The sequence below is a fragment of the Sporichthyaceae bacterium genome, assembly GCA_036269075.1.
Taxonomy (GTDB): Bacteria; Actinomycetota; Actinomycetes; order Sporichthyales; family Sporichthyaceae; genus DASQPJ01.
Window position 1 is genome coordinate 1 of sequence record DATASX010000051.1, and the last position, 46712, is coordinate 46712.

Sequence of the window (46712 nt, forward strand, 5' to 3'; positions counted from 1 at the left end):
TCCACCGCCGACGTGCTGGACCTCTTCGACGAACTGGCCGCGGCCGGGCGCACCATCATGGTCATCACCCACGAGAGCGACGTCGGTGGCCGCGCCCAACGCCTGGTCGTCATGCGCGACGGCCGCATCATCTCCGACAACCTGAACGCTCCGGGTTCGGTGCTGCCGGGGGGCCACGTGATCCCGCATCCGACCGCTGCTCCGGCCCCGCAACCGGCGCCGGTTCCGGCACCCGTCCCGCTGCAGCCCGCCGGCGGCGGGACCCACGGCGTCGATCACGCCACCCAGCAGGCCCGCGCCGCGTTCGACGGGGACCTGTTTTGAGAATCCGGCAGACGGTCGTCTTCGCCTGGGGCGGCATAACGGCGAACAAGATGCGGGCGGCGTTGACCATGCTCGGCATCGTCATCGGTGTCGCCTCGGTCATCACGTTGATCGCGGTCGGTACCGGTTCGCAGGCGGCGGTACAGGCCTCGATCGACCGACTCGGCTCGAACAACCTCAACGTGATCCCGATGCCGACCGGCAACGGTGGCCACGGCAGCTCGTTCCGCAATCAGATCCGGCGGATGCTGCACATCAAGAACACGTCCGACAACTCCACACACAACCGCGCGTCCGCGCTGAGCTTCGACGACGCCACGTCGCTGACCAACAACCCGGCAGGCCCGGACATCGCGGCGGTCTCGCCGATGGTCTACGTGAAGAGTGCCGTCGCCAAACTCGGCGACTCCTCGCACACGGTGAACTCCTTCCTCGGAACTGCCGCTAACTACGAGGAGATCGACAACGACACCGTCTCGGCGGGGCGCTGGTTCACCGACCTCGACACAGCTGCCCACCACCGGGTGGCGGTGGTCGGCACCAGCGTCGCCGCCGACCTTGTGTCCGGCGACGACTCCGAGCTGATCGGGAAGTCCGTCCAGTTCAACGGCCAGGCGTTCACGGTCATCGGGATCCTGGGCTCGAAGGGCTACTCGGGCCAGACGGACCTGGACGACAAGGTGATCGCCCCGATCACCGCGACCGAGGACGCGCTGTTCGGCTACGACCAGCCGGGCGGCGGGCAGTTGTCGTCGATCTCGGTGGAAGCAGCCTCGTCGGCCGCGACCGCGGCGGCGCAGAACGAGATCCAGACGATCCTGGACCAACGGCATCACCTGACCGCGGCGAACACCGACGTGGTCGTGTTCAACGCCGCGTCGGTGATGTCCGCGTCGAGTTCGTCGAACAAGACGTTGACGATCCTGCTGGCAGCTGTGGCGGGGATTTCGCTGCTGGTCGGCGGCATCGGCGTGATGAACATCATGCTGGTGTCGGTGACCGAGCGGACGCGCGAGATCGGTATCCGCAAGGCGATCGGGGCGCAGGGCGGCGCGATCATCGGTCAGTTCCTGGCCGAGGCGGTGATCGTCTCGATGATGGGCGGGGCGATCGGGCTCGCGTGCGGCGTCGTGGCCTCGCGGTTCACGATCGTGGGGGTGCACCCGGTGATCGCGCCCTGGTCGGTCTACCTGGCGATCGGCGTCTCCCTGCTCACCGGCCTGTTCTTCGGTTTCTACCCGGCCAGCCGCGCCGCGTCGCTACGGCCGATCGAGGCGCTCAGATACGAGTGAGTGAGGCCCCGCTGCTACCGCATCGGCAGCGGGCACGGCGAGCGCCCGACCCGGCGACGAGGAGGCCCCGGGCCGGGCGTTCGCACCGTGCAGCCCGATCATCGATGATCGCAGTGGGCACTCTCATACGCGGGCGTCGGACTCTCATACGCGGGCGTCGGTTTCGCGCGCTTTTCCGGGGTCGTGGGTGACGCTTCGCGGGTGAGTGAGTGGGACGCCGGAAAGCCCGACCCCGGAGACATGGGGTCGGGCTTTCGCGGGCTTACGGACAAGTCAGCGGCCGCCAGGCATGTTGCCGGCGCCACCGCTGCTGGAGCCACCGCCGCTCGCGCCACCGCTGCCGGCGCTGCCACGGTCGGCCGCCCCGCTGTTGCTGGTACCGCTGTCGCTGGTACCGCGGTCGCTGGTGCCGCGGTCCGATGTCCCGCGATCCGACGTCCCGCGGTCGGCGGCGCCCCGCTCGGCGGGGGAGGCGGGGTGGTTCACGTCGCCGCGGCCGGTGTCCCGGGCGTCGGTGTGGTCACTCTCGTGGTCACGGACGCCGGAGTGGTCGCGGTCGCCGTGGTAGCGGAACTCGGGGTGGTGGACGTAGTAGTCCCGGTCGAAGCCGGGGTCGTAGTCGCAGAAGATTCGCGAGTACGGGTGCATGCGGCCGTCCCAGAAGTGGGTGCGGTAGCAGTCACTGGCGAAGGCCGGGGTGGAACTGCCGGTGGTCCGGGCGTCGGCGGCATTCGCCATCGGGGCACCCAGCGCCACGGTCAGCGCGGCGGCGGCAGCCGCACCCGCGAGAGTGGTGAGCTTCATCAGAGGTCCTCCTGGCACGGATGCAAATCCGTCTCGTGTCCCGGACATGCCGGGCTGCTGAGCGACGACTACCCCTCGCCGGAGGGCACGAATCGACCCGGAACGTGGGATGTATCACGTTCTGTTTCATGTATGGACAACACCAGGGGTGACCTGGTAAGTACCACGACCCCCAGGACCACCGCAGCCAACGCGGACACCGTCGCCACCGCAGGCAGCATCGGGTGCTCGTGCAGCACTGCTACCCCGATTCCCGCGCATACGACGGGCTCCGCCGCGGTGAGCATCGGCAGCGAGGCGGCCAGCGGCCCGGCCTGGAACGCGCTCTGGTTCAGCACCATGCCCCAGACGGTCAGCAACGCCAGCAGATACGGCTGCCACGAGGTGGCTGCCGCTCCGACCTCGTGCCGCAACAACTCGCCGGTCACCTTGGTCAACAGCGCGGTCGCCCCGTAGATCAGGCCCGTCGCGGTGGCCAGCCGCAGCGGCCGGGCGACACTGCCCACCGGCCCGGGGCACAGGTTGAGCAGGACCGCCGGCACCAGCGTCAGCACTCCGACGGCCACCCAGCCGCGTCCGGAGGGATCCCTCCCGGACGACGGATCGGCCGCGGTCAGCGCGATCAGGCCCAGGCCCAGGGCGGCCACCCCGGTCCACTCGGTCCGGCCGAGACGTCGACCGGACCTGGCTGCCCCCAACGGCAGCGCGAAGAACAGGCCGCTGACCAGCAGCGCCTGGACCAGCATCAACGAGCCGTAGGCCAGCGCGAACATCTGCAGCGCGAAGCCGGCGACGTCCGCCGCGAACCCCGCCAGCCATCGACCGCGGCGCACCAGATACGCGAGCAGACCGAACCGCAACGCGCGGTCCGGCGGCGCGGTGACGGCGGCTTCCTGTTGGAGCACAGCGGCCACCGAATAGCATGCCGCGGCGGAGATGCTGGCGACGACGGTGAGGATCACGGTGGCTCCGAAGGATAGATCTTCCTCCACCGGTCGCGTCCTGATCGTCTCGGCGAGCATGGGCGCGGGCCACGAGACGGTGGCGCGGGAACTGGCCCACCGGCTGCGCCGCGACGGCCACGAGGCGCGGATCGTGGACTTCCTCGACGCGCTGCCGGGCCGGCTCGGGCCGGCGTTGCGCCGGTTCTACCAACTGCAGCTGCAATACGCGCCCTGGAGCTACGAGGCCACCTACCGGATGTGGATGCGGGCGACGCCGTTGGTGGCGTTGGTGACATTGCCGATGAGCTGGCTGTCCCGCCGACGGATGCTGGCCTGGATCGCCGACTATCAGGCCGACCTGGTGGTTGCCACGTACGTCGTCGCGCCCCTGGTGCTCGGCCGGGCCCGCCGCCGTAAGCAACTGGCCATCCCGGCGGCGGTCGTCGTCACCGACTTTGCGGTGCACCAACTGTGGGCGGATTCGGGGTTGGACCTGACCTCCTGCAACGGCCCGGCCTCGGCGCGGATGGCCGGCCAGTACACCGACCGCGCGGTTGCGTACGGGCCGATGGTGAACGAGCGGTTCTTCTCCGCCCCGGACCAGGCCGCCGCCCGGGCCGAGCTGGGCCTGCCCGCGGACGGTGCTCTGGCGTTGATGGTCTCCGGGTCGTGGGGGGCGGGTTCGGTCGAGGACAGCGTCGCCGAGGTGGCCGGCACCGGCCGGGTCACCCCGGTCGTGGTGTGCGGCAACAACAAGGCCCTATACGACCGCCTGCGCGGGCGGCCGGGGATGTATGTGTACGGGTGGACCGACCAGATGCCGACGTTGATCGCGGCCTGCGACGTGGTCGTGGAGAACGCCGGTGGCCAGATGTGCATGGAGTCCTTCGCGGTGGGCCGTCCGGTGGTCACGTACCGGCCGATCCCGGGCCATGGCAAGCACAACGCGACGATGATGAGCGAGGTCGGGGTGACGCAGTTGGCCCAGACGCCGGAGGAGTTGGCGGTGGCGTTGGACCGGGCGCTGGGGCCGCAGGGCGACGAGGCTGTCGCGATGGGAAGCAAATTGTTCGCCGGCGACGCCGCGGAGGCCATCGCCGCGCTGATCGGGGCGGGTGCATGAGCGTGCGAGCGCTGCGACTGGGCGGCCTGGTCGGAGCGGCGGGCGCGGCGTTCGCGGCGGTCGCGGCCCACGCCGGGCCCGCGGTGACCAGCGTGCCGGCGGTGCGCAACCGCTGGGCGCCCCGGTTGTGCGGGCTGGGGGAGCCGGGACACGTCGCGCTCACGTTCGACGACGGCCCGGACGCGACCTCGACCCCGCAGTTCCTGACGGCCCTGGACCGGCTGGGCTGGACCGCCACGTTCTTCCTGCTCGGAGACTCGGTGCGGGCCAACCCTGGGATCGCCGCCGAGGTGGCCGCGGCCGGCCACGAGATCGCGCTGCATGGCGACGTGCACCGGTCGCACCTGGCGCGCACGCCGCGGGCCGTGGCCGCCGACATCGAACGCTCGCTGGCCCTGGTCGAGGAGGTCACCGGGAAGCGGCCGTTCTGGTTCCGCCCGCCCTACGGGATCCTGAGCGGCGCCACCCTGGGCGTCTGCGGCCGCTTGGGCCTGCGACCCGTGCTGTGGACCGCGTGGGGCCGCGACTGGCGGGCCGAGGCGGACGCCTCGTCGGTGGCGCAGGACGTGGCGTCCGGGCGGCTGCCCGGCGGGACCGTGCTGTTGCACGACTCGGACTGCACCTCGGCCCCGGGCGCCTGGCACTCGGCGCTGGACGCGCTGCCGCTGTTGGCGGACCTGTTCAGCGTCCATCGGCTGAAGGTCGGCCCACTGGCCGAACACGGGCTTCTGCAGTCGGCATAGCCCGCCGCTCCGCGTATGAGAGTGCTCGCGCCGCGTATGAGAGTGCGCTCTGCGATCATCGATGATCGCAGAGGGGCCTTAATGCGGCCGGTGTTGCCAGGCGGCCCAGGCGCTGCGGACCATGTCGTGCAGGTCCAGTTCGGCCTTCCAACCCAGGTCGAGCGCGATCTTCTCGACCAGCCCGACGACTCGGGCCGGGTCGTAGGCGCGCCGGGGGCCGATCTCGTAGCGCAGGTCGGTGCCGGTCACCTCGGCGACGACCGCCATGACCTCCTTGACCGAGGCCCCGTCCCCGCGCCCGACGTTGAGCACCTGCCCGTAGTCGGTGCCCGCCGCAGCGGCCGCGTCCAGCCGCTGGGCCGCGGCCACATGGGCTCCGGCCAGGTCGCTGACGTGGATGAAGTCGCGCACGCAGGAGCCGTCGGGCGTCGGGTAGTCGTCGCCGAACACGACCGGGCGGCGGCGCGCGGTGATCGCCCGGAACGTGCAGGGGATCAGGTTGGTCTCGCAGATGTCGCCGAGCTCCGGAGCGCCGGCGCCGACGACATTGAAGTAGCGCAGGCTCGCCCAGTTCAGCCGGCCGGTCAGGCCCGCGTCAGTGATCATCCACTCGCAGGTCAGCTTGGTGCGCCCGTACGGGCTCTCCGGCCGGGTCGGGGTTTCCTCGTCGACGAACTCGTCCTCCGGCGTGCCGATCACCGAGCAGCTCGAGGAGAACACGATCCGGTCGACGCCGGCCTCGGCCATCGCGGACAACAGCGACCGACAGCCGCCGACGTTCTGCTCCCAGTAGAAGAGCGGGCGCTCCACCGACTCCGGCAGCGACTTCTTCCCGGCCAGATGGACGACGCCGTCGACCCCGTGCTCGCGCAGCGTCGCCGTCACCCGGCCCTGGTCAAGCACGTCCGCCTCGACGAACGCGACCCTGTCCGGCACCAGTTCGCGCTGCCCCGTGGACAGGTCGTCGAGCACGACGACGTCCAGGCCCGCATCCAACAGGGAACGCACGACGTGCGCCCCGATGTAGCCCGCACCGCCCGTGACCAGCCACGACATGCGCCAGAGGTTATCGTTTCGAGCGCAGTGCCCCCGACCCACGGGGTTCCGGCGCGCCTGACCGGTCCCGGCAGGCATCCGTGGGACACCACGGTCGGATGAACCGAGGCCCCGGTCCGGATCGAAGGATGGGTGAATGACTCGCGACCCCGAGTCTGTGCCGGGGGCTCCGGTCGGGAGCCGGCCCAGCATGGCGCAGCTGCGGGTCAGCGAACGGGCCGAGAACTTCCCGGTGGCGCTGCGGCTGCTGCCCGGCCGGGAACGGGCCCGGCTGCGCGCCTGCTACGACACGGTGCGGACCATCGACGACGTCTCCGACCGCACGCCCGGCGACGCGACCGCCGCACTGCTCGCCCTCCGTGCCGACCTGGACCGGATCTGGACGCCCGGCCCGGCCCCGGAGTCACCGGTGCTGCGGCGACTGGCCGGCACGGTCCGCGAACTCGGGCTGACGGCGCAGCCGTTCCACGACCTGATCGCCGCCGGGTTGGCCGACCAACGGGTCACCGAGTACCCGACGTTCGAGGACCTGCGCGGCTACTGCCGGCTGTCGGCCGACCCGGTCGGCCGCCTGGTGCTGGCCACGTTCGACGTCCGCGACCCGGCCGCGGAGCCGTTGGCGGACCAGATCTGCACCGCGCTGCAGTTGCTCGAGCACTGGCAGGACGTCGCCGAGGACCGCCGGATGGGTCGCGTCTACCTGCCGGGGGAGGATCGCAAGCGGTTCGGGGTCGAGCCCAGTGACCTCGACGCGCACCGGGCGAGCCCTGCGGTGCGCGAGCTGCTGCGGTTCGAGACTGTCCGGGCGGCGGAGTTGCTGGCGGCCGGTTCGGCGCTGGTGGGTCGACTTCGCGGGTTCGCCCGGATCGCCGTCGCGGGTTACGTGGCCGGCGGGTTGGCGACCGTCCAGGCTCTGCGGCGAGCCGGGTACGACTCGCTCAGCGCGACCCCACGGCCTCGTCCGCTGGACGTGGTGAGCGCCGGCGCCCGGGTCGCCGCACGCGGTGACGCTGCGTGGGCCGCTACTCTGTGTGCTGGCTGAGAGGCAGTCCCACGACGTCAGAAGCTCTCTGGAAGTGACGGGAGGTACGCGTTGAGCGACCGACTCCTCGTCGCCAACCGGGCCTGCGCGCAGATCACCCGAACCGAGGCCCGGAATTTCTACTACGGCATCCGGTTGCTGCCCGCGCCCAAGCGGTCCGCGTTGTGCGCCGTCTACGCCCTGGCCCGGCGAATCGACGACATCGGCGACGGCACCGGATCAGCCGAGGAGAAGGCCGCCCGACTGGCCGCACTGCGGGCCGGCCTGGACCACGGCGCTGGCTCCTCCGACGCGGTCCTGTTGGCCCTCGCCGATGCCGCGGCCCGGTTCCCGATCCCGCTGGCCGCGTTCGGTGAGCTGATCGACGGCGTCGAGACGGACGTCATCGGCACCACCTACGCCACCTTCGACGACCTGGTTCCGTACTGTCGGCGCGTCGCGGGCGCGGTGGGGCGGCTGTGTCTGGGTGTCTACGGCTGTCCGCCGGGCACGGAGGCAACCGCCGGCCGGCACGCCGACGCGCTCGGCGTCGCCATGCAGCAGGTGAACATCCTGCGCGACATCCGCGAGGACCTCACCAACGGTCGGGTCTATTTGCCCAAGGAGGACCTCGACCGCTTCGAGGTGACTCTGGCGCTGACCCCGTCGGGTGCCCTGGCCGATCCGGGCGGTGGGCTGCACGCGCTGGTGAAGGTTGCCGCCGCCCGCGCCGCCGCGTGGTTCGACGACGGGCTGCGCCTGCTGCCGCTGCTGGACAACCGCAGCGCGTCGTGCACCGCGGCGATGGCAGGCATCTACCGGGAGCTGCTCCGCCGCATCGACGCCGACCCCGCGGCGGTGTTCACCGGTCGGGTTTCGCTGACCGGCTTCGAGAAGGCCCGGGTGGCGGGTCGAGCGCTGACCGGGCGGGCAGTGTGAGCGACTGCGGCGAGCGGGGAACGAGCGAGAAAGCCCAGGCGAACGGTGGCACAGTGAGAGTGGCGCGCACCCGAGACTTCGCCCGCCGCACAGGTGCTCCGATGACCGAGGGGCTGCGCGGTCGGCGGGTGGCAGTGCTCGGCGGCGGCCTGGCCGGGTTGACGGCCGCGCTGGAGGCGGCTGCGGCGGGTGCGCAGGTCCAGCTGTTCGAGGCCCGACCCAAGCTCGGCGGGCTGACCCATTCGTTCACCCGCGGCGACCTGCAGGTCGACAACGGGCAGCACGTGTTCCTGCGCTGCTGCACCCGCTACCGGGCCCTGCTGGACCGACTGGGCGTCGCGGACCAGGTCAACCTGCAGCCGCGGTTGGACGTCGAGATCCGGCGTCCGGGCGTGTTCCGTTCGGCTCGGCTGCGGCGCACCAACCTGCCCGCGCCGCTGCATCTGGGCAACTCGTTGCTCGGCTACGCGCCGCTGTCGCCGGTGGCCCGGGTACGGGCCGTGCTGGCCGCCTTGGCGTTGGCCCGGGTCGACGTCGCCGACCCGGCGACCGACCGGCGCAGCTTCGGCGATTGGTTGGCCGACCACGGACAGGGTGCCGGCGCCGTCGCGGCCCTGTGGGACCTTGTCGGGGTGGCCACGTTGAACGCTCACGCCGCCGATGCATCGTTGGCGCTGGCCGCATACGTCTTCCAGCAGGGCTTGCTCACCGACCGCAGCGCCGGTGACATCGGCTGGTCGCGGGTACCGTTGCAACAGCTGCACGGCGACGCCGCCAAGCGCGCATTGGGTGCCGCCGGGGTCGAGATCGCCACCGGCGCGAAAGCCACCGCGCTGTGCCGCGCCGGCGCGGGTTGGACGGTCAACGTGCGGTCCGGCACAGAGCTGGAGACCGAGGTCGCCGCCGACGCGGTCGTGGTCGCGCTGCCGCCGCGGGCCACCGAGGCGCTGCTGCCGGACGGGGCACTGGACCTGGCCGCCGGGTGGTCGCAGCGGCTGGGGGCGGCCCCGATCGTGAACGTCCACGTCGTGTACGACCGCCCGGTGCTACACAGCGCCTTCGTCGCCGGTCTGGACTCCCCGGTGCAGTGGGTGTTCGACCGCAGCCATGGCGCGGACCTGCCGGCCGGGCACTATGTGGCGATCTCACTGTCGGCCGCGGCGGCGTTCGTCGACCTGACCACTACGGAGTTGCGGGACCTGCTGGTGCCCGCGCTGGCGGCGTTGCTGCCCGCCGCGGCCAGTGCCGTGGTCGAGGATTTCTTCGTGACCCGCGAACGGGAAGCCACATTTGCACCCGCGCCGGGGGTGCGGGCGAACCGTCCGCCCGCCGCGACCGCGCTGCCCGGCCTGGTGCTGGCCGGCGCCCACACCGACACCGGCTGGCCGGCCACGATGGAAGGCGCGGTCCGCAGCGGCGAGGCCGCGGTGAGCGCCCTGCTGGCCGGTCCCCGGATCTCCGCGCAGACCCGACCGGTCGCGCGCAGCGGGGAGATCGCATGACGCTCTTCTCGACCGCTGCGCCGGGCGGCCTGGCCGATGCCCGTCGGCTGGTCGAGCCGGCGCTGCGGGCCGCCATCGCCCGCCTGGACCCGACCTGCGCGGCGCAGGCCAGCTACCACCTCGGCTGGACCGACGCGGCCGGCCTGCCGGGCGCCGGCGGCGGCAAGGCCGTGCGGCCGAGCCTCGCGCTGCTCGGCGCGCGAGCAGTCGGTGCCGACCCGACGATCGCCGTGCCCGGCGCGGTCGCCGTCGAACTGGTGCACAACTTCTCGTTGCTGCACGACGATCTGATGGACGGCGACACCGAGCGGCGGCACCGCACCACGGTGTGGGCTCTTTGGGGTCCGCCGAGCGCGATCCTCACCGGCGACGCCCTGCTCGGGCTCGCACTCGAGGTCCTGCTCGACGTTCCCGGTCCGGGCGCGGCGGCCGCCGCACGGCTGGTTGCCGCCACCACAAGGGAACTGATTCGGGGTCAGGTCGAGGACATGTCCTACGAGGGCAACCCGGAGGTCGCGGTCGAGACAGTGCTCGGGATGGCGGCAGCCAAGACCGGCGCGCTGTTGTCGGCCTCCGCGGTCATCGGTGCGGTGCTGGCCGATGCCCCGCGGCAGTCGGTCGAGGCGCTCGCGGAGTTCGGCGCGCAACTGGGCCTGGCGTTCCAGCTCGTCGACGACGTGCTCGGCATCTGGGGCGATCCGGCGCGGACCGGCAAGCCCCGCTACTCCGACTTGCGCTCGCGCAAGACGTCGCTGCCGGTGGCCTGGGTGATCGGTCGGGGCGATCGGGTCGGGGCGCAGGTGGCCAAGTGGTTGGCGACGGAGTCCGCGGACACCGAGGAACGGCTCTCCCAGATCGCCGATCTGCTCGCCGACGCCGGCGGGCAGGACTGGGCCCGGGCCGAGGCGGCACGGCGGTCCCGCCGGGCGGGGGCGTGCCTGGATCTGCTGGGGCAGTCCGACGCCGTTGCCGAACTGCGCGGCCTGGCCGAGTTCGTCGTGGGACGGGATCAATGACAACCGAGGTGGCGCCGGCGCTCGATTCGGCCGCGAACGCGCAGAGCGCGGTCACCGCCGCGATCAGGTGCCTGCGCACCCTGCAGGACTCCGCCGGTTGGTGGAAGGGCGAGCTGGAGACCAACGTCACGATGGACGCCGAGGACCTGCTGCTGCGGGAGTTCCTCGGTATCCGCACCGCCGCCGACACCGACGCCGCGGCCCGCTGGATCCGCCGTAACCAGCGCACCGACGGCAGCTGGGCGACCTTCGCCGGCGGGCCCGGCGACGTGTCGACCACGGTGGAGGCCTGGCTTGCGTTGCGCCTGGCCGGCGACGACATGACGGCCCCTCACCTGACGTCCGCTCAGAACTTCGTGCTGGCCGGCGGTGGGGTCGAAGCCACCCGGGTGTTCACCCGGATCTGGCTGGCGCTGTTCGGCCTGTGGCGCTGGGAGGACCTGCCCAACCTCCCGCCCGAGGTGATCCTGCTGCCCAAGTGGGCGCCGCTCAACGTCTACGACTTCGCTTGCTGGGCGCGGCAGACCATCGTGCCGCTCACAATCGTCGGCACTGTCCGCCCGTGTCGGCCGCTTCCGTTCGGCATCGACGAACTGCGAAGCGGACAAGCCCCGGACCGACCCGCCCAGGACTGGGTCGGGCGGGCTTTCGGGCTGCTCGACAAAGGCCTGCACGGCTACGGCCGGATCCCGCGCAACCCGGTGCGCAAGCGCGCCCTGCGTGCGTGTGCGGAGTGGATTCTCGCGCGGCAGGAGGCCGACGGCTCCTGGGGCGGGATCCAACCGCCTTGGGTCTACTCGATCCTCGCGCTGTACCTGCTCGGCTACCCGTTGGAGCACCCCGCGGTCCGGGCGGGCCTGGACGGCCTGGAGCGGTTCGTGATCCGCGAGGACACCCCCGACGGTCCGGTGCGCCGCCTGGAGGCCTGCCAGTCGCCGGTCTGGGACACCGCGCTGGCCCTGGTCGCGCTGCACGAGGCCGGCGTGCCCGCCGCCGACCCGATGGTGGTCCGCGCCGCCGACTGGTTGGTCGGCGAGGAGGTCAAAGTCCCCGGGGACTGGTCGGTGCGTCGACCGGATCTGGCACCCGGTGGTTGGGCCTTCGAGTTCGACAACGATCTCTACCCGGACACCGACGACACCGCCGAGGTCGTGCTGGCATTGCGGCACGCCCCGGGCAGCGGCCCGGCAGCTACCTCCGCCGCGGTCGAGCGGGGCATCGCCTGGACGATCGGCATGGCGTCCGCGGACGGAGGCTGGGGTGCGTTCGACGCCGACAACACCCGCAAACTGCCGATGCGGCTGCCGTTCTGCGACTTCGGAAACGTCACCGACCCGCCGTCGGCCGACGTCACCGCCCATGTGGTGGAGATGCTGGCCGAGACCGGCCGGGCCGGCGACGAGGTCTGCCGCCGCGGCGTGGACTGGCTGCGCCGCGCGCAGGAGTCCGACGGGTCGTGGTTCGGCCGCTGGGGCGCCAACCACATCTACGGCACCGGAGCGGTGGTCCCGGCGCTCGTGGCGGCCGGGGTCGCGCCGGACGACCCGGCGCTGCGCCGCGCGGTGAGCTGGCTGACGCAGCATCAGAATGCTGACGGGGGTTGGGGCGAGGACCTGCGCTCCTACCGCGACCCGAGCTGGGTCGGCCGCGGGAACTCCACACCGTCGCAAACCGCCTGGGGGTTGCTGGCCCTGCTGGCCGTCGACCCGAACCACCCGGCGGCCGAGGCCGGCGTGCGCTGGCTGACGGAGCGTCAGCGGCCGGACGGCAACTGGGACGAGCCGTTCTTCACCGGTACCGGTTTCCCCGGCGACTTCTACCTGAACTACCACCTGTACCGGCTCACGTTCCCGTTGTGCGCGCTCGCCCGGTACGTCCGGGCCTGTACATGACCGGTAGGCCACCCGCCGTGGTGGTCGCGCTGCGGCTGGAAGGACTGGCGCTGCGCGGTCACACCGGCGGAGTGCCCATCGTGCGCTGCGGGATGGGTCCACGGCGCGTGCACAAACGCGCGCCCCGGTTCGCCGACCGGCAGGGCTGGGTGTCCACCGGCTTCTGCGGCGGGCTCGCGCCCGGCGTGCGACCGGGGGACGTGGTGGTCGCGGACACCGTGGTCATCGGCGACCGGCGCCTGCCGGTCCCGGCCGGCCCTCGGTTGGCCCAGCGGTTGCAGGCGACCGGACTGCGCGTGCACCTGGGCCCGATCTACGCTGCCGACGCGGTCGTGCACGGGGCACAGCGGGCCCGGCTGGCCGCGGCCGGGCACCTGGCCGTCGACCTGGAATCCGGGGCTCTGGGCACTCTGGCCGGGGAGCGGCCTTTCGCGATCGTGCGGGCCGTCGTGGACACCGCGGATGCACCGCTGCTGCATCCTGCAACGCCGCTGCGGGTCTGGCGGGCACTACGCTCCCTGCGAGTGGTCGCGCCGCAGTTGGGCGCGTGGGCGAAGGCGCCGGAAGCGGCGCGCGGCGCCGAATCTGAGGAGGTGGGCTGAGCCTTGTCGATGCCTATGCGGCAGAACCTGCGCCTCGGGAAGTACCTGGCCAAGCAGAAGTTGCTGCGTCGGAAGAAGTTCCCGCTGCTGCTGGAACTCGAGCCGTTGTTCGCCTGCAACCTGAAGTGCGCAGGCTGCGGGAAGATCGAGCAGCCCGCGTCGCTGCTCAAACAGCGCATGCCCGTCGAGCAGGCCGTCTCCGCCGTCAAGGAGTGCGGCGCGCCGATGGTGTCGATCGCCGGCGGCGAGCCGCTGATGCACCCCGCGATCGATGAGATCGTCCGGCGACTGCTCGGCCTGAACAAGATCGTGTTCCTGTGCACGAACGCGGTCCTGCTGCCCAAGCACCTGCACCGCTTCACCCCGCACGAGGACTTCGTGTGGATGGTGCACATCGACGGTCTGCGCGAGCGCCACGACGCGTCGGTGTGCAAGGAGGGCGTGTTCGACCAGGCAGTCGAGGCGGTCAAGCAGGCCAAGGCGGCCGGCTTCCGAGTGATGACCAACACCACGTTCTTCGACACCGACACCCCGCAGGACGTGATCGACGTCCTGGACTACCTGAACGACGAACTTGGCGTCGACAACATGCAGATCTCGCCCGGGTACGCCTACGAGCGGGCTCCGGACCAGGACCACTGGCTCGGCGTCGAGCAGACCAGGGAGCTGTTCGCCAAGGCGTTCGCCGACGGCCGGCGCGCGAAGTGGCGGCTGAACCACTCGCCGCTGTTCCTGGACTTCCTCGAGGGCAAGAAGGAGTTGGCCTGCACGCCGTGGGGCATCCCGTCCTATTCGCTGCTGGGCTGGCAGCGGCCCTGCTACCTGCTCGACGACTCGTACGCGAGCAGCTACCAGGAACTGCTGGAGACCACCGACTGGGACAAGTTCGGCCGCGGGAAGGATCCGCGGTGCTCGAACTGCATGGCCCACTGCGGCTACGAACCTTCCGCCGTCCTGGCCACGATGGAGTCCCTGCGCGAGACCATCCGGGCGGCCGCGGACCGCTGAGCGGGGTCAATGATCGACAACCCGTCCGGAACCTCTAAAATCTCAAATGTCGGGCCCGTCCTGACGTCGGTGTTCCCCACCGACACGGGGTGGTCAGGTCCGAATCCGCACCCGGCAACCCGCCGGGGCCTACGAGAGGGAAACCCGATGCTGGTCGCTCGGATTCACCACCGCAATCCCCGCTGGAACGACAACTGGGACAACGACGACGACGACTACGGCAACGAGGGCTACGGTTACGACCGTGGCTACTACCGTCACCGCGGCCTGCTGGGCGGCGTCGTGGGTCTGCTCGACGACCTGCTCTAAGTCCACAACGGCGCATCCGGCCGTCACTCCCCGGGCATTATTGAGTCCCGGCGGGTGACGGCCGTTCGTTTTCGCGCATCCTGGCGTTCACTTCGCGGTCGAGCGGACGGTGCCGATCAGATCAGCCGTGCGGTGCTGCGGGCCGGCTTGGTGAGCTTGAAGGTGTCGAACGCCTTGAGCTGCCCGCCCGGGCCGACGACGTCGTAGTAGGTGACGTCGATCGTGGTCGTGCCCGCCACCGGTGCCTGGTCGACCGCGAAAGCGGCGAAGCCGTATGGATGATCGGCATCGCGGACCGCCGACCACGGCCCTTCCTCGATGAGGTACTTCGGCGCGCGGTGCCCGCTGTCGGTCCGGTCGTGGGTCAACCCGGTGATGACGTGGCAACTGCGATCGTGGCTGAGCATTCGGTGCGACGGGTTCGAGGTTCCGCCGCTGCCGATGATCATGTGGACGGTGCCCTTGGTGGTGTCCACGTGTTTCTTGTCGGAGGCTTGCGGGCGCGGGGTCATCGTGTCGTTCGACTCGGCACCACGTACCGGGTGCGTGCGCTCGTAGTGGTGTTCGTGGCCGCTGACGACCAGATCCACGCCGTGCGCGTCGAACAGTGGCAGCCAGTTGCGGCGGATGCCCAGGTCGGCCCCGTTGTACCGCGAGGTGCTCATCGCGACCTGGTGCATGCAGACCACGATCCAGTCGATCCCGGCCTGCGCGCGGCTGTGCCGCAGTTCCTGTTCCAGCCAGGCCCGCTGGCCGCCCGCGCTGTAGCCGTGGATGTAACTCGAGCCGCCGTCCTGCAGGCAGATGTCGTCGTTCTGCAGATGCACGAACCGCACGTTGCCGACGGTGTAGGCGTACCAGAGTCCGGCGAATTCGCCGGTGGCCCCGGGATTGGGCACCGGGAAGTACGTCTGGAACGCGGTGTAGCCGATCGGGCCGTTCAGGCCCTCGTTCTCGTGGTTGCCGGCGGCCGGCATCCACGGCCGGTGGCGGGCCGAGCGGGTGATGTTGTCCAGGAACCCCGACCAGGTGCGCAGCCGATCGTGGGAGAGGTTGGCGTAGCACAGGTCGCCGTTGAGCAGGTTGAGCAGCGGCGCGATGCGCTCGACACCGTCGACGATGTCGTAGGAGTGCGGGCTGCCGCAGGCGTCGTTGACCCACCGTCCGCCGGCGCCCTTGGTGCGGGTCGGGGAACCCATGTCGCCGAAGCTGGTGAACGTGAACGGCGCCCGGCCGGCGGGCGCGGTTCGGATCGTGCCGGCCTGCGGCACGGCACCCTCGTGCGTCGCCTGGTACACGTAATCGGTCCCGGGGAACAGCTGATCGATGCGCGCCGAGTGCACGTGCACCTGGCGCCGGGACTTGCCGTCGGTGTAGCTGCGGGTCTGCGCCGTCATGACCCGACCCAGACCCCCGACCGCCGTGCCGAGTTGCACCTGCGGCGAGCGGACCGGTTCGTGTGTCGTCCAGGACACGACCATCTGGGTCGCCGGGTCGTCGCCGAAGGTCAGTCGTAGGCCCTGCACCGGCGGAGCACCCGACCGGGACGGCCGACGCAAGAACTCGGGGCAGGTTGGGCTGGTGGTGGCCCGAACGGCGGCTGCCGCGGGCCGATCGAGCAGCGAGGCGCCGGCCAGCAGAGTGCCGGCACCGACGCCGACCAGTCGGAGCACGTCGCGCCGGGCCAACCAGGCGGGCGCAGGGCGCGGGACGGATTCGCTCACAGGACCTCCCGAGGCAGCAGGGCCGTCGCGTCGGAGTCTGCTGCGCCCGCCACCAAGATCCGGTGACGATCCCGCGACCGCCGGTCGACCGACTCCCGAACGTCCGCCGCGTTTTCCCTTTATCCCGAGTGCGTCCGCGCGCGGCCAAATGTCGGCAATTCCCGACTACGCCGCGCCCATGATCATTGCGAGCGTCCGGCGAACAGGGGCAGGGTTTTCCAGGTCGGCCGCGGGGGGCGCGTCGACGGGACGAACATCTGCAACCCCTCGGAGGACGTCAATGAAGGCTCTCACCCGTGCCGCAGCGGCGCTGATCGCCGCCGCGGGCCTGGCAGTCGTCGCGGCTCCGGCCGCCGGCGCCGCCACGGTCGGTGCTGCCCTGCCCGCCTACCACCACGGCCACGGTGGGGGCGGATATGGCTACGGCGGCTACGGATACGGCGGCTACGGATACGGCGACTACGGCTACGACGGCTGCGGTTGCGGCGGTTACTACTACTACAACGGTTACTGGTACGACTACCGCGGCGACGCCATGGGCGTCGACCCCAACAGCTGGCCGCGTGACTGACCGTCAGATCTGACAGCAGCCCGGTGGGACGGTGCACCTACCGTCCCACCGGATTTCTGACGTTAAGTCAGATTCCACCGAAGCGGCGTTCCAGCGCGCGGTACAGGCGCGGCGCGACCGCCCGCAGGGTCGCGGGCCCAGCCAACCAGCGCGGCTCGAACACCCGGTCCGGGCCGCCGGAAAGGGTGTCCACGACCCGATTCGCCATCTGTGCCGCGGGAATCGGCTTTGGGAAGCCTCGGTCGTAGGGGCGGCCGCGAGTGTCGAAGAACCCGGTGTCCACCACCCCGGGCAGCACGGTGGCGACCCGCAGTCCCTCGCGGTGCACCTCCGCGCGCAGGGTGTCCGCGAACGACTCCAGCCCGGCCTTGGTGGCCGAGTACACGTTCTCGCCGGGTACGCCGACCGCGCCGGCGATCGAGGTGACGTAGAGCAGCGTCCCGCGCCCGGCCGCCCGCAGCACCGGCAACGCGGCCCTGGTCAGCAGGATCGGGGCGGTGAGATTGACCTCGATGAGCTCGGCGACCCGCGCCGGGCTCATTGCGGCCACATCACCGGCGTGCCCCACCCCGGCGTTGGCCACCACCGCGTCCAGCCGCCCGTGGGTGGCCACGGCGTGGGACACGATCGACTCCGCCGCGGCCGGGTCCCGCAGTTCGACCACGCAGACCGACCCGGCACCCACCACCGGCAGCCGGTCCGGGTCGCGGCCGACCGAGACGACTACCGCCCCGCGCCGCCCCAGCTCCGCGGCGATCGCCGCACCGAGCCCGCGACCGGCTCCGGTCACCACGACCACCGCACCCACCAGATCCACCGGTCCAGTCTCGACTACCGCCGGCCCAGGATCAGCTCGGCGACCGTCCGATGTCGGGGCGTCCCGCCCGGTCCGGCGCCCAGCGTGCTGTGCACCAGCTCCATCGACACGGCCCGCCACGGGCTCCCGGCGAACTCGTGCAGTCGCTCGGCCACCTGGGCCATCGCCACCGGCCGCCCGGCCCGGGCCAGCGTCAGGTGGGGACGGAAGCGCCGGATCTCGACGTCCAGTTCGGCGCCCAGCGCCGCGTAACGCACCTTGGTGGCCAGCACCCGCAACGCGGCGGTGTCGCCGTCCAGACCGACCCAGAGCACGCGGTCGCCGAACCGGCCGCCGCCACGCAGTCGCAGCGTCAACGGCTCGACGGCAGTCGCGGCCCGTCTCAGCCGCCGGATCAGGTCCTCGACCACCGGATCCGGTACCTCGGCCAGGAAGCACGAAGTCAGGTGCCACTGCTCCGCGACTGTCCAGCGCAGCCCGTCCGGCGCGAACGGGAGCAGGCCGGCCACCGCCGCGCGAAGCTCCGCGAGGGCCGCGGGCGGGGGCCGCAGCGCGACGAACATCCGCAATCCGGGCTCCTTATCCGGCCGGCGGCGATCGACAGATCTTGGTGTGACCAATCTGAAGGCGCTCGGCCGGGACGTTGTTACCGCTCGGTCGCTATTCTGAGCGGGTACCCCGGCGGAACCGAACGCCCACCGAATCGGGCCCAGTGGTCCGTGACCGGATCCGTTTCGGCCGCTGTTGCCGGCGAACGTGATCAGAGGACGTAGATGACGCAGCCCACGACGTCGAAAAAAACGACCGCCTCGCGACAGAAGGCGACGCCGAAGGCCGACCTGCCGCGGACCAACGAGCCGGATGTCTCCGCAGCCGATGTACTGATGGTCGACCCGGTCGGTGGCTGGACCGGGGCGGACCTCCGCGACCGCCTGCTGGGCGCCGGTCAGCTGGCCGTCAAGGCCGTAAGGCACACCCCGCGGCTGGTCGACGCAGGCTCCGGCCTGGCCGCCGAACTGGCCCGCGTCGCGGTCGGCAAGTCGAACGTCGAGCCCGCTCGGGGCGATCGCCGCTTCGCCGACCCGACCTGGAACGGCCACCCGGTCTACCGCCGGGTGATGCAGGGCTACCTGGCGTTCTCGGGCACCGTCGGCGAGGTCGTCGAGCGCAGCGACATGCAGTGGCGGACCCGTGAGCGCGCGCGCTTCGCGGCCGGCGTGTTCACCTCCGCGGTCGCCCCGACGAACACGCTGGCCGGCAACCCGGCCGCGATCAAGCGGGCCTTCGAGACCGGCGGCGGCAGCCTGCGCCGCGGTGCCCGCAATTGGCTCGGCGACCTGCGCCACAACGGAGGCATGCCCAAGCAGGTCGACGACTCCGGCTTCGTCGTCGGCGAGAACCTGGCGGCCACCCCGGGCGCGGTCGTGTTCCGCAACGACGTGCTCGAGCTGATCCAGTACAGCCCGAAGACGGCGTCGGTCCGGAGCCTGCCGGTCCTGGTCATCCCGCCGCAGATCAACAAGTACTACTTCCTGGACCTGGCCCCGGGCCGCAGCCTGGTGGAGCACTCGGTCTCCCGCGGACTGACCACGTTCATCATCTCGTGGCGCAACCCGACCGCGGCCAACTCGCACTGGGACATGGACACCTACGGCAAGGCGATCCTGTCCGCGATGGATGCGATGCGGGACATCACCGGCAGCGAGGAGCTGGTCACCCTCGCGCTCTGCGCCGGTGGCATCACGACGGCCTCGGTGCTGTCGTACCTGGCCCAGATCGGCGACAATCGCGTCAAGGCCTGCTCGTTCGCCGTCACGCTGATGGACTGGAACATCCCGGCCGCGATCGGCGCGTTCAACTCCTCGACGCTGCTGGCCGCGGCCCGGCGCAAGGGGCGGCGCAACGGCGTCCTGGACGCACGATCGCTGGGCACCGTCTTCACCTGGATGCGGCCGAACGACCTGGTTTGGAACTACTGGGTCAACAACTACCTGATGGGCGAGAAGCCGCCCGCGTTCGACATCCTGGCGTGGAATGCCGACGCGACGAACCTGCCGGGTGCGCTGCACCGCCAGTTCCTGCGGATCTTCCGCCGCAACGCCCTGACGTACGACGACGGCATGACCGTGCTCGGCCACGGGGTTCGCCTGGGCGACGTGAAATGCGACTCGTACGTCGTGGGCGGTTACTCCGACCACCTCACTCCGTGGCAGGGCTGCTACCGCGCGACCCAACTGCTCGGTGGGCACTCCGAGTTCGTCCTCTCCCCGACCGGGCACATCCAGACCCCGGTCTCGCCGCCCGGGCCGAAGGCGCATTACTTCACCGGGCCGACGCCGGGCGCCGACCCGGAGGAGTGGCGCGCGGCCGGCACCCGGCACGACGGCACCTGGTGGGACCACTGGGCGGACTGGGTCACCGCCCGGGCCGGCGACGAGCGCCCGGCCCCGGCCGGTCTCGGCAGTGCAAGCCACCCGGCGCTGTGCCCCGCCCCGGGCACGTACGTGCACGAGCCTGCATGAGCGAGCTTGCGAGCGAAAATGAAACAGCGCCAACGGGGTCTGCCGCGCGCGAGCGCAGCGAGCACGCGGTATGACCCTGCTCGGAGGAATCCGACTCGGCCGGGCCCGCGGAGCTACCAAACTCCGCGGGCCCGGTGTCGATCGGTGCCAGTGGGTCGAGGCGCTGGGGCACCGGGTCCGGGTTCGCGTCCGTAAGGGCGACGGCTCGGGCACGCCGCTGGTGCTGTGCAACGGGGTCGGCGTCAGCCTCGAGGTGTTCGAGCCCTTCGTCGAGGCCCTGCCGCCGGGTCTGGAGGTCATCAGTTTCGACGTCCCCGGGGTGGGCGGATCGCCGCTGCCCAGCGTCCCGTACACCTACGCCGGGTTGTCGATCCTGCTCGGCCGGGTGCTCGACCGGCTCGGCTACCAGAACGTCGACATCCTCGGCATTTCCTGGGGTGGGGGACTGGCCCAACAATTCGCGTTCCAGAACCCGCGCCGGTGCCGCCGGATGGTGCTGGTGGGCACCGGGACCGGCGCGTGGATGGTCCCGGCCCGTCCCAGCGTGCTGCGGCTCATGCTCACCCCGAAGCGGCACCGCGATCCCAGCTACGCCAAGGCGATTGCCGCCGAGCTGTACGGCGGAGCGTTGCGCGACAACCCGGAGTTGGTCGAGGAAGTCATCCACCGGCGCACCCGGATCGGGCCGCCACGCGGATACGCGCTGCAGGTGGCCGCCCTGGCCTGCTGGTCCAGCCTGCCGGTGATCCGGCTGATCCGGCAGCCCACGTTGATCCTGGCCGGCACCGACGACCCCTTGATCCCGCTGATCAACGCCAAGGCGATGCGCGTACTGCTGCCGCACGCCCGGCTGCACACCTACGAGGACGGGCACCTGGCGTTGTTCACCGACGCCGCGAACCTCGCGCCGGTGGTCGCGGATTTCCTGGACCAGCCGTAAATCTGACCACCAGTCACTTTTTCGGGGAACTTTTCGTGGCCCGGGTCACGCGAAGAATTACCGGCGAGTGTTACTGGCGGGTCAGCGGGTGAGACTGCGCACACGTCCGACTTCGACCACCTGAACCTACGGCAACATTGGGAGATCCCAAGCACTGCCGGAGGAGCTCTCGTGAGGCCGTTCCTGATCAATCGCCACGGACGGATGGTTTTCCCGTCCAGCTATTTCCCGGAGATGGACCTGTCCATGTTCGCGGGGCTGGATCAGTACGAGGCGGCCGTCCGGCGGGACTTCGACGAGAAGTCACCCACCGGGACCGACATCCTGGAGCGGGTCGAGGCCGGCAAATACACCAACCGGTTCGAGTTGTTGCGCGATGTGGCGCTGAATCTGTTCTGGGGCAACCGCTACACGCTGACCATGTACGAACCCCGCGCGATGCGCTGGCGCGACGTTCCGCGCAGGTCCGGTGAGGTCTTCATGCCGGTGCTCAAACCCTGGGTCGACGGGGCGCGCAAGATGGCCGCAGTCGCCGATTGCTACCAGGGCCTGCCCGCCGCGTGGGACGTCAAGGTCGAGGACGCGGTCCACGACATCCTCTGGGACATCTTCGGCAACAAGCTCTACCACGCCAGCAACCTGCCGGCGATCAAGCCGACGGTGGCCGAGCTGCTCGCCTCCGGCGACGCGCTGACCTACGTGCTGCCGAGCCACGACCCGGACTACCCGGTCTACAGCCAGCAGGAGATCCTCGACCACCACGCCGAGGTTGCCGAGCTGGAGTCACTCGGCCGCTGGGCCCGGGTGCTGCACAACCTGTACCCGTGGGACCGCTCGGCGGCCCGTCTGGTCAAGCTCTCCGAGGTCGGCGACGACGACTTCGTCGTCGTGTACGTGCCGCGCAACCCGGCCGTCACCGCGTTCATCGAGCGGGTCAAGGAGGGCACGACCGCGCCGGCCCGCAAGGTCGTCCCGGTCGAGGCGCAGAAGCCGGCGAAGCCGTTCCCGGCGCTGGACGTGCGCAGCAGGTTCAAGGTGCAGCCGAAGATCGCCTCGCTGGCCGCGCTGCGCGGTGAGCACGTCTGCACCAACGACGACGTCATCCGCAACTCGGCGTTCAACTGGTCGCCGATGAGCGCCACCCAGATCGCGGTCAAGACCGGCATCGAGTCGCGCTGCTACACCGCCCGCGAACTGGAGGACGTCGCGCTGGACGCGGCCCGCGCCGCGCTGCAGGGCTCCGGCTACGGTCCAGAGAAGATCGGCGCGGTCGTCGTCGCGACCTGCACGAGCAACCGCCTGATCCCGTCGATGGCCACCTACATCTCCGGTGAGCTGGGCATCTACCGCACCTACGCCTCCTACGACATGGTCTCGGCCTGCGCCGGCTTCTCGTACGGCCTGGCCGAGGGCGTGCGGCTGCTGCAGGAGGTCGAGCGCCCGGTCCTGTTGGTCTGGGCGGAGAAGTTCTCCGACAAGATCGGCAGCGTCCGCACGTCCCGGATGCTCTTCGGCGACGGTGCCGCAGCCGCGGTGCTCGCCCCGGCGCCGGCCGGCGAGCCGGGCGACATCGAGTACCTGCAGACCTATGCCAGCGGCCCGACGAGCGAGGTCAACTCGATCCTGTGGCCGAACCCGGAGTTCGACGGGAACATCACCGTCTACGGCCCGGAGGTGAAGTCGCTGGCCAAGCGATACCTGGCGCAGATGATCGAGGAGATGAAGAAGTTGGCCGGCCCGACCGGCACAGGCTCCTTGCTCGACGCGGTCGACGTGATGGTTCCGCACCAGGCCAACAAGGTGATGGTCTCCGACATCGCGCGCTCGGTGGACTTCCCGCTCGATCAGGTCTACTTCAACATCGAGCGGACCGGGAACCTGTCCGCGGCCAGCATTCCGCTGGCGATCCACGACGCGGTCGCCGACGGTGCCATCAAGACCACGTCGCGGATCTTCTGCCCAGGCTTCGGCGCCGGGGCCGTGGCGGGCTTCGCGGTGCTCAACCTCGACCCGTCGATCGTGGTCCGGGCCGATGACATCGTGCTTGCCGGGTCGACCTCCGCGCCGGCTACCCGCGGCAGCACGGTCGAGGACATCAGCCAGGCTTTCGTCTGACCTGTAAGGGAAAAACAGCTCGGCCCTGGTCCTGCGACCGGGGCCGAGCTGTTCGTGGTCCGTGCCGGCGTCAGACGGCCGAGCGACCGCCGTTGACGTGGACGGTGTGCCCTGTGAGTGCGCTGTCGGGCGTCTCGGAGGCCCGGGCTGCGTCACACGGCCGAGCGACCGCCGTTGACGTAGACGGTCTGCCCTGTGATGTGGCGGGCGTCCTCGCTGGCGAGGAACGCGACGACGGCGGCGATGTCCTCGGGCTGGGCGACGCGCCGCAGCGGGTGGCCGGCGCCGGCCTGCTCCATGAAGTCCTCGACCGTCATCTTCAGGCGGGCGGCGGTGGCCTCTGTCATCGGCGTGTGCACGAAGCCGGGCGCGACCGCGTTGACGTTGATGTTGTACGGGCCGAGTTCCTGCGCCATGGTGGCGGTCAGGCCCTGCACGCCGGCCTTGGCGGCGGAGTAGTTGGCCTGGCCGCGGTTGCCGAGCGCCGAGACGCTGGACAGGCTGATGATCTTGCCGTGGCGGGCCGGGACCATGTGCTTCTGCGCGGCCTGCGCCATCAGGAAGGCACCCTTGAGGCTGACGTCGACGCAGACGTCCCAGTCCTCCTCGGTCATCTTGAACAGCAGGTTGTCGCGGGTGACGCCGGCGTTGTTGACCAGCACGTCGACCTTGCCGAACTCGGCGATGACGGTCTCGATCGCGGCGGCGGCGGCGGCCGCCTTGGAGACGTCGGCACCGATGGCGATGGCGCGGCCGCCGTTCGCCTTGATCTTCTCGACAGTTGTGTCGCACCGCTCGGCAGTGATGTCCACGACGGCGACGATGGCGCCCTCGTCCGCGAAGCGCGCCGCAGTTGCAGCGCCGATGCCCTGGGCTCCACCCGTGACGACGACCACCTGGTCCTCGAACCTGCGCACCTTGTTCCCCTGTTCGTTCCGAACGGTAGCCCGGCCTTATGCCTGGGCTCTAACTCGCCAGTAACTCTACCCACGAGTACCGATGGATACCGAAGAACCCCCGACCGCGTGGCGTAGGTCGGGGGTTCTTCTGGGGTGGCGCGAAGAATCAGGTCAGGCCATGTCCCAACCGCCGTTGACGGCGATGGCCGCGCCGGTGATGTAGCCGGCGGCGTCGTCGGTGAGGAACGTGACCGCGCGGGCGACCTCGTCCGGCTGTGCGAACCGGCCGACCGGGATAGTGGGGAGGATGCCGGCGATGACGTTCTCCGGGATCGCGGCGACCATCTCGGTCTCGGTGTAGCCGGGGGTCACGCAGTTGACGGTGATCCCCTTGCGGGCGACCTCCCGGGCCAACGACTTGGAGAACCCGAACTGGCCGGACTTGCTGGCTGCGTAGTTGGCCTGTCCGATGCTGCCGGTCGCGCCCACGGCCGAGGAGATGTTCACGATCCGGCCGTAGTTCTGGGCGATCATCGTCTCCAGCACGGCCTTGACCATGTAGAAGGTGCCGGAGAGGTTCACCCGGAGCACTGCGTGCCAGTCCTCGACGGTCATCTTGCGGACGGTCTTGTCGACGGTCACACCGGCGTTGTTGACGAGGATGTCCACGCGGCCCTTGAGCGCCAAGACCTCGTCGACCACGCGCTGGCAGTCGGCCGGTTCGCCGACGTTTCCGCTGTGGATCGAGATCGAGTGGCCTTCCTTGGTCAGCCGCTCCTGCAGTTCCTTGGCCGGGATATCGCCGCGGCTGTAACCGGCGGCGACGTGAATGCCCTGCTCGGCGAGCCGGGTGGTGATGGCCGCCCCGATCCCGCGCACGCCTCCGGTGACGATGGCAACTCGCTGCTCGCTCATGCGATCTCCCTTGTCCGTCGGCCTGAGCCCGGACGCTACGCCGCATCGCGCGACGAGCGGAAGGACCGGGGTCACAATCGGCCGTTCTCCGATCATCGATGATCGGAATGGGCACTCTCATACGTGGGCGGGGTTCTCTCATACGTGAGACGTCATTTCGCGCCCGATTTGTCCGTGTCGAAACCGCGCTCCGATCATCGATGATCGGAGCGTTGTCAGGCTTCGGCGAGCCGGCGGATCTCGGCGGCCACCACGCCGGCCTCCCGATCGCCGAGCAGGATCAGGTAGTGGTTGGTGTCCGCGACCTCCTGGTCCAGCAGGTGCGGACAAGCGTGGTGGCCTGCCTCGATCACGGCCTGCGGCAGCAGGGGGCGGGGCTCGTTCTGCAGGCCGCGCGGGGCCCACAACAGCACGGTGGGGCCGGGCAGGGCGGCGAGGGCCGCGGTGGCCGCGTCGCCCGCCAACAGGTCGCGGCCGTCGGCGCGGACGGCGTCGGCGGCGACGCGCGAGTGCACGGGAGAGGCTTCCGGGTCTGCGCAGTCGTAGGCGATGTAGTCCGCGACGTCGTCGGTCCAGATCGTGAACGCCGGGTGCACGCGCCAGAAGTCCTGGTAGTCCGCCAACGAGTCGAACTTCATCGACAGCCGGTCCAGGGCCGGCCCGAGGATCGCCGCGAGCACGACGTCGGGGTCAAGGTCCGGCGGGACGGGCAAGGGCAGACCGCCGTCGACCAACAGGGTCGCGACCGCGCGTTCGGGAGCCTTGGCCGCCAGCCGCGCGACCACGTAGGCGCCCATGGAATGCCCCGTCAGCACCGCGCGGGCCACCCCGAAGTGGTCCAGCACGGCGGCCACGTCGGCGGCGTGGGTGTCCATCCCGAACGGCCCGGGCACCTCCGAGCTCCCACCACGCCCGCGCAGGTCGAGGGCGAGCAGGCTGACGGAGTCCCCGAGGTGACGGGCGACCGGCGACCACGACCGGTGCGAGCCGGTGATGCCGTGCACGGCGACCACCACCGGGACGCCGGAACCGGGCGGCGGCCCGGACAGCCCGACCCGCAGGCTGCCGCCGGAGACCGGGACGTCCACTGCAGCGGAGAACGGGTGCGTCATGGACAGCCCTTCGTCGAAGTCAGGTGGTGGTGTAGATGCCGCCGTCGACCGGCAGGACCACGCCGGTGACGTAGGCGGAGGCTCGGCTCGACAGGTAGATCGCAGCGCCGGCCATGTCGTCGTCGGTGCCGACCCGGCCGAGCGGCGAGGAGGCCACGACCTCGGCCTCGTGCTCCTCCAACATCACGGCCATCATCTTGGTACGGAACGGGCCGGGCGCGATCGCGTTGACGGTGATGTGCCGCGGCCCGAGCTCGCGGGCCAGCACCCGGGTGAGCTGGTGGATCGCGGCTTTCGAGGCCGAGTAGGAGTAGGTCGGCCACTTCGTCACTCGCAGGCCGTCGATGCTGCCGACGTTGATCACCCGGGCCGGGTCCGCCGCGGTGCCGGCCGCCTCCAGTTGCGGCAGCAGCGCGCGCGTGAGCAGGAACGGGGCCTTGACGTTGAGGCCGAGCACCTTGTCCCAGGCCGCCGCCGGGAAGTCGGCCAACGGCGCACCCCACACCGCGCCGGCGTTGTTGACCAGGATGTGCAGGCGCTCGGTACGTCCGGCCACGGCCGCGGCCAGTTGCGCGGTCGCCGCCTCGTCGGCGAGATCCGCGGCTACGAACGACACCTCGCCGAACTCGGCCAGTTCGGCGACCGCGGCGTCCCCGGCGGCCTGCTTGCGCGAACTCAGCGTCACCGACGCACCGGCCTGGAGCAGCCCGCGGGCGATCATTCGCCCGATCCCGGACGTGCCACCGGTGACCAGCGCGGTCTTGCCGGTCAGGTCGAACAGGTTCAGCGACATCCCGCCTCCGCCCTCTCGGGAGCAACTGGTGCTCACCGGCTCAATCGACCCCGGCGGGATCGGTCGAACCGGCCGCGTAGCCCGCGTATCCGGCGACGGCCAGGCCGTCGGCGAAGTGCAGCACCTCGCAGACCTCGATGCCCTTCTGGTTGCGGTAGTGGATGACCACCGAGTCTGTGCCCCGGTAGGTCCCGAGGATCTCGAAGTGCAGATCCGGGACGCGTTCCAGGGCGAGGTTCCAGTACGCGCGCAGGGCGTCCTTGCCCCGGACCACGCCGTCGCCGCCGACGACCTGTGCCGCCACCGGGGAACTGAACGTGATTCCCTCGGCGAAGTGCGCGAGCACCGACTCGACGTCGCGGTCGTTCCAGGCCGCCGCCCAGGCCTTGGCGAACTCCTGCGGATCAGGGACGAGGTCCGCGGCGGGCACCGCCGCACGCGCCCCGGGCATCGCCGCGGCGATGCGCTCGCGGGTGGCCGGGTCACCCCAGATCTCGGCGATCGACAGGTCGTCGGGCGCGGCGGCGGCAATTCGGGCCAAGGTCGGGGCCCGCAGAGACAGCTTCGTCCGGCCGTAGACCGCCGGCGCTCCGGCAGCCAGGGCGCCGGCCGTGGCGATGGCGTCGGACAGCAATCGGTCCGGATCGGTCAGGCCGTGGAGCAGCCCGAGCTCGACGGCCGCGGTAGGGGAGTGCAGGCCGGCGCCAAGTACCACCGCCTCGACGGCTGGTCCGCAGGCGTGGCGCAGCACCTCGAGCGCCGCGGCCGGGAACGGCACACCGACGCGGACCTCGCTGGCGCCGATCAACGCCGACGGGACGTCCGCGGCCACCCGGCGGTCAGCGGTGGCGGCCAGCACACAGCCGCCCGCGATCGCGTGACCGTTGACGGCGGCGACCACCGGCAACGGGGTGGCGAACCACGCGACGAACGCCTCGGACAGCGCGCGGACCAGGTCTTTCGCGTAGGCCGGGCCCTCGTCGAGCACCCGACGCAGGTTCACCCCGGCGCTGAACGTCGCGCCGGACGAGGTCAGCACCACCCCCGCGACGGCCGACCGTTCCAGGTCGTGCACCGTTGCCGTCAGGGCGTCGAGCAGCTCGACGTCCAACGCGTTGACCTTGCCGTGACGCAGCGTCACAACCGCCACGCCGTCCTGGGTCACGACCTCGATCAAGATGTGCTCCCCACTGCCGGCACTGGTTCTGACCCTACGTCAGAACAAAGATGCGATGTTCTCGGGCCGAAGTGGCGCGACCGACACGTGACTTCGGTCTCGGAGTTCCCGCACGAGGCGGGCCGGATCAGTCCAGGTGTGCGGCCAGGCCGTCGTGGAAATGTGTCAGGGCGCTCTCGAACTGCCCGAACAGCACGTCGGCGGTCCGACCGGCCAGCCCGCGCTGCACCGCCTCGGCCATCGCCCGGTCCTCGACCAGGCCCAGCTCGACGAAGCTGATGTCGCGCGTGACCGCCTCGGGCACGCCGCCGGCCGCGTCCGGTTCGGCGACCTTGTAGGTGATCAACCTGGTGTGGCCGATGCCGTCCGGCTCGATGACGACCAGCGCGGTGTGCGCGGTCAGCCGGGCGACGATCGCGTTGGGGAACACGTGGTCGACGACCGTCAGCACGCCCGCGACGTGCCACTGCTCTGGCGGCAGGTCGCGCAGCGCCTCCACCCGGCGGAATGGGAACGCGACCCGGGAGTGCTGCCCGTGGTGCTGGACCACCGTGGTGTTGTCGTAGCCGAAGGGCAGGAACGTCGTCTTGTGGGTGGCGCGGATGTGGTAGCCCTCGAGGAACCCCTCGACGAGCACCTTCCAGTTCCCCGCGACCGGGATCTCGCCCTGTTGGACGAGGATCTGACCCTCCGTCAGCCCGGGCAGCGCCCGTACCCCGTCGAACGAGCCAGGGCCCTCCTGGTCGACCCAGACCAGCCCGGCGTGCTCGATGCATGCCACCGGGACCAGGCCCCGGTCGGCCCGGTCGACCCCGGGGAAGCCGGCGGCGTGCGGGATCGCCGACAGCGACCCGTCGAGGGCGTACACCCAGCCGTGGAACGGACACACCAACGAGGTCGCGCACCCGGAGCCCGCGGTCAGTTGGGTGCTGCGGTGGCGGCAGCTGTTCCGGAAGGCCCGCAGCGCTCCGGCCCGGTCGCGCACGACCACGATCGGCACGCCGGCCGCGGACCGGGCGTGGAACGAGCCGGGCTCGGCGACCACGGCGGACGGGCAGAACGGCACCGGGAGCCTGCGCAGCAGAGCGATCTCGCGCTCGAGGCGGGCCGGCTCCACGTAATTCCGGATCGGCACGCGCCCGACGCGGGGGCCGAGCTCGGTGGTGCCCGCGTCGATGAGGGCGAGCACGCGCGCGATCATCGCGACGTCGTCGAGATAGCCCGTCGCCGGGGCGGCAACGCTGGTCACGTAGCTACCCTACTCCCCGGTAACTCAGTGGAAAAGCCCTTATCCGGTGCGCGATCCTGGGGCGGTGACGCCCGCGCGGACCAACCGGGTGGCCCCCGACGGGACGCTGCTCGCCGTTCCCGACCGCGGCCTGTTCTGGGGCAGCCGGGGCTGCCTGGTCGATGCCGCGGGCCGGCTGTCCCGCTACTCCTCCGGGCGCATGTGGCTGATCTGCGTGCTGGCGTTCCGTGGCCGGCGCCGGGTGCAGTGGCAGCCGCGTCGGTTGACCGAGCTGTACTTCCTTGACGAGGCGACCGCGCTGGCCGCCGGGCACCGGCCGTGCGGGGAGTGCCGCAACCGCGACCACCGGGCGTTCAAGGCGGCCTGGGTCATCGCCCACCCCGCCGACCCGCCGAAGGTGGCGGCGATCGACGCCCGCCTGCACGCCGACCGCCTGCTCGCCCCGGGGCAGCCCCGGACCTGGACCGACGCCTGCGGTGGGCTCCCGACCGGGACGGTCGTCCGGCATGACGGGGTCGCCCGCCTGGTCCACGGCGACCGTCTGCTGACCTGGACGCCGGGCGGCTACCGGGAACCCGTCGAGTACGGGCCCGGGCCGGTCGAGGTGCTGACCCCGCGGGCCACCGTCGCGACCCTGGCGGCCGGGTACCGACCGGTGATCCATCCGAGCGCGGAACTCGACCAGCACTGACCGCTCGGCGCTGCTGGGAAATCTCTGTTACTTCCCTGGAACACGTCACGGTCGCGGGCCGAAACATGGGCAATGTCGACTGTCCGGCATCGGCCCGGTTACGTCTTCGGGCATTCGATCCATACGTAGTGATTGGGGAGTTAGAGATGCCGTTGCCGTTGCCGGAGTCTGTAGACGAAGCGGCCCAAGTAGCGGCCGGCAAGGCCAAGGCGGTCCGGGACCTGCCGCGGTACCTGATGCTGTCGATGCTTGCGGGCGCCTACGTGGGCGTGGCGATCGTGCTGATGCTCACCGCCGCCGGGCCGCTTTTCGCCGCGAGCAACGTGGCGACCAAGCTGGTCTCCGGGTGCGTGTTCGGCATCGCACTGACCTTGGTCGTGTTCGCCGGTGCCGAACTTTTCACGGGCAACAACATGCTCATGCTGATCGGTTGGTTGCGGGGGCGGGTCTCGCTGGTCGAGGCAATCGCCGTGAACGTTGCGTCGCTGGTCGGCAACTTCCTCGGCGCGCTCGGGTTCGCCGGGATGGTTTACGCCTCCGGAATCCTCGAGTTGGGCGCCAAGCCGGCCGCTGCGGGCAAGCCGGCTGTGGCCGCTGCCCCGATCACGATGCTGAGCGGGGTCGTCCACAGCAAGATGGCCGCTCCGGCGGGCCAGCTGTTCTGGCGCGCCGTGCTCTGCAACATGCTGGTGTGCCTGGCGCTGTGGATGGCCTCGCGCGCCACCACCGACTCGGCGAAGCTGATCGTGCTGTTCTGGGGCTTGCTGGCCTTCATCGCCGCCGGTTACGACCACTGCGTCGCGAACATGACGCTGTTCGCGCTGGCGATCTTCGAGGGCAGCGCGAAGTGGAGCGACATGGGCCACAACCTGCTCTACACGGTCCCGGGCAACCTGGTCGGCGGTGCAGCGCTCGTCGGCCTGCCCTACCTGCTCAGCCAGCGCCGTTCGACCGACACGGTCACCGGAGTCGGCGACGTCATCGAGGAGGAGAGCGAGATGTGGTCCCGGCACCGTCGGGCCCCAGAGCCCGCGACCACCTGAGCCGGCCCGCCGTCAGCGCCGCGCCGGGCCCCTCTCGCCGAGGGGTCCGGCGCGGCCCTTTGCTCAGCAGGATCCGGCATGATTTCGGCCCATGAGTCGACCCGCACCCGCCATGTCCGACGCGGACTACGAGCGGCTGCTCGGCGTACGTACTGCGCTACGCCGCTTCCAGCAGTGGAGTGAGGCGCAGGCCCGGTCGCAGGGCCTCACCCCGGCGCAGCACCAACTGCTGCTGACGATCAAGGGACATCCCGACCCGCAGGGCCCGAGCATGGGCGAGATCGCCGACTACCTCTGCATCCGGCACCACAGCACGGTCGAGCTGGTCAACCGGGCGGAGACGGCCGGTTACGTGGTCCGTCGGCCGGACCCGGACAACGCCCGGGTGGTCCGGGTCGTGCTGAGCAGGTCCGGCGACGCCAAGATCCGCCTGCTGTCCCCGGCCGGGCTGGACGAGCTCTCGTTGCCGGCACAGCTGCTGGTCGACCTGGCCGCTTACTCGGGCGAGGCGGGCAACGGCGCGCCGCCCGCTACTTGAGCCCACAAGGCGGCCGGCCCGGAACTGACGGGGATCAGTTCGGCTCGGCGACCGGGCCGGCCGGGGCGTCACCGCTTCAGGAGCACCAGTCGACTGGTGGACCGGGTCATCGCGACGTAGCGGTCGACGGCGCCCGCGACGCCGTCGCCGAAGCCCGCCGGGTCGACCAGCACGACCAGGTCGAACTCCAGCCCCTTGGACTCCTCCGGCGTCAGTGACCGCACCCGGGCCGGAGCGCGGAACCCCGGATCGCCCATCACACAAGCGATTCCCTCGTCGTGCTCGGCAAGCCAGGCCTCGACGATCGATCCCAACTCGGCCGCGCTGCCGCGGCGGATCGGGATGCCGTTGCTGCGGATCGAAACCGGCACGTTGGCGTCCGGCAGCGCGGCTCGGATCTCCGGCTCGGCCTCGGCCATGATCTCCGCCGGGGTCCGGTAGTTGATGCTCAGCGTCGCGAGTTCCACCCGGTCCACGCCGACGCGGTTCAGCCGCTCCTGCCAGGACTCGGTGAACCCCTGTCGGGCCTGGGCTCGGTCGCCGACGATCGTGAAGCTGCGCGACGGGCACCGGGCGAGCAGCATCTGCCACTGTGCGTCGGTGAGTTCCTGGGCCTCGTCGACCACGATGTGCCCGAACGGCCCGGACAACGAGTCGATCTCGGCGCCGGGCAGCGCGCTCTGGTCGACGAGGGCGTCGACGAGGTCGTCCCCGCGCAGCATCGTGATCGCGCCCTCACCGTCGTCGTCGGCCGCGAGCATCTCCTCGACGACTCGGGACATGCGTTCGTGTTCGCCGGCCAGCACCGCTTCGTTCCGAAGCTCTCGGTGCGCGGCCGTGGGGTCACCGAGCCGATGCCGGGCGGCATCCAACAGCGGCAGGTCCGACACCGTCCAGGCCGCCGCCTCGGGACGTTGCAGGCGACGCACGTCGGCGACGTCCAGCCACGGTGCGCACTTACGCAGGTAGGCCGGCACCGACCACAGGTCACCGACGATGTCCGGGGCCTCCAGCAGCGGCCAGGTCCGGTTGACCGCGTCGTGCAGGTCGCGGTTGCTGCGCAGCGACCGCCGGAGTTGGTCCTCCGGCACGTCCTCGGCGTGCTTGCCGACCAGGGTGGTGACCAGTGCCGCCCAGATCGCGGTCCGGGCCTCGTTGTGCGGCGTCCCGGGTTCGACGGCGTCGAAGGCGTCGGCCCAGTCGCCCGTGCTCAGTTCGACCTCGGCCCAGGGCGTCTCGATCGTGGTGGCCTTCTTGGGGATCTCCTCGTAGATGGCTACCGCCGCGTCGATCGCCGTCACGAACCGGGCCGAGGCCTTCAGCCGGGCCACTTCCGGGTCGGTCTCGGGGCCGGCCGTCGGGCCTTCAGGAACCAGGTCGCGCAGGATGCATGTCCGCACGCCGTCCTCGCCGAGGCTGGGCAGGACGTCGGAGACGTAGGCCAGGTACGGCCGGCTCGGGCCGACGAACAGCACGCCGCCGTGGCGGCGGTCCAGGCGCGGGTCGGAGTACAGCAGGTAGGCGGCGCGGTGCAGGGCGACGACGGTCTTGCCGGTGCCCGGGCCACCGTCGACGACCAGGGCGCCGCGCGAGCCCGCCCGGATGATCGCGTCCTGATCGGCGGCGATGGTGGCCAGCACGTCGCGCATCCGTTCGGTGCGGTTGGCGCCGAGGCTCGCCAGGAATGCCGACTGATCGTCCAGCGCCGGGTGCCCCTCGACGCCCTCGGCGGTGAACAGTTCGTCCCAGTAGTCGCTGATCCGCCCCGCCGTCCAGCGGTAGCGCCGGCGGGCGGCCAGCCCCATCGGGTTCGCGTGGGTGGCGCCGAAGAACGGCCCGGCCGCCGGCGATCGCCAGTCGAGCAGCAACCGGTGGCCGCTGCTGTCGGTGAGCCCGAGCCGGCCCACGTAGACCGGCGCGGAGCCGTCCGCCGGGTCCATGCGGCCCAGGCACAGGTCGAGGCCGTAGCGACGCAGGGCGCGCAGTCGCCCGGTGAGCCGGTGGACTTCCAGGTCGCGGTCCATGGCCTCGCGGCCCTTGCCGCCGGGCGCCCGGCGTTCGGCGTCGAGCCGTGCGGACACGTCCGCGATCGAGTGCCGCAGACTTTCGGCGAGCGCGGCGAAGTGCCGCTCGTCGGCGGCGATCAACGCCGGATCGGTCTTGGCGGCCAACCGCGCCGGCAGATCGAACGCGCTTTCGCTCACGAGCTCCCCGTCCCGAGTTCCGTGTGCGGGGCCGCGAAACGGCCCCACCCCCGGCCGGCGATTGTGCGGTACGACGGGGTCCTTGCGGCAAGCCCCCCTCCCAGCTATACCTTGAAACTGGCGGGGACGCGTTCGGCGCCGCCAGTCATTCTGTCCGATCCGGCGCTTTCCTGGCGTTGACGCTGCGTCAGGTCTGCGCGCGCCGCTTCGTCAGCCGAACAACTGCTGGATCTCCCCGTAGTCCATGGCCCAGTGGCTCGGCGCGTCCGCGACCGTGCCGGCCAGGAACGCCTCGGTCAGCTCGCGCGCCACGCCCCACACCGCCGCCGCGATCGAGGCCCCGGCGCTGAACCGGCGCACGCCCAGCGCGGTGAGCTCGGCGTTGCTCGGCAGACCCGGCCAGGCCATCACGTTCAAAGGCAGGCCCGCGGCCTCGGCGACCGCCGCGATCTCGTCGGGAACGCAGATCCCCGGCACGAACAGCCCGTCCGCGCCGGCGTCGCGGTAGCGCTCGGCGCGGGCCAGCACCTCGGCCACACGATCGGCCTCCGGAGCCAGACCGCGCAGGTAGACGTCGGTGCGCACGTTGACGAAGACCGCGGAGCTCGCCCTGATCGCGGCGACCTTGGCTGCGAGCAGCTTGGGCGAGTCGTCGCCGTCCTCGATGTTGATCCCGGCGACGCCGAGCTCGCTCAGCGCTGCGACGTTCTCGGCCACGGCGGCCGGTTCGGCCGCCCAACCGCCCTCGACGTCGACGCTCAGCGGCACGGACAGGACGCGGGCGACGTTCCCGGCCGCGGCGATCGCTACGGCGGCGGGGATCCGCTCACCGTCGGCGTGCCCGAGGGCCCAGGCAAAGCCGGCGCTGGTGGTCGCCACCGCAGGAGCGCCCAGACTCTCGACGAGCCGGGCGCTGCCCGCGTCCCAGGCGTTCGCCAGGCATAGCAGGCCTGGCCCGTCGTGCAGCGCGCGGAACGTCTTCACCGATTCAGACTCCATCGTCGATGTCATGGCCGATTTCCCTTCCGTGGGTGTGAGCCAGGAGATCCTCGCCGCGACCGGGCCGCCGGCGCGAGTGTCTGGAAAGCCACTATGCGTACAATTTCGGACATGCGATCGGTCGCACTCGCGGTCACCGAGGGGATGCTCCATTTCGAGCTGTCCGTCGCCTGCGAGATCTTCGGCACCGACCTGAGCTCGATCGCCGATCCCTGGTACCGATTCGCGGTGTGCGGACCGGGGCCGGTGCAGGTCGGCCGGTTCCGGTTGGAGCCGGACCACGGCCTGGCCCACCTGAAACGGGCGGACACCGTGATCGTGCCCGGCTGGGCCGACCCGACGCTCGACCCGCCCGCCGCGTTGGTCGACGCGGTGCGCGCGGCGCACCGGGCCGGTGCCCGGGTGGCGTCGTTGTGCACCGGCGCGTTCGTGCTGGCCGCCGCCGGCCTGCTGGACGGGCGCCGCGCCACCACGCACTGGGTGCACACCGAAGTCCTGGCAGCCCGCTACCCGGCGGTCGAGGTGGACCCGAGCGTGCTCTACGTCGACGATGGAACGGTGCTCACCTCGGCGGGGAAGTCCGCCGCCACCGACCTGTGCCTGCATCTGATCCGCCTCGACCACGGTTCGGCGGTGGCGAACGCGGTGGCCCGTCGGCTGGTCGTCCCGCCGCACCGGGCCGGCGGCCAGGCCCAGTTCGTCGCCACGCCGATGCCCGACCCGGACGACCACTGGCTCACCGACCTGTTCGGCTGGGTCATCGAGCGACTCGAGGAGTCGCTGAGCGTCGAGGACCTCGCCCGGCAGGCGAACATGAGCTCACGCAACCTCGGCCGCCACTTCCGGTCCGCCACCGGCACCACGCCGCTGCAGTGGCTGCTGAACCAGCGGATCCGCCGGGCGCAGGAGCTGCTGGAGACCACCGACGACAGCGTCGAGTCGATCGTCGGGGCCACCGGGATGGGCACGGCGACGACGTTGCGCCGCCACTTCAACCAAGCCCTCGGCGTGCCCCCGGACACCTACCGCCGCACCTTCCGCAGCCGCGCCCGGACCGTGCCGCGCCTGGCCGGCTGACGGTGCGTCAGGCGCCGCGGAACCGCAGCGTCAGCCAGTCGGAGATCGCGGTGAGCTCCTCCAGGCACGCCTCGTGCCCCATCGGGTAGGAGTGCCACTCGACGTCGTAGCCGAGCTTGCCGAGGTGGTCGGCCGCGAGTTCCCCGGCACGGTGCGGCAGCACCGCATCGTGGCGGCCGTGGGCCATGAACACCGGTGGGAGCGGGTGCGGCGGATGGTCCTCGCCGATCAGTCGGTCCGGCATGGGGAGGTAGGTCGACAGCGCGATCAGGCCGCCCAGCGGCTTCGGGTTCGACAGGGCCACGGCCATCGCGATCGCGCCGCCCTGGGAGAAGCCGGACAGGATGATCCGGGTTCGCGGCACGCCACGCTCGGACTCGCGCGCGATCAGCGCCTCGACCTGGGCCGCCGACGCCAGCACCCCGGCCTCGTCGGCGCGGTTGTCGATGTCCTCGAGGTCGACGATGTCGTACCACGCCCGCATGCGCATGCCGCCGTTGATCGTCACCGGCCGGATCGGTGCGTGCGGGAACACGAACCGCAGCGCCGGCCAGTCCTTCCGCAGCAGCTCGGGGACCAACGGCGCCCAGCCGTCGCCGCTGTCGCCCAGGCCGTGCAGCAGCAGCACTGTCCACTGCGGTTGCGGGCCGGTTTCGTGTTCGACGGTCTCGAGCAGTTCGATGTCCATGGTTACGATTCTCGCGCCCCTGCTCCGCACAGATCCCCTCGCCTCCGAGCGCTCGAGCTCGGTGCCCGCCGTTCCGGGAGGAATGTCATGCGTCGATCGCTGTACGACGACACGCACGAGTTGTTCCGGGAGGGCTTCCGCAGCTTCGTGGAGAAGGAGATGGCGCCGCACGCCGCCGCCTGGGAGCAGGCGGGGATGACCGACAAGGAGCTGTTCCGCAAGGCCGGGAAGGCCGGTTTCCTCGGCTTCGCCGCGCCGGAGGAGTACGGCGGTGGGGGCACGCCGGACTTCCGGTTCAACGCCGTGATCAGCGAGGAGTTCGCGCGCGCCGGCGTGATCGGCGCCGGTGCCTGCATCGGCCTGCACAACGATGTCTGTCTGCCGTACTTCCTCACCGGGGCCACCGAGGAGCAGAAGGCCCGGTGGCTGCCGGGGATCTGTTCCGGTGAACTGATGACCGCGATCGCGATGACTGAACCCGGCACCGGGTCGGACCTGGCCTCGATCCGCACGACGGCTGTGCGCGACGGCGACCACTACGTGGTCAACGGCGCGAAAACCTTCATCACCAACGGCATCCAGTCCGACCTGGTGATCGTCGCGGTCAAGACCGACACGACCAAGCGCCACGACGGGATGAGCCTGATCGTCATCGAGACGGGCATGCCGGGATTCGAGCGCGGGCGCAGGCTCGAGAAGATCGGCCTGCACGCCAACGACACCGCAGAACTGTCCTTCACCGACGTGCGGGTTCCGGTCGCCAACCTGCTGGGCGCGGAGGGTTCGGGTTTCCGGCAGCTGGTCGCCAAGCTTCCCCAGGAACGACTGAGCATCTCGGTCAACGCGGTCTCCGTGGCCGAGGTCGCTTTCGGCTGGACGTTGGAGTACGCCAAGCAGCGCAAGGCTTTCGGCCAGCCGATCGGGACCTTCCAGCACAACCGGTTCGAGTTCGCCGAGATGCGCACCGAGCTGGACATCGCGCGGGTCTTCGTCGACCGCCAGATCGAGGCGCTGACCAACGGCGAACTCACCGCCGAGGAGGCGGCCGGGTCGAAGTGGTGGACGACCGAGCTGCAGTGGCGCGTGCTCGACCGCTGCCTGCAGCTGCACGGCGGTTACGGGTACATGGAGGAGTACCCGATCGCGCGCGCCTGGCGCGACGGCCGGGTGCAGCGCATCTACGGCGGCACCAACGAGATCATGCGCGAGATCGTGGGCCGGTCGCTGGGGTTGTGACCGGCGGGGACTGATGGCGCGTCAGAATCTATGGCTCACGAGCAGTGCGAGGGATCGGATGTTCCGGGCTGGGTCTGCCGGCCCGAGGTGCTGGGCTGCAAGTGGCCTTCCGATCCCGTCGCGACCAGGTCCCAGGTGCTCGCGCCGAGTCGCAGCCCGCTGATCGAAACCGTCTCCCACTCCGCAGGAAGCATCGGGTCCAGGCCGATGCGGCCGGCCGGGAGGTTCGGTTCGAGCCGCAGCAGGGAACGCAGCAGCAGCAGCGGTGCCGCCGCGGCCCAGGCCTGCGGGGAGCAGGACGAGGGGTACGGCACCGGCCGCGGGTAGTCCTGCGCGGCGAACCCGCACATCAACTCCGGCAGGCTGCCGCCGAACTCGCAGGCGGCGTTGATCAGGTCACCGGCCAGCCGCCGCGCCAAGGCACCGGCACCGGGCAGGTGTGCGTGGCGGGCCAGGCCGGCCACAGCCAGCGCTGTGTCGTGCGGCCAGACCGAGCCGTTGTGGTAGCTCATCGGGTTGTAGGCGGCCATGGTGGTGCTCAGCGTCCGCAGGCCCCAGCCGCTGGCCATGTCGGGCCGGGCCAGTTTCGCGATCAGCTCGGCGGCGGGATCGTCGTCGAGCAGTCCGGCCCAGAGGCAGTGCGCGGCGTTGCTGGCCAGCGCGTCGACCGGGTGACCGGAGCCGTCCAGCGCGATGGCCGGAAAACCCTGCCGGGGCAGCCAGAACGCCTCGTGGAAGCGTGCCCGCAACTCGGCGGCGTCGTCCCGCATTCGATGCGCCCGCTCGTCATCCCCGCAGGCCTCGGCGAGTTCGGCACGGTCGAGCAGCGCCCGGTAGTGGTAGGCCTGCACCTCGCACAACGCGATCGGCGGTTCGGGGATCTCCCCGGCGTTGTCGTTGACCCCGTCGAAGCTGTCCTTCCAGCCCTGGTTGAACAATCCGGCCGGGGTCGAGCGGCGGTAAGCCAGAAATCCGGCCGGATGTGCGGCGGCTTTGGTCCGTGCCCACTCCAGCGCGGCGTCGGCGGTCGGCAGCAGGCCGCGCACCCAGCGCTCGTCGGCGCCCCACCGCCAGGCCTCCGCCAGCATCATCATGAACAACGGTGCCGCGTCGACGGACCCGTAGTAGCGGTGCCCGCCGATCGCGCGCGCACCTTCCTCGCCCAGGCGCAGTTCGTGCAGGATCCGCCCGGGAGCCTCCTCGACCACCGGGTTGGTGTCGCGGCCCGCGGTTGCGGCCAGGGCTTCCAGAGCTCCGCAGAGCAATGCGGGGTCCCACGGGAGCGCCATGTAACCGGCCAGCAGACTGTCGCGACCGAAAAGCGTCATGAACCACGGCGCCCCGGCGGCGAGGATGGGCGTGCGGGTGTGCGGCAGGTTCAGCCGCAGGCCGTCGAGGTCCGCGACGGCTCGGCGCAGCACCTGGGCCGGCCCGGGACCGCTGCAGTCGATCCAGGCCGCGCCGCGCAGGACCGGAGCGGGGTCGCGGGAGAGCAGTTGGGGTTCGGTCAGCCAGGACGTCGGATCCGAATCGCTCAGCTTCGGCTCCAGCCGGACCCGAACGCTGCGGCAGGAATTGGCGTCCAATCTCAGCATCCAGCGCAGGACGCCGCCGTCGACCTCTGGCTCACCGTCGCCTGCCACTGACAGGTGCGGCGCCGCGACCGAGGGCGACCGAAGCGTCGGCCCGAACCGCAACAGCACCGGCAGGGCATGCGGATCGGTGGGCGCCGCAGGCGGCTGCGGTTGCAACGTTGCCCGCACCGCCGAGGTCCGTCCTTCCTTCACGGCGAACAGATCGGCGAAGTCGCTGCCCACCTCGATCTCCAGCGCCAGACCGACCGGGTCCCGCCCGAAATTGCGCAGGGTAACGGTCTCGTCCAGGCAGTGGTCCAGTCGCCGCTCCCGCTCCACCAGGAGCACGCTGTCGGCCGCGCCGACCGGCAGAACCCGGCCCAGAACCAGCACGCGGGAATCGCGGGTCGGGCGTTGCACCGACAGCAGTTCCGGATACTGCCCGTCCACCCGCAACCGCAGTACCGACACCATGCGGATGTCGCCGGCGTACAGGCCGTGCAGCCCCTCGGTCATGTCACCGTCCGGCCCCGCGATGCTGAACACCTGGCCGCAGACCTGCTGCAGGGCATCGGCACCGCGGGTCGACGGCGGAGCCGTGTCCGGGTTCAACGCCGTCTGGGCCACAGGCTCGGTCACTGGCGCGCCTCCGTCCGCCCGTGCGTGCTTGTCACCGGCTGACACTGTGACATTGGTTCACTCGCAAGCTCGCTCACTGTGCGGCCGCGACCTGTTGGAAGAGCAGCTCGTACCGGTCGACCATCAATTTCGGGCTGAAGTACTCGTCCACCCGGAAGCGACAGGCGAACGGGTCGAGGCGGTCGAGATGCCCGATGGCCGCCGCGAGTTCTTCGGTCGTGTCGCGGACGTATCCGGTGACGCCGTCCTGGACGATCTCCGGCACGGCGCCGCGGCGCAGCGCCAGCACCGGCGTGCCGCAGGCCAGCGCCTCGGCCATCGCCAGCCCGAAGGGCTCCTCCCACTGCAGCGGGAACAGGAAGCCGGCCGCCTCGCCGAGCATGCGGTACTTCTCCGCGCCGCCCACCTCACCGCGCCAGTCGACGTCGTCGCCGAGCCGAGGCTGGACGAACTTCTCGAAGTACTCCTGCTCGGCCGGCTCGAAGCACTTCGCCGCCAGCACGATCGACCGCCCGGCAGCCCGGGCCACGTCGATGGCCACGTGCGCGCCCTTCTCCTCGCACATCCGGCCCATCCAGACCAGGTGGTCGGACTTGTTCTCCGTCACCTTGATCTGCGTGGTGTCGACCGCGTTGTGGATGACCGTCCGCCAAGGCAGTTCGGGGTTCAGCTTCATCTGCGACTCGGAGATCGCGACGAGGTGAACCGCGGCAGCGACGGCGTCCAGGTACTGCCCCCAACCCCCGGTGGCCGGGCCGTGCGAGGTGATGACCACCGGCGCTTTGCGGCCACGCGCCATCGCGGCGCCGGACAGGGTGTGATCGTGGATCACGTCCAGCTCGAGGTTGTCCAGGACCGCAGCCGCCCGGGCGGCGTGGGTCAGCTCGACCAGCGAGTCGCCCAGGCCCGCCCGCTGCGGCTCGTCGAAGGTCGCCTCGAAGTTCCCGCGCGGGGGCGGATCTCCCGCGGCGATCAAGGTCACCTCGTGCCCTCGCGCCACCAACCCGTCCACCAGCATCGCGACGATCATCTCGATCCCGCCGTACTTGTCCGGCGGGATCGAGAAGAACGGCGGAGCTACTTGTGCGATGCGAAGATGCTTCGCCACTGCGGCCTCCGGATTGCTCAGCGTCAATGGGTTTGCGGCCCCTTCAGCGGGCTCATACCCGCCTCGGCGGAGGGTCAAGCCACCGAGGTCCGAGAGTGTGATCTATCCCGCGCGACCAAGATCCACCGAAACTGACTACTAGTCAGCTACTAGTTCCGGTCGGAGAAGTGCGTACGTCCGGCGTGTCCGGCGGGGTTTGCGCGAGGCCCCGTGCGGAAGAGGAGATCTTGAATCGCCGGGCCGTCACGATGGTCATGGCCAATGGTGAAAACACTTTCACGACTGCGGGTTCCGCGTCGTTGTGACGCCGTCGCCGTTCCGCTCGAGTGCACCTGGGACCGGTCGACAGGCAGATGGAGGAATGTATGACGTCTCGTCGACGCAACGGTCCAGAGGTCTCCGGCCGCCGACGATTCGTGATGAACGGATAGCCATGTCCGCGCTCGAGGACTCGGTGAACAAACCTGCGCTCGCGACGCACGCCAGACACCCGCTCACCCGGTACATGGCGGCGACGCTGACCAGCTCCATGGGGAACACCGCCCATACGCTGGCGGCCGCCAACGTGTTCGTGCTGGCGGGCAGGCCTGCGCTGGTCCCGGTGCTGATGCTCGTCTCGACGTTGTGCTCGGCTCTCTTCGCGGTCGTCGTGGCCCGGTTCATTCACGAGGTGTCGCCGCGCAAGTCGCTGTTGTTCGTCGACGGCCTGTCCGGCGGCGTGGTCGTGCTGCTCTGCGTGGCGATCACGACCTCAGGCAGCCCGATTCCGTGCATCTTCGCCGCCGAGGTGCTGCTGACGGTGGGTTCGGCCGTCTATTTCCCGGCCAGTCGCACTTTCATCCCGCACCTGGTCGACAAGGAGGCGCTGGCCGGCGCGAATGCCGGACTCGGGTCGGTCTACCAGTTCGGTGCGGTGTTCGGGGGAGTGGTCGGGCTCGGCGTGATCCGCCTGTTCGGTCCGGTGACCGGCTTCGCCGTCAACGCGGTGTCCTACCTGGTGTCCTTCTTCCTCATCGCCGCGATCCCGTGCCCGGAGCGACGCGTGTCGATTCGGCAGGAGGAGCCCGGCGGGGCGATACGACATGGCGGACTGCGAGCTCTGCTGGCCGATGCGGACACCCTCACCGACATGGCGGTGATGATCAGTTTCCTCTGCATGTTCGAGGTGTTCAACGCGCTGGGCCCCGGGCTGACGGCCTACCACTTCCACCGTCCGCCGTCGGACTTCGGCCTGCTGCAGGCCGTGTTCGCGGTCGGATCGTTGCTGGCCATCCCGCTGCTGCCGCGGTTCACCGGGCGGCACAGGTCGGCGATGCATCTGCTGCTGCCGCTGACCGGCTTACTGGTCGTCGCCCTGGCGGTCGCCGGGTGGCCGATCGCGCTCGCGATGGTCGTCGTCGCGGGCATCACTTTCCAGGGCTGGACCTCGTTCCAGACCCGCATGCAGCACCGACTGGCGCAGGGCGAGGCGAACCGAGTGCTGGCGTTGGCCGGCGGTGCGCAGAAGGTCTGCACCTCGCTCACATTCGCCGCCGCGGCGGTTCTGACCCAGACGGTGGGTGTCGCGCTCGGCATGACCATCCCGGTTCTGGCACTGCTCCTGGTCACGTTGCCCTTCGGGGTCGTCGCCCACCGTCGGCACCAGCACCCTCCGATCGCCCCGAGCGCCCCTGAGGTGGTGGAGGTGGTCTGATGGGGTCGACGCAGGGGCGCGCTGCTCTCACCGCACCAGGTTCGGCAGGGCCGAGATGAGCCGGCGGTGCGGTTCAGCCCGCCGCGCGGTTTCCGGGACGCCGACCAGTAGCACCAGCAACGCCACCGACGCGATCCCGGCCAGGGTGAACATGGCGGCCGGGTAGCCGGCCACCACCACGTCGGCACCGGCCAGGCTGAAGCTGAGGGCTACCCCGATTCCCTGGATCATGGTCACGGTGCCGAACGCGATGTTGTACCGGCCGGTGCCCCGGGTCAGGTCCGCCACCACGATCGCCAGCAGCGGCTCCAACAGCCCGGCGCCGACCCCGTCCAGCACCTCGATCGCCAGGATCGGTCCGGCGTGCCTGGTCAGGGCCAGCATCGCCCCGCGGATCGGCAGGACGAGAAATGCCAGCACCAGCAGGGGTTTGCGTCCCAACCGGTCAGCCGCTCGGGACACCAGCAGCGCCATCGGGACCATCGTGGCCTGCGCCACCACGACCAACGCGCCGAGGAACAACGCGCCCTGGTGGCTGTTCCCGAGCGCGAACTTCTGCGAGGCCAGCGGCAGCATCGCGGCGTTCGCCATCTGCCAGAGGCAAACGGCCGCCGCGAAGGCCAGCAGGGACCGGTTGCGCAACAGGGTCCGCAGCTTCGACGGTTGCGCCGCCGGGCCTTCCTGGTTGTCCAGGCCGCGGGCGACGTCGTGCCTGATCAACCCGGGCCGGATCACCGCCACGGCCGCCACCACAGCCACGCCGAACAGGGCCGACAGGAGGAACCCGAACCGCAGACCGGCCAGGTACCCGACCACGCCGACAACCGCGGCACCGACGACGTTCCCGGCGTGGTTGTACGCGTTCATGCGTCCGGTCTGCGCGGCGTAGCGCTCCGGCCCGACCAGGCCGAGCGCCAGCGCGGCGGTGACCGGCAGGAGCACCACCGCCGCCACGCCGGTCAGGAGCTGGGAGAACGCCACCACCGGAAAGGTCGGGCGCAGCGTGATCAGGAGCGTGCCCAGCGACGTCAGCCCGGCGGCGGTCGCCATCAGCAGTCGTTTGCGCCGGGTGATGTCGATCAACGCGCCGGCCAGGGCGCTGAGGGCCAAGCCGGCCAACCCGTTGAGAGCGAGCACCCAACCGATGTCCTCCGCGTCCCACCCGGGCAGGTTGACCAGGTAGATGCCGAGGAACGGCCCCAGGCCGGACTGCAGGTCGGCGAGGAAAAAGTTGGCCCAGTTCAGGGCGCGCAGCGAGCGGTGTAACCCGCTCGGGTCGCTGTCCTCAATCACGTCGGACCGCGCCAACACCGTCACGTGAAATACCCGTCCAGGTCGCCTCGAGAGTGCGGGCGCGAGGGTGCTCCACCGGGCGGGCAACAGGCACCCGTCGACTCCGCCGCCAACACGCCCGTCCACCGTTGGGCGCTGCTCGGGACCGCGCCCCAGCCCTGCCCGCCCACCGGAGAGCCGAAACGCCCGCGACCCGCAACCGAACGAAGATCACAATTGTCGAACGGTGTTTCTTGCACTGATTCTCAACTTCTGGAAACGTCCGTACCGATGTCGGACGTACCCGGGCGCCCCAGCGGCCGGACGTCAGCCGAGTCTCGGCCACCATGGATGTGACTAAGAGTCACATCGAGTGGTCACCCCACCTGAGCGCCGCGCTGGGGCGGAGTTCTCGCCGGCTGCGGCCGGGAACGGGATCGCCCAGAGTTCCCGCGGCAGCCGTGCGGCGTGGATGACGTAGGAGATGGCGTGGTACCACCCGGCAGCGAGGCAGAGTTCGATGATCTGCTCGTGGGTGAAGTGCCGCTCGAGCTCGGCGAACAGCGCGTCGGAAATGGCACTGGTGTCGTGCAGTTCTTCCGCCAGTCGAAGCACCGCGCACTCGGCGTCGTCCCAGAGCGCCTCGCCCTGTGCCGGATCGTCGCGACCGGCGTCCGTCGTCGCGACCAGTTGTCGCTGCGAGAGTCCGACGGCGGAAGCGAACGCGACCGCGTGCACGCCCCACTCGTACTCCGCCCCGGTCAGCGCGCAGGTGCGCAGGATCAGCAGCTCGCGCAACCTGGCCGACAGGGTGTGGCTTCCGAGTATCCCGGCACCGAGTGGCCGGGCACGGGAGAAGAGCTCCTCGTGGCGGGCGAGGACCCGGAACAGTGCCAGCGGTTCGCTGCCGCTGTTGGGCGGCATCCACCGCTGCAGTGCAGCATCCAACTCCGGTGAGTGCGGGGGCTGCAGCGGGACGATCCGCGGTGGCGCCGAGTCCATCTATAGTTCCCCTCGCGCTTCGGTATTCGAAGCGCGAAGGTATCGCTTCTGTTTCGCCAAGCACAAGGAGGTTCCCGGTGGGCGACCGTCTCCAGCCGGGCCGGCCGGTTCGCGGCTCGACCAGCGGCGAACCGGTCATGGCGCTGCTCGACCTGCTGGGCCGCCGTTGGACGCTGCGGGTCATCTGGGAACTGCGGGCGCAACCCGTGAACTTCCGCGGGCTGCAGTCATGCTGCGGCGGAGTGAGTTCGTCGGTGCTCAATACCCGACTGGCGGAGTTGCGCGCCGCCGGCGCGGTGACCTCGACCGAGGACGGCTACCTACTCACGCAGGAGGGCCGGGCGCTGCTGGAGCTGTACCCGCCGCTGCAGGCCTGGGCGGATCGGTGGGCCGAACGGGAAGGCGCGGAAACCTCCGGCCGACGCCGAGCCGCCCGGGGTGCCGGTCCGGCGGGATAATCCGACGGTGGCGGCAGGCGAGACGAGTGCGGGCGTCCGGCTGGCCGAAATCGTCGCTGCTCTGTCGTTGGCGACCGATCTGGGCCTGGGGCAGCCCCAGGCCCACGTGCTGCGTCAGACCGCCATCGCCTTGGCGCTCGCCGACGCTGCGGGGCTGCCGGAACAGGACCGAGCGGCCGCGTATTACGTGTCGCTGCTGGCGTGGGTCGGCTGTGTCGCCGACTCCCACGAGATGGCGGCGTGGTTCGGCGACGACATCCAACTGCGCGCCGACAGCTATCACGTCGACAAGCTTCCGATACCGACGTTGAAGTTCCTGCTGCGACACCTCGCTGCAGGCGAGTCCTCGCTGCGCCGACTCTCGGCGCTCGGCCGATTCCTTGCCTCCGGGGTCGGCGAAGCCGGTCGATCGATGGTCACCCATTGCCAGACCACCGGCGACTTCGCAGTTCGCCTCGGTCTGGGTCCGGAGGTGCGCAGGCCCTTGCAGCAAGCGTTCGAGCGGTGGGACGGGAAAGGGACCCCCGGCAACCGATCCGGCGAACAGATCGACGTCGTGATGCGACTGGTGCACATCGCCGACGACGTCGAGGTGCACCACCGACTGGGTGGCGTGGATGCCGCTGTCGCGATGTTGCGCTCGCGCCGGGGGACCGAGTTCGACCCCGCACTGGTCGACTGCTTCTGCGCGAACGCCGAGTCGATCCTTGCCACGTTGGACCGCGACGACGCGTGGGACCGAGTCATCCGCGACTCACCCAGCCTGGGCCGCGAGCTGACCGAGGCGGGGTTGACGGCGGCGCTGGAGGGGTTCGCCGACTACGCCGACGTCCGCTCGCCCTGGCGGCTCGGTCACTCGCGGGGTGTGGCGTCGCTGGCGGTGATCGCTGCTGAACGCATCGGCCTGCCGGCCCGGGACCGATTGATCCTGCAGCGTGCCGGCCTAGCCTCGAAATTGCAGGTCGGCGGGTGTTGGGCGGCGGGTGAGACACGGAAGTGCCTGTCCGGCAAGGGAAGATCGGGATTCCTGAGGTCCTGATGTTCCCTGGCGGAAGGCACTCCGTAGGTGAAGGTTATCCCG

43 protein-coding genes are annotated in these 46712 nt (G+C 70.7%); 24 read left to right on the plus strand and 19 right to left on the minus strand.

Annotated elements, in window-relative coordinates:
- Together VHU88_09480 and VHU88_09485 are read left to right on the plus strand one after the other, a co-directional pair.
- The coding region (locus VHU88_09480; protein HEX3611903.1) for a hypothetical protein at positions 1–324 on the plus strand (324 nt) is incomplete at its 5' end.
- The gene (locus tag VHU88_09485) at positions 321–1616 is read left to right on the plus strand and encodes an ABC transporter permease (GenBank protein ID HEX3611904.1); all 1296 of its coding nucleotides are present in this window, start codon (positions 321–323) and stop codon (positions 1614–1616) included. The genes VHU88_09480 and VHU88_09485, both read left to right, overlap by 4 nt.
- A gap of 273 nt (positions 1617–1889) precedes the next feature.
- On the opposite strand, the gene VHU88_09490 is transcribed toward VHU88_09485, so the two are convergent.
- A complete protein-coding gene (locus VHU88_09490) occupies positions 1890–2420 on the minus strand; it encodes a hypothetical protein (protein ID HEX3611905.1) in 531 nt (176 codons plus the stop codon).
- Between the two features lie 68 nt (positions 2421–2488).
- A complete protein-coding gene (locus VHU88_09495; protein HEX3611906.1) occupies positions 2489–3412 on the minus strand; it encodes a DMT family transporter in 924 nt (307 codons plus the stop codon).
- Between VHU88_09495 and VHU88_09500 the strand changes: the two genes are divergently transcribed.
- Together VHU88_09500 and VHU88_09505 are read left to right on the plus strand one after the other, a co-directional pair.
- Entirely contained in the window at positions 3384–4487 is a 1104-nt protein-coding gene (locus tag VHU88_09500) for a hypothetical protein (protein ID HEX3611907.1), read from the plus strand. The genes VHU88_09495 and VHU88_09500 overlap by 29 nt on opposite strands.
- Positions 4484–5230 carry a polysaccharide deacetylase family protein gene (locus VHU88_09505; protein ID HEX3611908.1) on the plus strand — a complete coding sequence of 249 codons (747 nt, stop codon included), beginning with the start codon at positions 4484–4486 and terminating at the stop codon, positions 5228–5230. The genes VHU88_09500 and VHU88_09505 overlap by 4 nt, the downstream gene beginning before the upstream one ends.
- Positions 5231–5308: 78 nt before the next feature.
- On the opposite strand, the gene galE is transcribed toward VHU88_09505, so the two are convergent.
- Positions 5309–6286 (minus strand): UDP-glucose 4-epimerase GalE, encoded by a 978-nt coding sequence (gene galE, locus VHU88_09510; protein HEX3611909.1) that lies wholly within the window; start codon positions 6284–6286, stop codon positions 5309–5311.
- Between the two features lie 136 nt (positions 6287–6422).
- On the opposite strand from galE, the gene hpnC reads away from it, so the two are divergent.
- The 8 genes from hpnC to VHU88_09550 all read left to right on the plus strand — a co-directional run bounded on the left by hpnC (position 6423) and on the right by VHU88_09550 (position 14575).
- Positions 6423–7328, plus strand: coding sequence for a squalene synthase HpnC (gene hpnC / locus VHU88_09515; GenBank protein HEX3611910.1), 906 nt, complete (start codon positions 6423–6425; stop codon positions 7326–7328).
- Positions 7329–7379: 51 nt separating this feature from the next.
- Positions 7380–8246 carry a squalene/phytoene synthase family protein gene (locus VHU88_09520; GenBank protein ID HEX3611911.1) on the plus strand — a complete coding sequence of 289 codons (867 nt, stop codon included), beginning with the start codon at positions 7380–7382 and terminating at the stop codon, positions 8244–8246.
- Between the two features lie 101 nt (positions 8247–8347).
- Positions 8348–9748: a hydroxysqualene dehydroxylase HpnE gene (gene hpnE, locus VHU88_09525; protein ID HEX3611912.1), complete on the plus strand. Its 1401-nt coding sequence runs from the start codon at positions 8348–8350 to the stop codon at positions 9746–9748.
- Entirely contained in the window at positions 9745–10764 is a 1020-nt protein-coding gene (locus VHU88_09530) for a polyprenyl synthetase family protein (protein HEX3611913.1), read from the plus strand. Before hpnE ends, VHU88_09530 begins: the two co-directional genes overlap by 4 nt.
- A complete protein-coding gene (shc, locus tag VHU88_09535; protein ID HEX3611914.1) occupies positions 10761–12656 on the plus strand; it encodes a squalene--hopene cyclase in 1896 nt (631 codons plus the stop codon). Before VHU88_09530 ends, shc begins: the two co-directional genes overlap by 4 nt.
- Positions 12653–13258: a hypothetical protein gene (locus VHU88_09540; protein ID HEX3611915.1), complete on the plus strand. Its 606-nt coding sequence runs from the start codon at positions 12653–12655 to the stop codon at positions 13256–13258. The genes shc and VHU88_09540 overlap by 4 nt, the downstream gene beginning before the upstream one ends.
- A 9-nt stretch (positions 13259–13267) precedes the next feature.
- A complete protein-coding gene (gene hpnH, locus VHU88_09545) occupies positions 13268–14266 on the plus strand; it encodes an adenosyl-hopene transferase HpnH (GenBank protein HEX3611916.1) in 999 nt (332 codons plus the stop codon).
- A 147-nt stretch (positions 14267–14413) separates the two neighbouring features.
- Positions 14414–14575 (plus strand): hypothetical protein, encoded by a 162-nt coding sequence (locus VHU88_09550; protein ID HEX3611917.1) that lies wholly within the window; start codon positions 14414–14416, stop codon positions 14573–14575.
- Positions 14576–14691: 116 nt separating this feature from the next.
- Here VHU88_09550 and VHU88_09555 read toward each other — a convergent pair whose 3' ends face one another.
- Positions 14692–16299 carry a metallophosphoesterase family protein gene (locus VHU88_09555; protein HEX3611918.1) on the minus strand — a complete coding sequence of 536 codons (1608 nt, stop codon included), beginning with the start codon at positions 16297–16299 and terminating at the stop codon, positions 14692–14694.
- Positions 16300–16579: 280 nt separating this feature from the next.
- On the opposite strand from VHU88_09555, the gene VHU88_09560 reads away from it, so the two are divergent.
- A complete protein-coding gene (locus VHU88_09560) occupies positions 16580–16870 on the plus strand; it encodes a hypothetical protein (GenBank protein HEX3611919.1) in 291 nt (96 codons plus the stop codon).
- Between the two features lie 67 nt (positions 16871–16937).
- Here VHU88_09560 and VHU88_09565 read toward each other — a convergent pair whose 3' ends face one another.
- On the minus strand, positions 16938–17687 hold the full coding sequence (locus tag VHU88_09565; GenBank protein HEX3611920.1) for an SDR family NAD(P)-dependent oxidoreductase: 750 nt from the start codon (positions 17685–17687) through the stop codon (positions 16938–16940).
- 14 nt (positions 17688–17701) lie between these two features.
- Positions 17702–18250 (minus strand): RNA 2',3'-cyclic phosphodiesterase, encoded by a 549-nt coding sequence (gene thpR / locus VHU88_09570; protein ID HEX3611921.1) that lies wholly within the window; start codon positions 18248–18250, stop codon positions 17702–17704.
- A 210-nt stretch (positions 18251–18460) separates the two neighbouring features.
- On the opposite strand from thpR, the gene VHU88_09575 reads away from it, so the two are divergent.
- The 3 genes from VHU88_09575 (at position 18461) to VHU88_09585 (ending at position 23264) form a co-directional block, all read left to right on the plus strand.
- The gene (locus VHU88_09575; GenBank protein ID HEX3611922.1) at positions 18461–20209 is read left to right on the plus strand and encodes an alpha/beta fold hydrolase; all 1749 of its coding nucleotides are present in this window, start codon (positions 18461–18463) and stop codon (positions 20207–20209) included.
- Positions 20210–20279: 70 nt separating this feature from the next.
- Positions 20280–21149, plus strand: coding sequence for a poly(3-hydroxyalkanoate) depolymerase (phaZ, locus tag VHU88_09580; protein HEX3611923.1), 870 nt, complete (start codon positions 20280–20282; stop codon positions 21147–21149).
- A gap of 171 nt (positions 21150–21320) precedes the next feature.
- A complete protein-coding gene (locus tag VHU88_09585) occupies positions 21321–23264 on the plus strand; it encodes a 3-oxoacyl-[acyl-carrier-protein] synthase III C-terminal domain-containing protein (protein ID HEX3611924.1) in 1944 nt (647 codons plus the stop codon).
- A gap of 152 nt (positions 23265–23416) precedes the next feature.
- Here VHU88_09585 and fabG read toward each other — a convergent pair whose 3' ends face one another.
- The 6 genes from fabG to VHU88_09615 form a co-directional block, all read right to left on the minus strand.
- A complete protein-coding gene (gene fabG / locus VHU88_09590) occupies positions 23417–24181 on the minus strand; it encodes a 3-oxoacyl-ACP reductase FabG (GenBank protein ID HEX3611925.1) in 765 nt (254 codons plus the stop codon).
- A 153-nt stretch (positions 24182–24334) separates the two neighbouring features.
- The gene (locus VHU88_09595) at positions 24335–25078 is read right to left on the minus strand and encodes a 3-oxoacyl-ACP reductase (GenBank protein HEX3611926.1); all 744 of its coding nucleotides are present in this window, start codon (positions 25076–25078) and stop codon (positions 24335–24337) included.
- A 215-nt stretch (positions 25079–25293) separates the two neighbouring features.
- Complete coding sequence (locus VHU88_09600) at positions 25294–26190, minus strand: alpha/beta fold hydrolase (GenBank protein HEX3611927.1); 897 nt, start codon at positions 26188–26190, stop codon at positions 25294–25296.
- 19 nt (positions 26191–26209) lie between these two features.
- Positions 26210–26983 (minus strand): SDR family oxidoreductase, encoded by a 774-nt coding sequence (locus VHU88_09605; protein HEX3611928.1) that lies wholly within the window; start codon positions 26981–26983, stop codon positions 26210–26212.
- 40 nt (positions 26984–27023) lie between these two features.
- Entirely contained in the window at positions 27024–28160 is a 1137-nt protein-coding gene (locus tag VHU88_09610) for an enoyl-CoA hydratase-related protein (GenBank protein ID HEX3611929.1), read from the minus strand.
- A 127-nt stretch (positions 28161–28287) separates the two neighbouring features.
- Positions 28288–29409, minus strand: coding sequence for an aromatic ring-hydroxylating dioxygenase subunit alpha (locus VHU88_09615; protein ID HEX3611930.1), 1122 nt, complete (start codon positions 29407–29409; stop codon positions 28288–28290).
- A gap of 64 nt (positions 29410–29473) precedes the next feature.
- Here VHU88_09615 and VHU88_09620 point away from each other — a divergent pair, with 64 nt between their 5' ends.
- The 3 genes from VHU88_09620 (at position 29474) to VHU88_09630 (ending at position 31681) form a co-directional block, all read left to right on the plus strand.
- Positions 29474–30100 (plus strand): hypothetical protein, encoded by a 627-nt coding sequence (locus VHU88_09620; protein ID HEX3611931.1) that lies wholly within the window; start codon positions 29474–29476, stop codon positions 30098–30100.
- 146 nt (positions 30101–30246) lie between these two features.
- A complete protein-coding gene (locus VHU88_09625) occupies positions 30247–31143 on the plus strand; it encodes a formate/nitrite transporter family protein (protein ID HEX3611932.1) in 897 nt (298 codons plus the stop codon).
- Positions 31144–31234: 91 nt separating this feature from the next.
- Positions 31235–31681: a MarR family winged helix-turn-helix transcriptional regulator gene (locus tag VHU88_09630; protein HEX3611933.1), complete on the plus strand. Its 447-nt coding sequence runs from the start codon at positions 31235–31237 to the stop codon at positions 31679–31681.
- A gap of 68 nt (positions 31682–31749) precedes the next feature.
- On the opposite strand, the gene helR is transcribed toward VHU88_09630, so the two are convergent.
- Both helR and VHU88_09640 read right to left on the minus strand, forming a co-directional pair.
- Complete coding sequence (gene helR, locus VHU88_09635; protein ID HEX3611934.1) at positions 31750–33885, minus strand: RNA polymerase recycling motor ATPase HelR; 2136 nt, start codon at positions 33883–33885, stop codon at positions 31750–31752.
- A gap of 210 nt (positions 33886–34095) precedes the next feature.
- Positions 34096–34869: an isocitrate lyase/phosphoenolpyruvate mutase family protein gene (locus VHU88_09640; protein ID HEX3611935.1), complete on the minus strand. Its 774-nt coding sequence runs from the start codon at positions 34867–34869 to the stop codon at positions 34096–34098.
- A 126-nt stretch (positions 34870–34995) separates the two neighbouring features.
- On the opposite strand from VHU88_09640, the gene VHU88_09645 reads away from it, so the two are divergent.
- A complete protein-coding gene (locus tag VHU88_09645; GenBank protein ID HEX3611936.1) occupies positions 34996–35961 on the plus strand; it encodes a helix-turn-helix domain-containing protein in 966 nt (321 codons plus the stop codon).
- A gap of 7 nt (positions 35962–35968) precedes the next feature.
- Here VHU88_09645 and VHU88_09650 read toward each other — a convergent pair whose 3' ends face one another.
- Entirely contained in the window at positions 35969–36649 is a 681-nt protein-coding gene (locus VHU88_09650) for an alpha/beta fold hydrolase (GenBank protein ID HEX3611937.1), read from the minus strand.
- A gap of 87 nt (positions 36650–36736) precedes the next feature.
- Between VHU88_09650 and VHU88_09655 the strand changes: the two genes are divergently transcribed.
- The gene (locus VHU88_09655; protein HEX3611938.1) at positions 36737–37885 is read left to right on the plus strand and encodes an acyl-CoA dehydrogenase family protein; all 1149 of its coding nucleotides are present in this window, start codon (positions 36737–36739) and stop codon (positions 37883–37885) included.
- 35 nt (positions 37886–37920) lie between these two features.
- Here the strand turns inward: VHU88_09655 and VHU88_09660 are convergent, their stop codons facing one another.
- Entirely contained in the window at positions 37921–40098 is a 2178-nt protein-coding gene (locus tag VHU88_09660; protein HEX3611939.1) for a glycogen debranching N-terminal domain-containing protein, read from the minus strand.
- Positions 40099–40171: 73 nt separating this feature from the next.
- A complete protein-coding gene (locus tag VHU88_09665; protein HEX3611940.1) occupies positions 40172–41206 on the minus strand; it encodes a glycosyltransferase family 4 protein in 1035 nt (344 codons plus the stop codon).
- Positions 41207–41639: 433 nt separating this feature from the next.
- Here VHU88_09665 and VHU88_09670 point away from each other — a divergent pair, with 433 nt between their 5' ends.
- Entirely contained in the window at positions 41640–42899 is a 1260-nt protein-coding gene (locus tag VHU88_09670) for an MFS transporter (GenBank protein ID HEX3611941.1), read from the plus strand.
- Positions 42900–42926: 27 nt separating this feature from the next.
- On the opposite strand, the gene VHU88_09675 is transcribed toward VHU88_09670, so the two are convergent.
- Both VHU88_09675 and VHU88_09680 read right to left on the minus strand, forming a co-directional pair.
- Positions 42927–44216, minus strand: coding sequence for an MFS transporter (locus VHU88_09675; GenBank protein ID HEX3611942.1), 1290 nt, complete (start codon positions 44214–44216; stop codon positions 42927–42929).
- A 312-nt stretch (positions 44217–44528) separates the two neighbouring features.
- A complete protein-coding gene (locus VHU88_09680; GenBank protein ID HEX3611943.1) occupies positions 44529–45173 on the minus strand; it encodes a carboxymuconolactone decarboxylase family protein in 645 nt (214 codons plus the stop codon).
- Positions 45174–45250: 77 nt separating this feature from the next.
- Here VHU88_09680 and VHU88_09685 point away from each other — a divergent pair, with 77 nt between their 5' ends.
- A complete protein-coding gene (locus tag VHU88_09685) occupies positions 45251–45631 on the plus strand; it encodes a helix-turn-helix domain-containing protein (GenBank protein HEX3611944.1) in 381 nt (126 codons plus the stop codon).
- Positions 45632–45638: 7 nt separating this feature from the next.
- The gene (locus VHU88_09690) at positions 45639–46670 is read left to right on the plus strand and encodes a hypothetical protein (protein ID HEX3611945.1); all 1032 of its coding nucleotides are present in this window, start codon (positions 45639–45641) and stop codon (positions 46668–46670) included.
- The last annotated feature ends 42 nt before the right edge of the window (positions 46671–46712 follow it).

What these genes read in the sequence shown, in the direction of transcription:
- VHU88_09655 (HEX3611938.1), top strand. Translation starts at nt 36,737, where the DNA reads ATGCGTCGATCGCTGTACGACGACACGCACGAGTTGTTCCGGGAGGGC.
- phaZ (HEX3611923.1), top strand. Translation starts at nt 20,280, where the DNA reads ATGACCCTGCTCGGAGGAATCCGACTCGGCCGGGCCCGCGGAGCTACC.
- thpR (HEX3611921.1), bottom strand. Translation starts at nt 18,250, where the DNA reads ATGTTCGTCGCGCTGCGGCCCCCGCCCGCGGCCCTCGCGGAGCTTCGC.
- VHU88_09605 (HEX3611928.1), bottom strand. Translation starts at nt 26,983, where the DNA reads ATGTCGCTGAACCTGTTCGACCTGACCGGCAAGACCGCGCTGGTCACC.
- galE (HEX3611909.1), bottom strand. Translation starts at nt 6,286, where the DNA reads ATGTCGTGGCTGGTCACGGGCGGTGCGGGCTACATCGGGGCGCACGTC.
- VHU88_09575 (HEX3611922.1), top strand. Translation starts at nt 18,461, where the DNA reads ATGACGCAGCCCACGACGTCGAAAAAAACGACCGCCTCGCGACAGAAG.
- VHU88_09600 (HEX3611927.1), bottom strand. Translation starts at nt 26,190, where the DNA reads ATGACGCACCCGTTCTCCGCTGCAGTGGACGTCCCGGTCTCCGGCGGC.
- shc (HEX3611914.1), top strand. Translation starts at nt 10,761, where the DNA reads ATGACAACCGAGGTGGCGCCGGCGCTCGATTCGGCCGCGAACGCGCAG.
- VHU88_09595 (HEX3611926.1), bottom strand. Translation starts at nt 25,078, where the DNA reads ATGAGCGAGCAGCGAGTTGCCATCGTCACCGGAGGCGTGCGCGGGATC.
- VHU88_09670 (HEX3611941.1), top strand. Translation starts at nt 41,640, where the DNA reads ATGTCCGCGCTCGAGGACTCGGTGAACAAACCTGCGCTCGCGACGCAC.
- hpnE (HEX3611912.1), top strand. Translation starts at nt 8,348, where the DNA reads ATGACCGAGGGGCTGCGCGGTCGGCGGGTGGCAGTGCTCGGCGGCGGC.
- VHU88_09630 (HEX3611933.1), top strand. Translation starts at nt 31,235, where the DNA reads ATGAGTCGACCCGCACCCGCCATGTCCGACGCGGACTACGAGCGGCTG.
- VHU88_09490 (HEX3611905.1), bottom strand. Translation starts at nt 2,420, where the DNA reads ATGAAGCTCACCACTCTCGCGGGTGCGGCTGCCGCCGCCGCGCTGACC.
- VHU88_09530 (HEX3611913.1), top strand. Translation starts at nt 9,745, where the DNA reads ATGACGCTCTTCTCGACCGCTGCGCCGGGCGGCCTGGCCGATGCCCGT.
- VHU88_09645 (HEX3611936.1), top strand. Translation starts at nt 34,996, where the DNA reads ATGCGATCGGTCGCACTCGCGGTCACCGAGGGGATGCTCCATTTCGAG.
- hpnC (HEX3611910.1), top strand. Translation starts at nt 6,423, where the DNA reads ATGACTCGCGACCCCGAGTCTGTGCCGGGGGCTCCGGTCGGGAGCCGG.
- VHU88_09505 (HEX3611908.1), top strand. Translation starts at nt 4,484, where the DNA reads ATGAGCGTGCGAGCGCTGCGACTGGGCGGCCTGGTCGGAGCGGCGGGC.
- VHU88_09560 (HEX3611919.1), top strand. Translation starts at nt 16,580, where the DNA reads ATGAAGGCTCTCACCCGTGCCGCAGCGGCGCTGATCGCCGCCGCGGGC.
- VHU88_09625 (HEX3611932.1), top strand. Translation starts at nt 30,247, where the DNA reads ATGCCGTTGCCGTTGCCGGAGTCTGTAGACGAAGCGGCCCAAGTAGCG.
- VHU88_09550 (HEX3611917.1), top strand. Translation starts at nt 14,414, where the DNA reads ATGCTGGTCGCTCGGATTCACCACCGCAATCCCCGCTGGAACGACAAC.
- VHU88_09540 (HEX3611915.1), top strand. Translation starts at nt 12,653, where the DNA reads ATGACCGGTAGGCCACCCGCCGTGGTGGTCGCGCTGCGGCTGGAAGGA.
- VHU88_09650 (HEX3611937.1), bottom strand. Translation starts at nt 36,649, where the DNA reads ATGGACATCGAACTGCTCGAGACCGTCGAACACGAAACCGGCCCGCAA.
- hpnH (HEX3611916.1), top strand. Translation starts at nt 13,268, where the DNA reads ATGCCTATGCGGCAGAACCTGCGCCTCGGGAAGTACCTGGCCAAGCAG.
- VHU88_09680 (HEX3611943.1), bottom strand. Translation starts at nt 45,173, where the DNA reads ATGGACTCGGCGCCACCGCGGATCGTCCCGCTGCAGCCCCCGCACTCA.